Annotated in this window: 51 protein-coding genes (2 of these 51 cut by a window edge); 20 read left to right on the forward strand and 31 right to left on the reverse strand. The window is 53.9% G+C overall.

What is annotated here, in order from left to right; translation table 11 throughout:
* Positions 1-272: the end of a U32 family peptidase C-terminal domain-containing protein gene (locus tag JF44_RS0109390; protein ID WP_033068723.1), read on the forward strand. It extends 1,375 nt beyond the left edge of the window; the window shows 272 of its 1,647 coding nt (coding positions 1,376-1,647); the start codon falls outside the window, past its left edge; the stop codon is at positions 270-272.
* Positions 273-335: 63 nt separating this feature from the next.
* Here JF44_RS0109390 and JF44_RS0109395 read toward each other — a convergent pair whose 3' ends face one another.
* The 6 genes from JF44_RS0109395 to JF44_RS0109420 form a co-directional block, all read right to left on the reverse strand.
* Complete coding sequence (locus tag JF44_RS0109395; protein ID WP_033068724.1) at positions 336-935, reverse strand: DedA family protein; 600 nt, start codon at positions 933-935, stop codon at positions 336-338.
* Positions 936-1,066: 131 nt separating this feature from the next.
* Positions 1,067-1,987, reverse strand: a complete 921-nt coding sequence (locus tag JF44_RS0109400; protein ID WP_033068725.1) for an SMP-30/gluconolactonase/LRE family protein — start codon at positions 1,985-1,987, stop codon at positions 1,067-1,069.
* The gene (locus JF44_RS0109405) at positions 1,984-2,958 is read right to left on the reverse strand and encodes an ABC transporter permease (RefSeq protein WP_052065728.1); all 975 of its coding nucleotides are present in this window, start codon (positions 2,956-2,958) and stop codon (positions 1,984-1,986) included. Before JF44_RS0109405 ends, JF44_RS0109400 begins: the two co-directional genes overlap by 4 nt.
* A gap of 23 nt (positions 2,959-2,981) precedes the next feature.
* On the reverse strand, positions 2,982-3,908 hold the full coding sequence (locus tag JF44_RS0109410) for an ABC transporter permease (protein WP_033068726.1): 927 nt from the start codon (positions 3,906-3,908) through the stop codon (positions 2,982-2,984).
* Positions 3,905-5,365, reverse strand: coding sequence for a sugar ABC transporter ATP-binding protein (locus JF44_RS0109415; protein WP_033068936.1), 1,461 nt, complete (start codon positions 5,363-5,365; stop codon positions 3,905-3,907). Before JF44_RS0109415 ends, JF44_RS0109410 begins: the two co-directional genes overlap by 4 nt.
* Before the next feature lie 30 nt (positions 5,366-5,395).
* Positions 5,396-6,409, reverse strand: coding sequence for an ABC transporter substrate-binding protein (locus tag JF44_RS0109420; protein WP_033068727.1), 1,014 nt, complete (start codon positions 6,407-6,409; stop codon positions 5,396-5,398).
* A gap of 220 nt (positions 6,410-6,629) precedes the next feature.
* On the opposite strand from JF44_RS0109420, the gene JF44_RS0109425 reads away from it, so the two are divergent.
* Positions 6,630-7,838 (forward strand): GAF domain-containing sensor histidine kinase, encoded by a 1,209-nt coding sequence (locus JF44_RS0109425; protein ID WP_052065729.1) that lies wholly within the window; start codon positions 6,630-6,632, stop codon positions 7,836-7,838.
* Positions 7,819-8,538 carry a response regulator transcription factor gene (locus JF44_RS0109430; protein ID WP_033068728.1) on the forward strand — a complete coding sequence of 240 codons (720 nt, stop codon included), beginning with the start codon at positions 7,819-7,821 and terminating at the stop codon, positions 8,536-8,538. Before JF44_RS0109425 ends, JF44_RS0109430 begins: the two co-directional genes overlap by 20 nt.
* Before the next feature lie 93 nt (positions 8,539-8,631).
* Here JF44_RS0109430 and JF44_RS0109435 read toward each other — a convergent pair whose 3' ends face one another.
* A complete protein-coding gene (locus tag JF44_RS0109435) occupies positions 8,632-9,045 on the reverse strand; it encodes a DUF3830 family protein (protein WP_033068938.1) in 414 nt (137 codons plus the stop codon).
* Between the two features lie 899 nt (positions 9,046-9,944).
* Between JF44_RS0109435 and JF44_RS0109440 the strand changes: the two genes are divergently transcribed.
* From JF44_RS0109440 to JF44_RS19935, 3 genes are all read left to right on the forward strand, one after another.
* Positions 9,945-11,078 (forward strand): type III PLP-dependent enzyme, encoded by a 1,134-nt coding sequence (locus JF44_RS0109440; protein ID WP_033068729.1) that lies wholly within the window; start codon positions 9,945-9,947, stop codon positions 11,076-11,078.
* A 25-nt stretch (positions 11,079-11,103) separates the two neighbouring features.
* Entirely contained in the window at positions 11,104-11,610 is a 507-nt protein-coding gene (locus tag JF44_RS0109445; RefSeq protein ID WP_033068730.1) for a GNAT family N-acetyltransferase, read from the forward strand.
* Positions 11,611-11,829: 219 nt separating this feature from the next.
* Positions 11,830-14,787, forward strand: coding sequence for a hybrid sensor histidine kinase/response regulator (locus tag JF44_RS19935; protein WP_052065686.1), 2,958 nt, complete (start codon positions 11,830-11,832; stop codon positions 14,785-14,787).
* A gap of 109 nt (positions 14,788-14,896) precedes the next feature.
* Here the strand turns inward: JF44_RS19935 and JF44_RS0109455 are convergent, their stop codons facing one another.
* The 3 genes from JF44_RS0109455 to JF44_RS0109465 all read right to left on the reverse strand — a co-directional run bounded on the left by JF44_RS0109455 (position 14,897) and on the right by JF44_RS0109465 (position 19,938).
* Positions 14,897-17,074 (reverse strand): response regulator, encoded by a 2,178-nt coding sequence (locus JF44_RS0109455; RefSeq protein ID WP_156111641.1) that lies wholly within the window; start codon positions 17,072-17,074, stop codon positions 14,897-14,899.
* 227 nt (positions 17,075-17,301) lie between these two features.
* Positions 17,302-18,876 carry a YbaY family lipoprotein gene (locus JF44_RS0109460; protein ID WP_052065688.1) on the reverse strand — a complete coding sequence of 525 codons (1,575 nt, stop codon included), beginning with the start codon at positions 18,874-18,876 and terminating at the stop codon, positions 17,302-17,304.
* Between the two features lie 171 nt (positions 18,877-19,047).
* Complete coding sequence (locus JF44_RS0109465; RefSeq protein WP_033068733.1) at positions 19,048-19,938, reverse strand: SMP-30/gluconolactonase/LRE family protein; 891 nt, start codon at positions 19,936-19,938, stop codon at positions 19,048-19,050.
* Positions 19,939-20,244: 306 nt separating this feature from the next.
* Between JF44_RS0109465 and JF44_RS0109470 the strand changes: the two genes are divergently transcribed.
* Genes JF44_RS0109470 through fhuB form a run of 4 tightly spaced genes read left to right on the forward strand, consistent with a single transcriptional unit; the run spans position 20,245 to position 24,972 of the window.
* Positions 20,245-21,021, forward strand: a complete 777-nt coding sequence (locus tag JF44_RS0109470; protein ID WP_033068734.1) for an ABC transporter ATP-binding protein — start codon at positions 20,245-20,247, stop codon at positions 21,019-21,021.
* A 43-nt stretch (positions 21,022-21,064) separates the two neighbouring features.
* Complete coding sequence (locus tag JF44_RS0109475) at positions 21,065-22,042, forward strand: iron-siderophore ABC transporter substrate-binding protein (protein WP_033068735.1); 978 nt, start codon at positions 21,065-21,067, stop codon at positions 22,040-22,042.
* Positions 22,043-22,045: 3 nt separating this feature from the next.
* On the forward strand, positions 22,046-22,990 hold the full coding sequence (locus JF44_RS0109480; RefSeq protein ID WP_033068736.1) for an ABC transporter substrate-binding protein: 945 nt from the start codon (positions 22,046-22,048) through the stop codon (positions 22,988-22,990).
* Entirely contained in the window at positions 22,987-24,972 is a 1,986-nt protein-coding gene (fhuB, locus tag JF44_RS0109485) for a Fe(3+)-hydroxamate ABC transporter permease FhuB (protein WP_052065690.1), read from the forward strand. Before JF44_RS0109480 ends, fhuB begins: the two co-directional genes overlap by 4 nt.
* A 5-nt stretch (positions 24,973-24,977) precedes the next feature.
* Here fhuB and JF44_RS0109490 read toward each other — a convergent pair whose 3' ends face one another.
* The 10 genes from JF44_RS0109490 to kdgD form a co-directional block, all read right to left on the reverse strand.
* On the reverse strand, positions 24,978-25,379 hold the full coding sequence (locus JF44_RS0109490; RefSeq protein WP_033068737.1) for a GFA family protein: 402 nt from the start codon (positions 25,377-25,379) through the stop codon (positions 24,978-24,980).
* A 90-nt stretch (positions 25,380-25,469) separates the two neighbouring features.
* A complete protein-coding gene (locus tag JF44_RS0109495) occupies positions 25,470-25,883 on the reverse strand; it encodes a hypothetical protein (protein WP_033068738.1) in 414 nt (137 codons plus the stop codon).
* A gap of 74 nt (positions 25,884-25,957) precedes the next feature.
* Positions 25,958-28,363, reverse strand: coding sequence for a TonB-dependent receptor (locus JF44_RS0109500; protein WP_033068739.1), 2,406 nt, complete (start codon positions 28,361-28,363; stop codon positions 25,958-25,960).
* A gap of 110 nt (positions 28,364-28,473) precedes the next feature.
* Entirely contained in the window at positions 28,474-29,550 is a 1,077-nt protein-coding gene (locus JF44_RS0109505; protein WP_033068941.1) for a FecR family protein, read from the reverse strand.
* A 147-nt stretch (positions 29,551-29,697) separates the two neighbouring features.
* Positions 29,698-30,222, reverse strand: a complete 525-nt coding sequence (locus JF44_RS0109510) for an RNA polymerase sigma factor (protein WP_033068740.1) — start codon at positions 30,220-30,222, stop codon at positions 29,698-29,700.
* A 139-nt stretch (positions 30,223-30,361) separates the two neighbouring features.
* Complete coding sequence (locus tag JF44_RS0109515; RefSeq protein WP_033068942.1) at positions 30,362-31,156, reverse strand: NAD-dependent epimerase/dehydratase family protein; 795 nt, start codon at positions 31,154-31,156, stop codon at positions 30,362-30,364.
* A gap of 34 nt (positions 31,157-31,190) precedes the next feature.
* Positions 31,191-32,480, reverse strand: a complete 1,290-nt coding sequence (locus JF44_RS0109520; protein ID WP_033068741.1) for a TRAP transporter large permease — start codon at positions 32,478-32,480, stop codon at positions 31,191-31,193.
* The gene (locus JF44_RS0109525) at positions 32,481-33,026 is read right to left on the reverse strand and encodes a TRAP transporter small permease (RefSeq protein WP_033068742.1); all 546 of its coding nucleotides are present in this window, start codon (positions 33,024-33,026) and stop codon (positions 32,481-32,483) included.
* Positions 33,027-33,126: 100 nt separating this feature from the next.
* Entirely contained in the window at positions 33,127-34,119 is a 993-nt protein-coding gene (locus JF44_RS0109530; RefSeq protein WP_033068743.1) for a TRAP transporter substrate-binding protein, read from the reverse strand.
* 247 nt (positions 34,120-34,366) lie between these two features.
* Positions 34,367-35,293 carry a 5-dehydro-4-deoxyglucarate dehydratase gene (gene kdgD, locus JF44_RS0109535; protein ID WP_033068744.1) on the reverse strand — a complete coding sequence of 309 codons (927 nt, stop codon included), beginning with the start codon at positions 35,291-35,293 and terminating at the stop codon, positions 34,367-34,369.
* Between the two features lie 291 nt (positions 35,294-35,584).
* Here kdgD and JF44_RS0109540 point away from each other — a divergent pair, with 291 nt between their 5' ends.
* Positions 35,585-36,349, forward strand: a complete 765-nt coding sequence (locus tag JF44_RS0109540; protein ID WP_033068745.1) for a 2-keto-4-pentenoate hydratase — start codon at positions 35,585-35,587, stop codon at positions 36,347-36,349.
* Positions 36,350-36,437: 88 nt separating this feature from the next.
* Here JF44_RS0109540 and JF44_RS0109545 read toward each other — a convergent pair whose 3' ends face one another.
* From JF44_RS0109545 to JF44_RS0109555, 3 genes are all read right to left on the reverse strand, one after another.
* Positions 36,438-37,337 (reverse strand): SMP-30/gluconolactonase/LRE family protein, encoded by a 900-nt coding sequence (locus JF44_RS0109545; protein ID WP_033068746.1) that lies wholly within the window; start codon positions 37,335-37,337, stop codon positions 36,438-36,440.
* Between the two features lie 216 nt (positions 37,338-37,553).
* Positions 37,554-38,270, reverse strand: a complete 717-nt coding sequence (locus JF44_RS0109550; RefSeq protein ID WP_033068747.1) for a FadR/GntR family transcriptional regulator — start codon at positions 38,268-38,270, stop codon at positions 37,554-37,556.
* Positions 38,271-38,376: 106 nt separating this feature from the next.
* Positions 38,377-39,366, reverse strand: coding sequence for an aldose 1-epimerase (locus tag JF44_RS0109555; RefSeq protein WP_033068748.1), 990 nt, complete (start codon positions 39,364-39,366; stop codon positions 38,377-38,379).
* 219 nt (positions 39,367-39,585) lie between these two features.
* Here JF44_RS0109555 and JF44_RS0109560 point away from each other — a divergent pair, with 219 nt between their 5' ends.
* Positions 39,586-40,317, forward strand: a complete 732-nt coding sequence (locus JF44_RS0109560; RefSeq protein ID WP_033068749.1) for a FadR/GntR family transcriptional regulator — start codon at positions 39,586-39,588, stop codon at positions 40,315-40,317.
* Positions 40,318-40,336: 19 nt separating this feature from the next.
* Here the strand turns inward: JF44_RS0109560 and JF44_RS0109565 are convergent, their stop codons facing one another.
* Positions 40,337-41,113, reverse strand: coding sequence for an HAD family hydrolase (locus JF44_RS0109565; protein ID WP_052065731.1), 777 nt, complete (start codon positions 41,111-41,113; stop codon positions 40,337-40,339).
* A 191-nt stretch (positions 41,114-41,304) separates the two neighbouring features.
* Between JF44_RS0109565 and JF44_RS0109570 the strand changes: the two genes are divergently transcribed.
* On the forward strand, positions 41,305-42,894 hold the full coding sequence (locus JF44_RS0109570; RefSeq protein WP_033068750.1) for an FGGY-family carbohydrate kinase: 1,590 nt from the start codon (positions 41,305-41,307) through the stop codon (positions 42,892-42,894).
* Between the two features lie 254 nt (positions 42,895-43,148).
* Here JF44_RS0109570 and JF44_RS0109575 read toward each other — a convergent pair whose 3' ends face one another.
* Positions 43,149-46,295 (reverse strand): efflux RND transporter permease subunit, encoded by a 3,147-nt coding sequence (locus tag JF44_RS0109575; RefSeq protein ID WP_033068751.1) that lies wholly within the window; start codon positions 46,293-46,295, stop codon positions 43,149-43,151.
* Positions 46,296-46,306: 11 nt separating this feature from the next.
* Positions 46,307-47,446, reverse strand: a complete 1,140-nt coding sequence (locus JF44_RS0109580) for an efflux RND transporter periplasmic adaptor subunit (protein ID WP_238318416.1) — start codon at positions 47,444-47,446, stop codon at positions 46,307-46,309.
* 226 nt (positions 47,447-47,672) lie between these two features.
* Here JF44_RS0109580 and JF44_RS0109585 point away from each other — a divergent pair, with 226 nt between their 5' ends.
* The 5 genes from JF44_RS0109585 to JF44_RS0109605 all read left to right on the forward strand — a co-directional run bounded on the left by JF44_RS0109585 (position 47,673) and on the right by JF44_RS0109605 (position 51,570).
* Positions 47,673-48,278 (forward strand): TetR/AcrR family transcriptional regulator, encoded by a 606-nt coding sequence (locus tag JF44_RS0109585; protein ID WP_238318417.1) that lies wholly within the window; start codon positions 47,673-47,675, stop codon positions 48,276-48,278.
* Positions 48,279-48,485: 207 nt separating this feature from the next.
* Positions 48,486-49,649 (forward strand): hypothetical protein, encoded by a 1,164-nt coding sequence (locus tag JF44_RS0109590; protein WP_033068753.1) that lies wholly within the window; start codon positions 48,486-48,488, stop codon positions 49,647-49,649.
* A 2-nt stretch (positions 49,650-49,651) separates the two neighbouring features.
* A complete protein-coding gene (locus JF44_RS0109595; protein WP_033068754.1) occupies positions 49,652-50,035 on the forward strand; it encodes a VOC family protein in 384 nt (127 codons plus the stop codon).
* A gap of 243 nt (positions 50,036-50,278) precedes the next feature.
* Positions 50,279-50,665, forward strand: coding sequence for a c-type cytochrome (locus JF44_RS0109600; protein WP_033068755.1), 387 nt, complete (start codon positions 50,279-50,281; stop codon positions 50,663-50,665).
* Between the two features lie 125 nt (positions 50,666-50,790).
* Positions 50,791-51,570, forward strand: coding sequence for a substrate-binding periplasmic protein (locus JF44_RS0109605; RefSeq protein WP_238318418.1), 780 nt, complete (start codon positions 50,791-50,793; stop codon positions 51,568-51,570).
* A gap of 107 nt (positions 51,571-51,677) precedes the next feature.
* Here the strand turns inward: JF44_RS0109605 and JF44_RS0109610 are convergent, their stop codons facing one another.
* The gene (locus JF44_RS0109610; protein ID WP_156111642.1) at positions 51,678-52,586 is read right to left on the reverse strand and encodes an arylamine N-acetyltransferase family protein; all 909 of its coding nucleotides are present in this window, start codon (positions 52,584-52,586) and stop codon (positions 51,678-51,680) included.
* Between the two features lie 376 nt (positions 52,587-52,962).
* Here JF44_RS0109610 and JF44_RS0109615 point away from each other — a divergent pair, with 376 nt between their 5' ends.
* Positions 52,963-53,817 carry a D-amino-acid transaminase gene (locus JF44_RS0109615; RefSeq protein ID WP_033068756.1) on the forward strand — a complete coding sequence of 285 codons (855 nt, stop codon included), beginning with the start codon at positions 52,963-52,965 and terminating at the stop codon, positions 53,815-53,817.
* Between the two features lie 166 nt (positions 53,818-53,983).
* Positions 53,984-54,868 carry a DMT family transporter gene (locus JF44_RS0109620; RefSeq protein WP_033068757.1) on the forward strand — a complete coding sequence of 295 codons (885 nt, stop codon included), beginning with the start codon at positions 53,984-53,986 and terminating at the stop codon, positions 54,866-54,868.
* A gap of 68 nt (positions 54,869-54,936) precedes the next feature.
* Here the strand turns inward: JF44_RS0109620 and JF44_RS0109625 are convergent, their stop codons facing one another.
* The 4 genes from JF44_RS0109625 to JF44_RS0109640 all read right to left on the reverse strand — a co-directional run.
* Entirely contained in the window at positions 54,937-55,167 is a 231-nt protein-coding gene (locus JF44_RS0109625) for a hypothetical protein (protein ID WP_238318419.1), read from the reverse strand.
* A gap of 67 nt (positions 55,168-55,234) precedes the next feature.
* Positions 55,235-55,708, reverse strand: coding sequence for a hypothetical protein (locus tag JF44_RS0109630; RefSeq protein ID WP_052065694.1), 474 nt, complete (start codon positions 55,706-55,708; stop codon positions 55,235-55,237).
* A 40-nt stretch (positions 55,709-55,748) separates the two neighbouring features.
* On the reverse strand, positions 55,749-56,630 hold the full coding sequence (locus JF44_RS0109635) for a TIGR01459 family HAD-type hydrolase (protein ID WP_033068759.1): 882 nt from the start codon (positions 56,628-56,630) through the stop codon (positions 55,749-55,751).
* A gap of 140 nt (positions 56,631-56,770) precedes the next feature.
* Positions 56,771-57,671: the 3' portion of a quinone-dependent dihydroorotate dehydrogenase gene (locus tag JF44_RS0109640; protein ID WP_033068760.1), read on the reverse strand. It continues 230 nt past the right edge of the window; the window shows 901 of its 1,131 coding nt (coding positions 231-1,131); its start codon lies off the right edge, out of view; the stop codon is at positions 56,771-56,773.

A 57,671-nucleotide genomic window follows, 5' to 3' on the forward strand; every position in this document is an offset into this window, starting at 1 on the left:
ATCAGGAAGGCCACAAGATCGAGATGGGCAAGGGCAACGAAGAGCGTTATGACGCCAAACGCGAAGCCCTTAAAACAGCCATCGATGACCGTCAGAAAGACCGCACCTTCAGAACACCACGCATCGGCACAAAAGGCTGCTGTGGCCGTGGGTGTAATGGCTGCATGATCTTCTGGCACGATCCAAGCTACGCCAAGGCACGCGAAGTTCTTGGCAAACGCAAACAGGGCGAGATGCTGGAAAAAGACGGCAAAACGATTGCTGCTGAATAGGCATCATCTGCACCATCCGCACAAAAACAAACGGCAGCATTCATATCGGATGCTGCCGTTTTCTTATGGCTCATCAATCGCTTGTTCTGCCCGTTTTTCCAGCTTGTCGATCCGGCGCAGGGCCAGCCAACCGACCACGACAAACACCAGAAGCAACATCGGACTAAGCACGGCAAGATTTTGCTCGACCAGTTCCGACATCCCTGCCCCCAAACTAAAGCCCAAACCAAAATACAGTCCGACCCAGATCAGAACCGATACGATGCTAAGCGGTAGAAACCGGATAAACGACATCGAACTCATGCCAACCGGAAAGACGCCGAATGACCGCACCCCATGCGGATAACGGCACAGCATGATATAGGCGATGCCGTAATGTTCGAACAAACGCAGGGTCTTGCGCATCCAGCCGGACAGGCTGTCGGGCAGTTTCGCAACAATCGCATCGCCGTATTTTCGCGCCAGAACAAAACGCGCAACATCGCCAACGATACCGCCTGCGATCATCGCGCCCAAGGCCGGAACCGGCATCAGGCTTTCGGCGATCACCAGCATCCCGGCAAATACCGGCAGGATGCTGGATTTACTGACGCAATAGGTAAATATCAGGATATAGGCCAGCTGCTGATACTGCTGGACCCACTGATTGATTGTTTCGAACACGCGCGATACCCGGAAAAATTGGCTTGAACTGACAGCGTTCTAAGCCAATTCGCCTGCCTCTACCAGTGTCCAGCATCACATGTTCGCTGGGGCAGGCCAGGCGCAGGCCAATAGTCCGGCGCGTTATCGGGTCACAATGCGGCCCTTGGCGCTGTTGCAGATGCCGTGTTGACGTGAATGGCATAGACACTTGTCGTTGCCGTGATCAGCAGTTCGTTGCCCCGCGCACCGCCAAACGTAACGTTCGAAACGGTTTCGGGCACAAGGATCTTGCCCAAAAGCACGCCCTGCGGATCAAAGCAATGCACACCATCGGCCGCCGACGTCCAGACATTACCATGGCAATCAACCCGGAAGCCGTCCGGAAGCCCCTTATCAAGAATTGCGAAGTCCCGGCCGTTTTGAAGCGTGTTATCGCCATTCACATCGTAAACACGAATGACCGCAGGCACATCATCATCATGACTTGAACCGGACTCAGCAACATACAGCAGCTTCTCATCAACCGAGAACGCAAGCCCGTTTGGCTGGGTAAAGTCCGTTGCGACCTGACAGATATCACCTGTGTGCGGATCAATGCGAAAGATGCTCCTATGGTCCTGTTCCGGTGTGGATTTATATCCTTCGTAATCAGATAAAATCCCATACGTCGGATCACTAAACCAAATGGACCCATCGGATTTGACCACAACGTCATTTGGTGCGTTGAGCCGTTTGCCGTCAAACCCATCGGCCAGGGTTGTGATCGTGCCATTATGCTCGGTCCTGGTGACAGAACGCGTGCCGTGCTGACAGGTAATCAGGCGTCCATCGCGGTCCACGGTATTGCCATTGGCAAAGTTCGAGTTTTCCCGAAACACATTGACCGTGCCGTCACACATCCAACGATAGATTTTCTGATTGGGAATGTCTGAAAACAGAAGACACTGGTGGGCTGCAAACCAGACAGGCCCCTCGGTCCAGAGGTGTCCTGTTGAAATCTTGCGCAAATGCACATTGGTAAGAATAAGATCACGAAACCGCTGATCTGCAATAAGATATGGTCCATTCATATCTGGTGCCTCCGCTTACTGGCCAAAACAACCACCGACACGATAATCAACCCAGTCAGCATCAAGCGGACACCCGCACCAAGCCCATAGGAATTCAGCATCGATACAATCAAAAACATAAACAGCGCAGCCCCCCAAATGCCCGGAACATTCGAATTACCACCTGCAATAGACGACCCGCCGATCACAACCACGGCAATCGACATCAACATATATTCCGTACCCATATTCAGGTTCGCCCCGCCAGAGAAGCTGGCAAGAACAAACCCGGCGACACCGGCAAGAACCGCACAACCGACATAGACAACAAACCGCACGGCATTAACCGGCACACCACCAAGACGGGCGGCCCGTTTGTTTTGCCCGGTTGCCAGAACCCAGCGCCCTGCAATCGTTTTTTCCAAAACACACCACGCCAGAACCGAAACCAGCAACGCAATCAAGGCCACATTGGGAAGCCCAAATATTCCCCCGGTCGAAAATTGCGCCAAAAGCTCCGGCGGTTTGACACGCACCCCGCGGTTGGACCAAATCGCCAACGACTGGAACAGGAATGACGACGACAATGTCGCGATGATCGGCGGAATGCGCAGCAGCAAGATCAGCGAGAAGTTAAACAGCCCACAGACCAGTCCAACCCCGATCGCAATCAATACCCCCGGCACAATCAGTGCGCCGTCGGTCGCCATGAACTTAAGCGACAAGGTTGCGGCAAGTGTCATGGTCGCGGGAATGGACAAATCCACATTGCCCGGTCCAAGCGTTACGACAAACATTTGCCCTACGCCGACAATCACGGAAAACGAGGCAAAGGTAAGCGCGGCATACAAAAGCGCCCCGGCACCCGCACTGTTTGTCACAACCAGGAGCGTCGCAAGATAGGTCGCCCCTGCCGCCAGAAACGCCCAGATCCAGGGTTTACCAGACACCAGTTCAAGAAAATCGCGCGCGCTGCGCTTTTGCGGCTGCATGTTGTTATCTTTGTTTATCATATTCATACCAGTGCCTCGCGCCGGGTGAAGACAAGACGCACGGCCAAAACGATAATCAAAATCGCGCCCTGGGCGCCGATTTGCCAATCCGGTGACAGATGCAAAAATGACAGAAAGCTTGCCGCCAAGGTAAGGGTCAATGCACCAATCACAGCACCGATGGGCGACACCCGTCCGCCGGTAAATTCACCCCCACCCAAAATCACACCGGCAATCGACAGCAGCGTATAGCGCAAGGCAATATTCGCATCCGCAGACGTCGCAAGCCCGACCAGCGCCATGCCCGAAAGCACACAGAAAAGAGCCGCCACGCCATAGGCAAAAGCCTTAAGCCCCGTGACCGACCAGCCAGAACGCGCAACGGCCCGTTCATTGCCGCCAACGCCACGCAACAACACGCCCAACGACGACCGCTTGACGAAGTAATGCATCACAACGGCAATCACGATCGGGGCAATGATTGCCACCGGCAGGATCGGCGTTTTTGCCGTCATAAGCGCACGCAACCAATCAGGCGCACTTCCGCCCGGCGATGGCAAAACAAGCACGGCCATGCCCGACCAGAAGAATGACATGCCAAGGGTGACAACAATTGCCGGCAACCCACGAGCATAGATGATCGCGCCCATTGCGGCATAGACAAGGATCGCGGCAAACAAAATGCCATAGCCAATCACAGGATCGGTTTGCACAAAGGTTGCGGTGACACAGGCACAGAAACTGACAAAGGAACCAATCGACAAATCAATGTCGTTGACCATCAAAATCATCATTTGGGCAATGGTTGCCAATGCAACCGGCACCGCCAGATTAAACAGAAGGTTCAGCCCGAAATAGCTCATGGCACGTGGCTGCATGTAAAACACCGCCGCCAACAGAATGCCCAAAGACAGGACCGGCAACAAAATGCGCAGATGTTCGCGGTTCATTGGCCTGCCTCCTGCATCTCAAAGGAGGCACGCAGCATGTTTTCCTCGGTAATTTGTTCGCCCTTGAGTTCGGCAGCGATTTCACCATCGCGAAACACAAACACCCGATCACATTCAAGGATCTCGTCGGTTTCAGTCGAATACCAAAGAAACGTGCGCCCGTTCTCAGCCTCGCTGCGGATCATTCGGTAAACTTCCTTTTTGGTCGACACATCCACCCCGCGCATGGGATCATCCATGATCACAATCGGCGCCGAAGACGCCAACGCCCGCGAAAACAGGACTTTTTGCTGATTGCCACCCGACAGGGACAGAATGGGATTATCAAGATCATCTGTCTTGATCCCGATCTTCTCATGCCACGTTCGGGCAATACCCCGTTCGGCTTTGCGATCAACCAGGAACGTCCGACTGAATTCGACAAGGGTCTGCAAACTCAGATTGCGCATGATCGACCACAAGGGCATCACGCCATCGCGGCTTCGATCCCCGGCGACGAAAACAACCGCAGGCGCGCGCGATGCGGACCAATCCGATGTTCGTTCAAGGAAACATTGCGCCAGAACTTCTGCCTGACCATGCCCCGCCAGTCCGGCCAGGCCAACGACTTCGCCCTTGCGCGCATTCAGTCCGTTCTCCATCCGTAAAACTTCCGGCCCGAATTCGCGTTTCTCCAAAATGTTTGCGACGTCTTGGGTGTCGGGCACGACATGGCCCATCGCATCGACCAACCCGTCACGGGTGAAGTTGCTGGCGTCGTCATTTTCAATGATGCGGCCGTCCTTCATCACGACAATGCGGCTGGCGACATCAAAGATTTCCCCCATCATGTGGGATATGAAAATGATCGCCCCGCCGTTCGCACAGAACGTTTTGATATAGGCCAGCAATTGATCGGCAATCGCCCCATCAAGCGACGATGTCGGCTCGTCCAGGATCACCAGACGCGCATCAATATCACGCCGGGAAAAGGCAATCGCGATCTCGACCATTTGCCGATCCGCAATCGGCAGATCGGCCACCACACTATAGGGATCAATACCGTTATCGGGGAACACCGCATCCAAAGAAGCCCGCACGGCAGACGCAGCGTTTTTACGCCAACCTGCCTTGGGCATATTGCGATACGGGATCCGATAATTTTCAAGAACCGTCAGGTTCGGACACAGCGACAGTTCCTGAAAAACGCTGCGCACACCCGAACTTCTCGCCCGATGGGAATTGCGGAAATCGGCAACACCCGGGGCCCCGTCATAACTGACAGTGCCGCTGGTGGGGGACAAACGACCATTGATCACATTGACCAAAGTCGATTTACCCGCCCCGTTGTGACCAACCACACCGACACATTCACCCGGCATGATCACAAGATCCGCACCATCAAGCGCCTTAACCGGTCCGAAAGATACACCGGCTTGGGCAAGCGTAATGATCGGCACCTCCCTGGTGCCGATCATGTTCTGGTTTTCCACCATAATCCTATCGCCTTAGTTCGCCGATTTGATCAGGTTTATTGCGTCTTCCTGTGAATATTCCACATTGGCCACAGAACCCGCCGGGGTTTCGGCAAGGATTTCTTCAAGGGTGTCCTGATCAACGCGCAGGAACGGTACGGTCAAGTCTTTGGGGACCTCGTTACCATCAAGAATCTGCTGGGCTACCCAGAAACCAAGTGTGCTCACACCCGGTGCAATCGAAAGCGAGGTGGTTTCATAACCGTTGGCGGTTTTCTGTTCTTTCCACCATTGCAGTTCGTCCTGACGGTTGCCCATGATAATGGTCGGGGTCGGACGACCCGCAGCATCAAACGCCTGAGCCGCACCATAGCCATCCCCGCCCTGGGTCACGATGGCTTTGACTTCAGGCAGGCTTGGCAAAATGCCAGCCACGGCCTTTTGGGCAACATCCTGTGCCCAGTCACCATGAACAGAACCGACGATTTCAAAATTGGTTTTCGCCACCTGTTCGTGAATACCGGCACTGATTTCGTCATCAACGAACACCCCGGCAAGACCCCGGATTTCAAGAAGATTGCCGCCCTCAGGATAACGATCGGCAAGATATTTGACCTGATCACGGCCCATCTGTTTGAAATCAACAGCAATACGCCACGCGCAAGGTTCGGTGACGATCCCGTCAAACGACACAACAATGATGCCAGCATCGCAGGCTTCCTTGACGGCACCATTGATGGCCGTCGGCGATGCCGCATTCAAGACAATGGCATCATAGCCCTGCAGGATCATGTTCTGAATTTGCGCGGCTTGTTCGGTTGCCTGATTTTCAGATGTGGTAAAGGCATCTGCGCTGGCAACAACACCATCTTCGACCGCTTTGGATGCGACCTTGTCCCAGCTTTCCAACATGGCCTGACGCCAGGAATTCCCGGCGTAATTATTTGAAAGCGCGATGGTTTTTCCAGAAGTATCCGCCATCGCCTGGCCAGATACAAAGACAACAGTCCCGGCGATGGCGCCGAGCAGCATGGACTTGAGTTTCATTTTTCCTCCCTGACACAACACTGTCGCGTCATGATTTTGGTTTAGCCGTTTGGGTCGGCATTTAATTTATAATATCAATGGAAGGGGGATTTTCAGACAGGGCTCTTAAACTGTAAAGAGCATTCGCCGCATCCCGGTTGCGGGATCACCCACCCATGTTGCGGGTTCCCGCAAGACAGTGTCGTCTTGTCGCAATATGATGAAGGTCGGAGGAAACAACATGTCGGACCTTGCCCATTACCTGCGCATATCCAATCTTCTTGCAGGTAACCTTAACATCCATTCCGCGCTGAGCTCGGTAAAGGACGAAATCGACAAGATTATTGAGTTTGATCATCTCGATATCTGTTTGATCGACACGGACAGAACGTGGATTACTGCCTATGAGGTTGGCCTGAAAACGACTTGGAGCACATCACGAACACTGGTTCGCCTGGCACCGGTGCGCGATATTCTGTTGGGCAAATGCGATCATCTTCTGACGGGAAATGCGCTTGAAGATCCGCGCTATGTATTCCCCGGTGCCGAAAGCGCCCCAATCCTCCGACACGAGTTTCGCAGTCGGGTCAATGTCGCGATGAAGGTACTGGGCGAAGTGATCGGGTCTTTGAACTGCTCGTCGAAAAAGGAAAACTTCTATACCGAACGACATGTTGAACAAGTTCGCATTCTGGCCGATATGCTTGCACCATATTTCTATGCCCTGCGCGCCAATGAAAAGGCCAACGCCGAGGCACTGGTACGCGCCCGTATTCTGGCACGCGAAGAAGGCTTGCGTCTTGGCGCACTTAGCCTGACAGACGCGCTGGAGGCTGAACGCCAACGCATCGGTATGGATCTGCATGATCAAACACTTGCCGATCTGACCCGGATCGCACGTGACCTGCGTCCGGGCATCACCAAGACACAGCACAGTCGTCTGCAACAGCAAATCCAAAATATGATCCAGGATCTGCGCGATATCATCGATACATCGATCCCAACAATCCTTGAACTGTTTGGCTTCCAGCACGCGGTTCTGACCCATATGGAACGGGCGATTAACCGCGACGACGGTCCCGACTTCAAGGTCGAGGATCAGACCGATGGCTATATTGACGCCTTACCGGAAACCACCCGGATTGCAATTTTCCGCATTTGTCAGGAAGCAATCAATAATGCGGTACTGCATTCTGGCGCGACCTATATTTCGGCGCTGGCGTTTCACGATCCCGACGGTGATCTGACCATCCAGATTTGCGACAATGGCCAGTTCAAATTCCAGGAAAAGAAACCAACAGGCAGCGGTCTGGCCCACATGAGAACCCGCGCCCAACTAATCGGGGCCAAGTTTGAACACAGTACTCAGGAAGGAACCTGCATCACCGTCAAACTCCCCAAAACAACAGAAGAAACCGGAAGGGGCGAATATGAAAATTTTGCTGGTTGAAGACGACAAGATGCATGCGGATTTCCTCAAGGAAATTGTCGAACATGCCCTGCCGGAACTCGACGAAATCCTGATTGCCCGCGATGGCAAAGAAGCCGAAACCCTTGCACGTCAGCATGAAACCACGGCCATCGTCATGGATTTGCGCATGAAGGGCCATAACGGGATTGATGCCGCACGCACGATCTGGGCGGCCCGGCCCGATACCCGTATTCTATTTTGGTCGAACTATTCCGATGAGGCCTATTTGCGCGGCATTGCGCATATCGTTCCAAGTCAGGCGGCCTATGGGTATGTTCTGAAAACAGCAACACAGGACCGCATGCATTTGGCACTGCGATCTGTCCTGATCGAAGGTCAGATCGTTGTTGATCGCGAAGTCCATCAAATCCAGAACCAGCAGATGCGATCGCGCAATACCCTGACCGAGTTCGAATACATCATTCTAATTGATATCGCGCTCGGCCTTCCGGACAAGGCCATTGCCACACGGCGCAAACTATCGCTGCGCACCGTGCAAAACCGCCTGCTGTCGCTATACAGCAAACTGGATGTCGAAGCACTTGATCAAAACGATCAGGGGGTTGCGCTCAACAAACGTGCCCGGGCAGTTTCGTGCGCGATTGCCCGCAAGATCATCAACCGTGAAGGCCTGGCCGCAGCGGAAAAAGACCTGCGCGCATGGCTAAGCCACACTTAGATCACGGTGGGGGAAGACGGTGGAGGAAGACGGTAGGGGAAACGTTGGAAAACGCTGCCCCGCCTGTCTGCGCGCGTCAGCCCCCCCGGGTATTTAGGCCAGTTCAAACTTGATCGGCTGCGCCCCTTCCCAAAGCGTCATCTTGCCAAGCTTTTCGACGTCATCAAGGTTGCTTGTAACCGTGATGAAATGGTTGCCTGCAAGCTGCCCGACCTTGGATGCGAAATGCACCCCGCCATATGCCAGCAGGATTTCGGTTTCGCTGATCCCGCCGGGATAAAGGATGATTTGGCCCGGTGCCGGATAGCTGGTGTGATTTTCATAACCAACACCAAACTGATAATCGCCAAGCGGCATCCAGACGCCCTCGCCGCTCCAGCGGACATGGACGGCTTTGCTTTCAAACGGCATGCGATCCATAAACGCCTTGCAGGTTTCCGGTGCTTTTTCGGTTTCAAGCACCCCGTCAAAGGTGAACGGGCCAGCGGTAATTTTGATCTTGGTCATAAGGGCATCCTGACAGGTGGCGCGTTTTGCCTGCGACGCGGCGTTAAAACGCAATAAGTAAACTATGATCAAAGGGCTACACCGGGCAATCAAGACCGTCAATCGCCTTCATTTATACGTCCTGGTTATGCACAAATTGCAAGGCCCCATACCGAAATGCGTTGGATGGCATTGCTGCAAATCCCAAACGCGGCCATTCGCGCCATTTTTTGCGTTGCAGCAACCCTTCTTCGTCGATCCTGCGATTGTTTCACGACAAAGCGCGTGAAAATTTCACTTGCGCGCAAATTGGAACGGGCGTAAATCCCGGTTTGCCCAAAGTCGCACGTGCCTGTGGTGGTCCCCGAAGTTGGAACTCTTTTGGTTCTCTGGGGGGATACACTTAAAGCAACGACGGTGAGGGCTTTTTTGGTCTCAGGTGGCGTCCAAATCCACCGACACTAAAGAGGCACACCATCATTGCCTAGAGTTTCTCAGTTCTTACTGGAAACGCTCTGCTGGGCAGATTTGTCTCAGAGCTAGGAAAAGAACGAAAAGCGTAGCGGGGCTACGGTTGAGGTCTTTGACGACGCTATGTGACAAATCAGACCAGCCTGAGCAGGTTTGATGTCTGACGCCGCTGGTCGTCGTTATGCATTTTGAACGATGCGCCGCATCGCTCTGCAATGCATGCCTAGCCAGCAACTCCAGACATCAAACAGAGCGCTTGCAGTAAGAGCTGAAAAACTCGCCGTGCGGAACGGGAACTCCCTATTCCATAGCGAGGCAGACTTAACTTCGCAGTTCCGGCTGGCCCCGGAACTAAACAGCATGCAGGTAGTCCGCGTCATCGCGCCTCCACCGCGCGCCCGCATCAGGTACATGCACGCTGCCATATCGTGGAATGGGAGAACGCCCCAATGGCAACTCAGCGTATTATTGATTTTCTGGCACAGAACCGCCCGGAAGGCCCGTGCCTTGTCGTGGATCTTGATGTTGTTCAGCGCAACTACGAAACCTTCACCCGTGCGTTGCCCAGCTCGCGCATTTTCTATGCCGTCAAGGCAAACCCGGCCCCGGAAATCCTGAGCCTTCTGGCCGATCTTGGCAGCAATTTTGACACCGCATCGGTTCCAGAAATCGAAATGGCGATGGCAGCCGGTGCCAGCCCGGATCGCATTTCCTTTGGCAACACGATTAAAAAGGAACGCGACATTGCGCGCGCCTTTGAACTTGGTGTGCGCCTTTATGCGGTTGATTGCGTCGAAGAAGTTGAAAAAATCGCCCGTGTCGCACCGGGTGCGCAGGTTTTCTGCCGCATTCTGACCGATGGCGTTGGTGCTGAATGGCCGCTGTCGCGCAAATTCGGTTGTGCACCAAGCATGGCGCTTGAGGTTCTGGAACATGCCCATCACATAGGTCTGGATGCCTATGGCGTGTCGTTCCACGTTGGCTCGCAGCAATGCAATCTTGATGCATGGGATACCGCCCTTGGCGAAGCATCCTCGATCTTCCGCACCCTGGCCGAAAAAAGCATCCACTTGCGCATGGTCAATATGGGCGGGGGTTTCCCGACCCGTTACCTGCGCGACATTCCGGCGACCGAGGCCTATGGCGCAGCAATCGTTGATGCCCTGCATGACCATTTTGGCAACCATATGCCCGAAACCATCATCGAGCCGGGCCGAGGCATGGTGGGTGACGCCGGTGTGATCAAAGCCGAGGTTGTTCTGATTTCGCGCAAGTCCGCCGATGATCCGGTGCGCTGGGTGTATCTTGACATCGGCAAATTCGGTGGCCTCGCCGAAACCATGGATGAAGCCATCCGCTATCCGATTACCACCATCCATGACGGCGGCGACGTTGCCCCGTGCGTTCTGGCAGGTCCGACCTGTGATTCAGCAGACGTTATGTATGAAAAGACCCCCTATGACCTGCCGGTCTCTTTGACCATCGGGGACGAGGTTCTGATCGAAGCCACGGGCGCATACACCACCACTTATGCATCCGTGGCGTTTAACGGTTTCTCGCCGCTGGCGTCTTATGTGATCTGATCCCATTGCCGGGAGAAACTGACCAATGATTACCATTGATCGCGAAGGTGCGAACGCACACATCGAACGTGAAAAACTGCTGGACCGCGTTATGGGTCCGGCACGTTTTGGCAAATCGTCGGAAATCCTGCGGCGCAATCGCCGTCCGGCAGATGGCCTTGCGTTTGTTGCCTTTGAGGACACCCACATGATCGGCACGGTTCGGCTGTGGAACATTAGTGCGGGCAATGCCGGTGACGCGTTGCTGCTTGGCCCGCTTGCGGTTGACAAAATCTATAGCGGGTCCGGCGTGGGCGCCGGTCTGATCTATGCCGCCCTTAATGCGGCACAGGCATCCGGTCACCGTTCGGTTCTTCTGGTCGGCGATCCGCAATACTATGCGCGCTTTGGCTTCCATGCAGAGCCTGCAAGCAACCTTTTGATGCCGGGCGACTTTGATCGCCACCGGTTCCAGGCGATCCAACTTGGTAATGAAGATGTTCTGTCGGGATCAACCGGTGTGCTGCGTGCAACCGGGGCCATGATCCACTAAACAAACGCATCAACAAACACCTGACGAATCCCGGTTTGGTTAAATCCTTGCCGGGATTTTTTTTCGCACCCCCGGGGGATGTAAATGTCCTTCTGCTTGGTTGTAAAAATTTTCAAGGCATCATTGAAAGCACGCCTGAGGTGCACAACTTCTAATACATTGAAATAAAGCATAAAGCATAAAGCTTTTGATCTGAATTGATTGCGCGGGAATTCATCGATGTTTAAAGGCCTGAAACGAACATTTTTTCGCCGCAGCAGCCTGCCGGTTACCCTGGCCGCCATTGCGATCACCCTTCTTGTTATTGGCTTTAACTACTACGTCCATGTTCCGCTGGAACAAAATGCCGAAAAGCGAGAAATGAGAACGCTTTCCACCTTGCTTGATGGCTATGCCCGCCAGGTCGAGGAACAAATGATCGGGGTTGAAACAACCTTGGCCGCACTTAGTAATATCGCAAGTGATCGTCGATATTCCCCGCGTGAAAAACACCTGTTGCTCAAACAATCTGCCGATGCCCTCGACATCGTGCGTGTTTTCGGCATCACCGATGTCAACGGGCGCATCATTCATTCATCCCGTAATTTTCCAGCACCAGACGTTGATCTTTCACAACGTGATTACATCAAATATTTCCTCGATGGCGGGCAAGACCTGCGGGTTCTAACAGGCCCGGTCAAAAACCTTGTTGACGGCAGGTGGCAGATTTCCCTTGCACGGGCCATTCGCGATGAATTCGGCGCGTTAACCGGAGTAATTACGACTGTCATTGATCCCGGTACGATGATTGACCGGATTGCCAAATCGTCGTTTGATCTTGATTACGTCACCTTGCTTGACCGGAATTTCAACCTTGTCGCCCGCAAACCGGCCAAGGAAGAAATGATTGGCAAATCAATGGCCAATGCAAAAATCTACACCGATGTTGCCAATGCACCGGATGGCCATGTTGCCGATATATACCCCAACGTGTTTACCGGCGAGATCCGGTTTGGCGTCGGTGAACGTGTTTTTCATGACTATTTGGTGATTTCGACTTCACGTCCGTATGGCTATGCGATGCAATATTGGACTGTGTTCTCGTCCGGAACGACGATCGCATCCATCGTTGTTCTGTTCTTTGTGATTGCAATCCTGTGGGTCGTAAACATGCGGGCAGTTGCGGCTCATCATCACAATGAAGAATTGAAACAGATCAATGAAAAGCTTGCGGTCTCAAGGAGCCGGGCCGAAAGACTTGCGCGGATAAAAGAAGATTTCCTGGCCAATATGAGCCATGAAATCAGAACCCCGATGAATGCCATCTTTGGCCTGACCCAACTTTTAAAACGGACACAACTGGAACAACATCAACACGAATATGTCCGTCAGATCGGCTTGTCGGGAAAGTTCCTGCTTGGCGTAATTGATGAAATCCTGACATTTTCAAAGATCGAGGCAAATGAACTTGTTCTCGACAAGGAACCGTTTTCCTTACCTGACGTGATTGATAATGTCGGTTCGATCATGTCCATGACGGTCAATGACAAGGAAATCGAGGTCGTCATTAATGTCGCCCCGGATGTGCCCAAATCGATTGTTGGCGACTCACATCGAACACAGCAGATTTTGGTCAATCTGGTCAGCAATGCGATCAAATTTACAGAAAGCGGATATGTCAAACTTGATGTCCGCAAAGTATCATCGCCTGACACTGGCGATCATCTTCTGTTTGTCGTCTCAGATACAGGGATCGGCATTCCCGAAGCACAGCAACATGCAATATTCGACCCCTTCACACAGGCGGACGCCTCCACCACACGCAAATTCGGTGGTACGGGCCTTGGGCTTGCGATTTCCCAACGCCTGGCCAAATCGATGGATGGCAACATTGATCTTTCCAGCATGCCGGGGAAAGGATCGACCTTTACCTTCAAATTGCCTCTGATAATCGATACTTCAAGCGCAAAAGAACCACTGCCTATTTCACGTGATAATGGCCTGCGTATCCTGATTGTCGATGATCAGGCCTTGACCCGAACGGCTTTGGGAACAATTGCAAAATCCCTTTTCATTCAGGCAGATACAGTCGAAAGCGGTCAAAAGGCCATCGAAATGGTGAAAACGTCGGAAACACCATATGATGTCTTGATGATCGACTGGCAAATGCCCGGACTTGACGGGCTGGAAACGATCGAACAGCTCAAAGCACTACAGCTTCCCCATATGCCTGCCGTCATCATGGTGACCGCCTATGAACGCGACCTGCTTTCACAGGTTCCATCTGCACATGATGTAGAAATGCTCACCAAGCCTGTTACCGGCTCATCGTTCCTCAATGCAATTTCTGCTGTTTCCGACGCCAGTTCGGTGATTCACCCGAACTCTGCGGGACGTCAAAACCTGCTTGCAGATGATACACTCAGTGGAGTGCATATTTTGTTGGCCGAAGACAACGCTGTTAATCAACAGGTCGCGGTCACGTTTTTGACTTCAATCGGGGCTGAGGTAAGCCTTGCAGAAAACGGGGTAGAGGCTGTTGATGCGGTCGAGAAAGAACATTTTGACATTGTACTGATGGATATTCAGATGCCCGAAATGACCGGCATTGAGGCAACCCGCCACATTCGCGCAACCCATCCCGAACTTGAACTTCCCATTGTTGCCTTGTCGGCAGGTGTTCTTGAAGACGAACAAAAGAAATGCAAAGAAGCCGGCATGAATGACTTCATCGGCAAGCCATTCGATTTTGAAAATATCGCGGCAAAAATACTCCACCACCTGCCGGAACATGCGCCCAAAACACCCGTGCGGCCGAAAAACACGCCGGACGGTCAGAACAGAACCCCCACCCCTGTTAGCCAAACACCGGTCTATGACCCGACCAAGGCGTTGGAACTGGTTGCAGGGAACAAGGTTTTGTACCAGCAACTTCGCGAGTTATTCAAACCCCAGGCCCGTGATTGCCAGAAACAAATTGATGCAGCCTTGGCCGAGCGCGACAGCAAGGCTCTTTTGGCGCAGTTTCACTTCATCAAGGGATCTGCATCTCAAATCGCGGCCCTGCGGGTATCGGAACTTGCAGCCATATTGGAGCAACTGGCAGCGCACGAAGATATCGATGGCATTGCCTCAAAGATTGACACGTTCAAACAGGCACTGAACGACACACTCGCCGAATTTGAAAAGGTGGGATGACGAGCGCCAGTTGCGTTTCTCATCCATGATGCCGCAACGCAAAGGGACGTGCTTCCCACCCAAAGGGCGCAGGAAGCACGTTTGCATTAAACGCGATATATTTTGCCGGTTACTTCATCTCGCCAGGCGACCGAACGACATCGGGCGCGGCCGCTGCGGCCTCTTCTGTTGGTCGCGACCGCGCAACCTGCATTGACATGACATTTACCAATTCACGCATGACGAAGGGCTTGATCACCACATCGCTGGCTCCGACTTCAAGGCTGCGGCGACGCAGTTCGGCTGTGTTATTGGCTGTCATCATCAAAACCGTGATATCTGTGAAGCCAAGCTCCCTGATGCGCTGAACGGTGTCAAATCCGTTCAGGTCAGGCATGTGAACATCCATCAGAACCACATCAATCGTGTCCCTGTTTTTCTGCACCACACTAATGGCGTCATACCCGCCAGTCGCCGTTAGCACCTTGGCACCGCTTCTGATTAGAAATTCGCGTGCGACATCCCGGTGCATTTGATTGTCGTCAACAATCAACACGGTTCGGTCTGCCAAGGGGGCATCTTTCGCGCGATCATCAGCTTCATCAAATGGCTGTTCATGAACATGGGCAGTGGCATCTGCAACCGCGTCAAGTAACATCGTCAACGTAACAGGCTTGGTCAGAAATCCATTGAGAACCCGATCGCGATCCTCGATGTTTTTCGAAAGGAAAGAACGGTTGTGGGCAGATATCATAACGATGATTGGCGTTGACGCACCTTCCTGCATTTCGCGGACCTGTTTGCTGGTTTCCCAACCATCAAGTCCCTCCATCCGCCAATCGACCAACAGCACATCATAAGGTTCTCTCATGCCTTGCTTGAAGCGTATCATATGCAAGGCTGCTTCACCGGATGCGGCAACATCTGCATTCCAGCCGATTGATGCTGCCAACTGCTGGAACGCAACACGGGATGTTTCATTGTCGTCTGCAATAAGAACACGCAGGTTTTTCAAATGGGCCGGAACGGCTAAACCTGATTCAAAAGCATCGGAATTCTCAATCTCACAGGTAAATGCAATACCACTAGATTGCTGATATTTGTGATCTGCATACAAATGCCCGCCCAACTGGGTGGCAATCCGTCGCGCGATCTCAAGATCCAGAAAGAGCTCTGAACTTCCGTGGTTGGCACTTGGCTGTTCTGTAAGAACCTCGATATTGATTTTTGCAGAACTATCCATGGGCTTCTCAAGGCGCACTCGGATCAGAATTGTTTTCCCTTGTTCCCCTCCGATGATGTGCAAAACAATATGACAAACAAGTTTGACCATTAACTCGCGGTTCAACTTGATCGCGGTCGCCGTACTGTGGTTGGCATCAAACAGTATTTCGTTATTTGCAACGTCGTGGCTTTGGCTCAAAGCAAAAGAGACATCATTCAGAAGCTCGTCCAAACCAAACGTAACGGCATTTTTCTTTGTGTTTTGCTCATCCATCTCAAGGAACGACAGCAAAGAATCAAGACGTCCGACAGCTTCGCGATAGATCTGCTGCAAGGTTTGGAAACGGTCATCCTCACCAAGGTCACTTCCGTTACCTTCGGCAAGTTCAAGGATACCTGACGCAGTTTGAAAGCGCGTGCGTAAATCATAATTCAGTTCGCGCAACAGCAAACGATCATCGTCGTGCAATCGCAAGTCAACCGGCGCGTCAATTTCCGCCGGAGCAGGTGTTGGCGTACCCTGATTTTCCTTTACCTTGACCAACACAAGTGTCAGCGATGTCTCCTGATCGTCCGCCCTTAAGGGCACCTTTAAAATATCACCGCGACATACATGCTTTCCCGCAACGAAACACTGTTGGTCAGGCAAAAACAAATCGCTGTATTCGTTCGTTTTGATGATGGGATGGCTTGCATCGCGCTTGAATTCACGATCATTTGAGGCGTCAAACTCTGCATGAACGATGTTCTGCCGACCAAGTCCAAAGGACTTTTGCGCACTCAGATTGCATGACACGACCCGACTGTCGCCGTCCAAAATGATGGCCGCCAGTGGAAAGGCCTCGCAGTAGCGATCAAACTTTTCAATTTCAAGGGAGTCATGCCAGATATCGATTTGGCTTGGACGGTGCGTTTGCCTTTCTGAAACACACCAAATCGTTACCAGGAAGGAAAGCGCAAGCGCCCCGCCAACCCATAATACCCCGGTTCCCGACACGCCCGAGAACCATAAGGCGATACAAGCACCGGTTACCGCCGCCGCAGCCCAAAGAACCAGCATCCGAAAATACGTCAGCCCGCCCAAAACATGCCTCCCGCCAAGAGCATCCTAAACGATTGGTTTATAACAACCGCTTTACACTATATCACAACAGCTTAGTCATATTTAAAGCTGCTCCAAAGTATAGGGTGAAGCTATAATATAGCCCGCAGCCGACGAAATTTAACCCGCAGTCGAAGATATTGTGCGAACAGGCCACGGCATGTGGACGTTTGGTTTTTTACGGAGCCCGCCGGCCCAAGGTTCAAAATTCAACCACCTTCACAAGTGTTCTTCGACAACCAGCCGATAAACATGCCGTTCTGTTCAAGGCGTTCGTGCGCAAAGCAGTCCCCACCGGGGTAGGCCCCGCTTGCCGGGGTAAAGCGCACGGCATCTTCGCCAGGCAGGATATTGGTTGTGGTTTCAACAAGTTCGGTATGGGCCGTGCCCAACCCATCAGCCGGGACCAGACAATCATGGCGTCCGCCGTTGCCGTTGATCGTGCGCACGCCAACCATCCCGTGGTCCGTCGGCCAAGCCTTTACCACCGACACCAGATCACCGGTACTTTTGGCAAGGCAGGCCGTGATCGCAGGCTGCAACGCATCGAACTGGCGTGTCCAGATGCCCTCGCCCTGATTTTTAAGGTCCGAAATTTCCACCACCGGGAAATTGCCGGGCGCCAATCGCAGTGCCGCCGTTTCGCTTGAAACGGCACAGCGCACATCGTCTGATGGTGTGCGCCAGATTACGTCACCACCTTTGCCGCGCAATTCATAAACATCATTGCGATAACCATATCCCGACGCGGTCGGAACGCGCGCAAGGTCAAGTGGTTCGCGGCCATGGAATTCGACAATGGCGCGTTCTGCCTGCTGATCAAAAGTTACCGAAAACCTGCTGTTATCATCACAGACAAACTGCTTTGACCCGGTAAGCGGCGCAGGACTTGTATTGAGCTGGGTCAGCATCGCATCAATGCGGCTGAGCGCGACCTTGCTTTGCGACAGGGCCCCGCTGATTTCGTGTTCGTCAGGTTCGCTGAACATGCCGTTGACGGTTTTGGTCCCGCCCGCAAAACGGCCTTTGGCAAAATCAAGGTCGAGTTTGTAGGCAAGCGGGGTGTCATCATCCGCGCCACCGTAATTGACACGCGTGGCATTCTCGGAAAACCGCAGCAACTGCCCATCCCGATAGTAGATTTTGACATCGGACGTCCCGTAATCGCCAAGATCACGGTGCTCGTCGACCAGAACCGGGTCGCCATCCGGTGACACATAGGCCTTGTAGGTCACGGTGTGATCACTTGCCGTATACTGGCCGGGGATCACCCGCATCGCACCAAGCCGGGCGTCAATCGCGGCAATCTCGTCTGCCAGTTCAGAACCTTCGATAAAGCGTTCACCATCGGCTTGTGTGCGCGTGGTCCGGCGCACAACAATATCGACATCACTTGGCGCATCATGGGTCAGCACACGGTAAACCTGATCATTGCGAAACAGCAATTCATCGTCCGCCGTGACGATTTTGGCTTCTACCGCATAGGTAAAGCGCGGATCAATATCAGCCGGATCATAGGGCAGAACAAAAACCATTGGCGGATTGCTGACGGCCTGACGCAGTGATGCAATTTCAACCGATGGCGCATCCGCGCGCGAGATATCAAGCAACCGCACAACAAGGAAAGTATCATCAGACGAAAGCGCAATCCGTTCGCGGTAGCTGACCGACCCGGTCACGGTCGTTCTATCGGTTTGAAGGGCCGCACAGCCCGACAATACCCCGACCATACCAAGGACAATCATCGCCCTTGCCCATATGAATGCGGCTGAAACAGGTCTCATTTTAACCCCGGTTTGCTCGTAGTTTTTTTGTGGTTCCAGGCTCAGAACCTAAATCATGTTGACCGCAAACATACGCAAAACCAAGGCCAAAAATAGGCAAACCGGGTGTATTTCAGCAAAAAGATACAACTCAGGGCCGCGGGTATGCGTTGGTCCGGACGTTGGGGCTGTTTATCCGGCGAAACGATGACAAGGCTGACCGGCAACATCGGTGCGGATCGACAACAACGCACCTTCAAGCGCGTTGCCATTGTCTTCCAGCCCGGCCGCGGCTGACGTAATATAAAGCGTCTTGAGGTCGGGGCCACCAAACACACAGCTGGTCGGCTGTGTCACCGGCAGATCAACAATCCGGTCAATTTCGCCATCCGGGTTAAAGCGGATCAAACATTCCCCGCCCCAGCGCGCATTCCAGATATAGCCTTCCGCATCCATGGCCGAACCATCCATGTTGCCCCGGTCCTGCGGACCAAAGAAAACGCGCGGATTGCTGGGCACCCCGGTTTTCATATCGAAATCATAGACATTCAGCGTGTTCTTGATCGTATCGCCAAAGAACATTTTCTTGCCGTCTGCGGACCACAACAGCGTATTGGAAATCCCGATATCAGAAACAAACCGGACAAATTCACCATCCGCCCCCACCCGGTTCAATGTCCCGGTTGACGCCTTGACCGGCAGGTCTTCGCCGTTTGGTCCGATATTGTTTTCCATGGTGCCATGCCAGAACCGCCCCATCGGATCGACCCGGCTTTCATTGGATCGATTGCCCGCATTGTCGCTATCTGGTGCAACAAAGGGTGTTGTTTCCCCGCTTTCGGGATCAAGGAATGCCAAACCATCTGCAAGGGCGACCAAAAGCCCGCCCTTTTCACGCGGGACGATGGCCGCAACCGGTTGATCAAACGTCCAGCTCCGCGACCCGCCATCATCGGGGCGCAGCCCATAGGCGGTTTTGCCGATGATATCGACCCAATACAGAACGCCATCTTCGCTGTCCCAATGTGGACCTTCGCCAAGGGTGCACCGCAGGTTTGGCAACACGGTTTTCACATCCGACATGGTTTCTCCCTGATATTTTGCGCGGTTTCCGCGTTGTCTTGATTTGATTTAATGGCTCATACCAAAACGATAGGCCCGGATCAAAGTCGTTCTATATATTGCTACCCGGAATGGTCACGCCTGAAAAGTCGTTTTGTATGATGATTAAATATAGGGCGCATATTTCCACCATATGCAATCGCAACTCGGTTGCATTTAATGTGCGTAATTGATAAGCATTCTCAGAACTTATGACCCGTACTGCACGACAGGCCCCGTTTCAGGCCCGGCAGATGGTGCCATGTCCGATTATGCGAGTTTCCGTCCATGTTCGATCTGAAAGACGTCACCTTTCAAAGTGACGGCAAAAACCCCAAGACGCTGCTTGATACCATCACGGTCGATTTTCCGACCGGCGCATTTAGCGCGATTGTCGGACACAACGGATCGGGCAAAAGCACGTTGCTTAAACTGCTTGCACGCAAGAATAAACTGGCGTCAGGCACCATTACACTTGATGGGCTGGCTCTTGACGAACATGGCACTCGTGATTTCGCCCGCAAGGTTGCCTATCTACCGCAAAATCCGGTTGTCCCACCGCATCTAAGTGTCCGTGAACTTGTGGCGTTTGGCCGCTATCCGTGGCGCGGGGCATTTGGCCGCTATCGCGATGAAGATCATGCAAAAATCGATCAGGCAATGGCGCTGACCCATGTTACCGACTTTGCCAATCGTCTGGTTGCAAGCCTTTCTGGCGGGGAACGTCAGCGCGTCTGGCTTGCGATGCTTCTGGCCCAGGATGCACCGGTGTTGTTGCTTGATGAGCCGACCTCGGCCTTGGATGTTGGTCACCAACGCGACATCCTGCAACTGGTCGCCAATCTGAAAGACCAGAATAATCTGAGCGTGATCGCCGTTTTGCATGACATCGACATGGTCGGGCGTTTTGCCGATCACATCATAGCACTGCGCGCCGGGCAAACCTGTTGGCAGGGAAATGCGCGCGCCTTCATGCAGGGCGAAACGCTGCGCGATATTTTCCAAACCGACATCGACGTAATCCATCTTGCAAAGCACGACCGTTTCGTAAGCTACGTCGCCTAAGCGTTTTGAAACTTCATCCATACAAAAGATCAGGGATACGACAATGTCAAAGCACTGGATTGGTCATCATGTCGCGCGCATTGCACTTGCTGCGGGAACGATTGCCGCGTCATTCACAGCCCTTCCTGCCATGGCGGAAACCTTCCCTCACGAACTTGGCAAGGTCGAACTTGAAACCCACCCGACCCGCTTTGCAGTATCAAACTGGAGTTTGACCGAAAGCCTGATTGCCCTTGGCATTGACCCGGTCGCCATCCCGGAGGCCGATGGATATCGCGCCTGGGTGGTCGAACCGAAACTGCCCGAAAGTTTTGCAGATCTTGGCAGCCGCCGCGAACCCAATTTTGAAGCCCTGCGCGATGCCAACCCCGATGCCATCCTGATCAGCACCGAAATCGCGATGGCCCATGAAAAGCTTTCCGGCTTTGCCCCGACATTCGTTTATTCGATCTACAACACCGGCAGCGATGAACCCGCCATCGACCGCGCCGAAACGCTTTTGCGCAATATTGCAAAATTGGCCGGCAAGCCCGATACCGCAGAAAACGTTATTGCATCGGTCAATGCCCGCATTGATGCGGCGGCCACCCGTATTCGCGATCATGTTGGTGACGATGCCCGGTTCGCGGTTGTCCGCATCCTTGATGACGCACACTTTCGCATTCATGGTCGCACGTCACTTTTCGGATCCACCCTTGAACGGATGGGCTTTGCCAATGCCTGGGATGGTGATGTGAATGGCTGGGCGTTTCATAATGGTGATGTTTCTGATCTGGCAAAAATGGGCGATGTACAGTTTGCCTATGTCCTGCCAATTGCCCCAACCACGCAGGAAACCCTGTTTGGGTCGGCGATCTGGAAAGCCATGCCGTTTGTGCGCAACGATCAGGTCTATGCCATTCCTTCAAGCTGGACCTTTGGTGGTCTGTTGTCCGCAGCCCGCTTTGCCGAACTGCTTGCAGATGCCGTAACCGGCACCGACGCAGATACAGATGCCAACGCCAGTGTCAGCGGATCATAAATAATGGCCGTCTTGCGTTTCTCCATCGCTTGTCTTTGCCTGATTTGTCTGGGTGGTGTTTTGTTCATCCTGCCCGGCACGGCAGCAATGGCAGACCCGATTGTCATTGAACATGAACGCGGCACAGTTACGCTCGATCAACCGGCCAAACGTGTTGCCGTGACCAACTGGGCTTTTGCTGAAACGCTGATTGCACTTGGCCTTGATCCCGTCGCCATTGCCGATCCGGCGGATTACCGTGACTGGGTGGCAAAGCCGGAACTGCCCGATGATTTCATTGATCTCGGCCAGCGCGGATCCCCCAACATGGAGGCATTGCGCAAGGCAAAACCGGACCTGATCCTGATCAGTCAGGAACTGGAAATGGCCTATGAGAACCTCTCGACGGTCGCACCGGTGATGATGTTGTCGGTCTATGATGACGGCAATGTCGCATTCGATGCGGCCACAGGCATGCTGCGCAAAGTTGCCAGGGCAATTGGCCGCGAAGATGCCGGTGCGGCTTATTTGCGTAAGGTTGACGCACAGCTTGGCGAATACGGCAATCGGGTGCGCGACATACTTGGCCCGGATGGCGCATTGACCGTTGCGAGTTTTTATTCCGAAGCCAATATCGCCGTTTTTGGCGCACCGTCCCTGTATGGTTCAGTTCTTGTGCGTATGAACGTGCCACTGGCCTATCAGGGGGACGTTTCAAAATGGGGCTTTGCCCGTGGCGGGCTTGAAATTCTGGCCCCGCTTGCAAAAAGCACATTGGTCTATACCAACCCGATCCCCGATGTGATCCATGAAAAAGCCTGGTCGTCGCCGATCTGGAAGATCATGGATTTTGTTCGCAACAACCGGGTTTATGAACTGCCGGTGGTCTGGGCCTATGGCGGGGTGCCATCGGGCCTGCGCTTTGCAAAACTTCTGACCGAAAGCCTTGAAAGCGGCCCGGTGCGATGACGATCACTCAACCCCGTAGCCCCGCCATCCTGACCGGTGTCTTGGGTCTTCTTGCACTGACGTGTCTTGTGATTGATTTTGGACCATTCCTGCAACGGGGATTGGCTTCACAGGTCATGTTCACGCCGGATGAAACCGATTTTGACCAAATCCTGTTTCACTACAGCACCCTTCCCCGCCTTGCGATGGCATTTTTGTGCGGGGCGGGTCTGGCATTGGCAGGTGCAGCCGTCCAGACCGTACTGCGCAACCCGCTTGCATCGCCCACCACCCTTGGTGTTGGCGCGGGCGTTGAATTTGCCCTGACCCTGTTTGTTTTGCTGGCCCCGGCATCGCTTGCCATGTTTCAGGAGGCCTTTGCCCTTGCCGGTGGTCTGATCGCGCTGGGTGCTGTTTATCTGATCGCGGCAAATCGCGGCAATGCGACCTTGTGGCTTATTCTGGCCGGGATGATTGTGAACCTGCTTTTGCAATCCGGGTCGCAGATTGTTTTGCTGTTTAACGAGCAATATCTGCAATCCATTTTCATGTGGGGGGCTGGCGATCTGGCCCAGAACGGATGGGAATCAACGCAGTTTGTCTTGCCGCGCGTCGCTCTTGGCATGTTGGCGATCCTTGCCTTGTCGCGCCCGCTTGATCTTTTGGCACTTGGTGATGATACAGCGGGATCGCTTGGCGCAAAGGTCACCTTGCTGCGGCTTGTGATTTTGGGATTGGCAGTTTTTATCACCGCCTCGGTCATTTCGGCAGCAGGCATGATCGGTTTTGTCGGACTTGCCATCCCGGCGGCCCTTCGCATTGCCGGACTATCCCGTTCACGCGATCTCATGATCTATTCGGTCTTTACCGGAGGGTTTGCCTTGCTTGTGATCGACTTTGTGGTGCGTCAGTTTAACGGTCTTGGCGGGGATACTTTGCCGACAGGCGCGGCAACAGCCCTTTTTGGGGCACCGTTTATCATTTTCATGCTGCGCAAGGCCCGCATTATGCCCGGCTCCCAAAGCGAAGATCAGCACAGCGATCAGCAGATCACCTCAAAAACAGTCCTTTCTGTTTGCCTTGCCATCACACTTGTCATCGGTGTGGCGTTTTCAATCTTTGTTTCCCTTGATGGCACTGGCTTTGTTTTGCTGGCGTGGAATGAAGGCAACCTTGATATCATGACCGGGCGTGCGGAACGCACGTTTGCGGCGATGATTTGCGGCGCGGCACTGGCCGTTTCCGGCACACTTATTCAGCGTGTCGGGCGCAATCCGCTGGCAAGTCCGGAAATCACCGGGGTCAGTTCGGCCACAGCCCTTGCCATGATCATTGCCCTTGCCATTTTCGGGTTCGGTCAACGCGCAGAGCTGATGGTCATTGGGGCGCTGGGCGGGATCATCTCGTTGATAGTATTGTTGTTGTTGTGCCGGAAGTTTACCCATGCGCCGCACTACATGTTGCTCAACGGCCTTGCCCTGACCGCTGTTCTTGGCGCGATCGTCCGTATCGTTTTGACGCGCAGTGGTACGCAAACATCCATGCTGATGTCCTGGCTTGCCGGGACGACTTATTTCACCAGCATGGATGAAGTCTTGATTGTGGCCGCGGTCACGGGTGTGCTTCTGATCGTGGCCATCGCGCTTCGCCGTCCGTTGGAACTGGCATCGCTTGGGCCGGAACAGTCCGTATCGCTGGGGCTTGGCATATCAGGTTTTCAGTTTGCCATGATGTTGCTTGCCGCCATTCTGGCCGCCAGTGCCACGCTTCTGGTCGGACCGCTCAGTTTTGTTGGCCTGATGGCCCCGCATCTGGCCCGCGTTGCCGGATATCGCCTTGCGGGCGGGCATCTGCTGGGCGCGGTGTTGATTGGTGTAAATGTCATGATGGTTGCCGAATGGCTGGCACGCAACATGATCTATCCTGCCCAATTGCCAACGGGCCTGATCGCTGCATTGATAGGTACAAGTTACTTCCTGATATTGGCCGTGCGCAAACGCTAGGGCAATCAACCCGGCGGAATGTAATCACCTTCGAACTTGATCAGGTCATCCTTGATTTCATACCAGTCGGGTTTGGACGCGGTATGGATATGGATCGACGGACGGATTTTCGGATCGTCATCAAGGGCGGACGCCGCGACGACATAGATGTCCCCCGCTGACAAATCCCCAAGCGACGTGCCGCATTTCTTGCAAAAGCAGCGTTCAAACTTTGCATCAGGGCCTTTGTAACGGCCAATTGACTCTTTACCGGTCAACAAATGAAGGTCATCGGCCTTACCGATCACGACAGCTGAAAACACGCCTGCTGCCTTGCGACAACGCGAACAATGACAATAGCTTAGTGACGAGGGCTCACCGGATATTTCGAACGTAACCTTGCCACACAGGCAGCTTCCCTTGATCATTTCACATCCCCATTTTCATGATTGCGAAAACAGAACATAACATGAACATTATTCACATTCCACACCCAAGCGTGAAATCGCAACCATGCTTTAGGGGGTTGCGTTAAGCGGCCACTCGCGTGCCATGTCAAAGGCCGCGTCCAATGACGGGGCATGCTTGACCGGAAAAGGCAGCATCCGCGCGAAATTGGTATTTTCAACGTGTTCGGCATGGTCATCATGGCCCTGTTCATCGCCGTGATGGTGCCCTTCATCAACGCGAATGAAACCCTTGGCAAATTCAGTCAATCGATCCCGGTTTTGTTTGAACCAGACCGCTGCCTGCTTGCGGATTTCATGGTCCTGATTGATCAGCCCTGAAATGCGGAAAATCAAAATAACCGGCGCGGGTTGGCCCGCCAGATCGGCCAGTGCATCAAGATAGGCCTGCCCATCCGCATCGCTTTGCTGATCAATCATTTCAAACAGAACGATATCGGGTTTTGGCATACTTGATCTGAACATCAGGTCTTTCCTTGTACAAAGGGCCCGACGGAATATCCGCCGGGCCGATCTTTCAATTTCAGATACCAACACGATCAGAATTCGCGGCGATATCCAATGGTAACCGTCCGGCCATGCCCGGCGACTGAATACCCGCGCAAGGCGGTCGCAGCCGGGTTTTCGTAGCTGGTATCAAGGATGTTCTCGATCCCGAAACGCGCTGTTCCGCCCAGAACCGGATAATTGCCCGACAGATTGAAAACCAGGCTCGGCTTGATTTTCTTGTCTTCGATCTTGTTGCGCGCAGCGGTATAGGTCCCGTCAAAACGCATGTTCAGATCCCCCCAGACATAGCTGTCTACATAGCCGGTGAAACGAAACGGCGATGGAATGCGGTTGTTGGGAAGCCAACTGTCAAGATCACCGTCTTCGTTGGTGTCATAGCGGCCTTCAACATAAGACGCCAGCGCACCGACAAAGGTATCCGCAGTGACGTCATATTCCCCCGTCAGTTCGGCACCGATGATGCGTTCCTTTTCCTGACTGAGCTTGTTGGTCGAGGAATCGTAATTGTCACCATGTTCATTGGTGCTCATATAGACCGCGCCGGTGGCCCGGAAATCCTGCCCGCTGTATCGGGCGGCCATTTCATATGTCTTGACCTTGGAGGCCTCAACATCAATCTCATCGAAGTTGAGCGGAATGGACGTCCCCGCCAGACCTGCGCGGCGGGTATAGGCCCCGACATCAGGGACCGAGAACCCTTCGCTATAGCTCAAAGACGTATCAATCTGATCGGTCCAATGCACCACAGCAGATGCGTTATAGGTCACGGCACTATAGGTCGTCTCACCGCCCGTAAAGGCTGCGGCGGCAAGAATTTGCTGTGCAACACCTGCATTGTAACGCATGTAACTCGGGCGGGTGAAATCTTTGACCGTCAGGTCATATTCTTCGTAGCGCACACCACCCGACAGATCGACATATTTGCCAATCGGCGCGGAAAGCTGGGCAAAGACAGCCTTGCCGCTTTGTTCCATCGGCGCGCCAATATCGCGGTTGCTGACGGTGCGGTATTTGACATCATCAAAGGTCAAATCCCCACCCCAAGTCAGGGTAAGCCCGTCATAGGCAGCATCAAGACTGGTATCGGTTGAAAGTTTGACCCCGTATTTTACCGTATCAATAACCGACTGTCCGAGCGGGTCTTCAATCGCGCCATTGTTGGCAAGTGAAACAAGACCGGGGTTATAGGTTGCGTGATATTCCGCACGTGCGGCCTGTTTGTAGCTGTCGTTGTAAAACAGTTTCAGGTCACCCACACCAACCTTGCCAAAATCAAACTCATATCCAGCCGTAAAATACTGACTGTCATCTTCCAATGGCTGCGCAAGATAGGGGCTGTCATAATTGACAGACACCGGGTCGTCCGACAAATCCGGATAATATTCGATGTCCTGACGGAACCGTACCACTTCGGATGACAGGAAAAGACGGTGACCTTCGGCCATCGTCACACCGACCTTGCCAAACACACTAAGGTCTTCGGCATTATCAAAACCGCCCTGCCCCAACATGGCGTCGGACGGCACCTGATTGCCATAACCGTCATAGGCATTGCCGCTTTGTGATCCGGTCACACTGCCCGCCAGATCGACCACGCCAACCCCGCCGCTGCCCGAAAGTGTAAGCGACGGTGCGAAGCTGTCACCGATGTCGTCGGTATAGCTTTTGACATGACCATCGACGACAAAGCTGTTTTTGCCCACTTCACCGGTCTTGGTAATGATGTTGATCGTTGCCCCCGTGGCCCCGTCGCCGTTCATGGCATTGGAGCCGGGAATAACCTCGATGCTTTCGACCTGCTGAAGATCAATCATCGAAAGAATACGGCTGCTGTTACGCAGCGGTGTATTGCGCGACACCCCATCAACCAGCACCTGCACATCACGCCCACGAAAGGTTTCCGTGCTTGCAATCAGGCTTTGATCATCAAACATGAAACCCGGCACTGTGTTGCGAATGACATTGGTAATGTCGCTGCTTTTGGCGGCCTGTACCTCGATCTGATCGCGCCCGATTACGACAACAGAAGGCGACATGGTACCAATGGACCGGCGCGAACGCGTTGCACTGACCACGACTTCCGGCAAAACGACCGCATCTTTCGCACCCGTTGATGCCCCCGCCACTGGGCGAATGATCACACTGTCATCAGATACAAATTCAAACCCGTAACCGCTGCCAGACAACAATGCTTCAAGCGCGTCAGGTGCAGACATATCTGCGGACAGTTCACCGCTGTCACGATCAGACAGATCCCCCTGCACCACAAGTTGCAGGTCAAACTGATCGGCAAGCTGATCAAGGGCCGTGCGCAGGTTTCCTGCAGCAATTGTAACGGGTTGCACCTGATCGGTTTTGACTTGTGCAGAGGCCTGCGGGATCGATGCGATCAACAATGTCGCAAAAAGTGCCGTGCTCCCCAACAGACGGGACATTCTAAAATTCTCGGCTTTCAACGTTATTCCCCCTTTAGTCCAAAATAATAATGCAAATCACTATTACCTTCATGACGAATGGGGGCATCGGAATGAGGAGGATAAAATTTCTATTTTCTTGAAATTATTCTGAACCCGCCGGGAACGGCGTTCTCGGTAAGGTTATAGGCAGCAAGAACTGCTTCATACGCCCGTTCGGGTTTGGCCAGATCAAAGCTGCCCGACACCGTGATATCGCCCATGCGCGGATCACGCACAAAGGTGTTGCCATCCAGAAGCGGGGACATCCGGGCAAACAATTCGTCAATCGGCATGTCATTGATCACCCAGCGCCCTGCGCGCCATGCGGCAACGCGCGCGGGCACAATGGCCCCGAAGTGAAGATCACCATCGTTATCCTGCCATGATGTCTGCCCGGCCTGCAGGCGGGCCAGACCGGCATCACGTTTACCAAGGTCAACAATCCCTTCGGACACCTCGACGCGCACATGCCCGCCCCATTTCGAGGCGCTAAAGGCTGTGCCCACCGCCGTTGCCGTCAGCTTGTTCAAATGAATGCGCAGCGGCCGGGTGGTATCCTTGGCGACATCGATAAAAACACCACCTTCAAGTACCGTCAGATCGCGATACTGCTCACCATAAGAAAGCGATACCCGCGTACCCGGTTCCATCCAGATGCGTGATCCGTCAGACAGTTCATGGCTTTTTGACACAACGCCCGGCGTGTTCGCCGCGACCAGATCCGGGTCAGGCTGGAATGCGGAATACCCCCAAAGCCCGACCAAAAGCAAAATGATGACACCCGCCAACACCGGACGTGCACGGCGCTTGGCCGAACGCATTCCCGGCAGACGTCCACTGCCGCCTTCAAGCGCACCAAGCCGTTCAAGATCACGACGTACACCTTCGACGTCAAAACCGCCATCGTCATTGCCATACGTCCCCTCCCCGCCCGGCACATTGGCCCGGTTCAGATTTCGGGCGCGATCAGATGCGGCGATTTCCATGCTGTTCCATACCTGGCGCGCATGGTTCAGGCGGTTGGTATTTTCGGGATCGGCCGCCTGCCAGCTTTCAAAGGCCACTTCTTCAGCCGGATCGAGCGTATCCGCATCAAGCCGGATCGCCCAGAAATCAGCGATATCGTCATTGTTTTGGCAATCTTCGGGATAGCGGAAGTCAGTCATGGCGATGTCGTGATCCGGCTTTTGGCTGCGTGCTTTGTTATTATTTTGACGAACGGGCCGGCCCAAAAAGGATGTCTTGAGGCAGACCAGGTTAAATGCGGGCTTCGGGCTCGTGCATATGGGCGGCGGCGCACCCATGAAAGAAAATCAGTTTTCATGGCGCGCCAACACCTGTTTGCAATGTCCAAGCGCCTGACGCAAATGCTTTTCGACCATATTGCGACTAATGCCAAGCTGTTCGGCTGCTTCTGACGGGCTGAGGTGGTCGCGCTTGCACAGCAAAAACACTTCACGGCAGCGCGGCGGCAGGTCATCAATGGCAAGCCCGACAATATCAAGCCGCTGGCGATCTGCGCTGATTTGTTCTGGCGTCACCGACTGGGGGACAGCACTGTTCATTTCGCTGATTTCGGCCGGATCGGTGAATTCAACCGGGTTGCGATTGTTCCGGCGCAATGCATCAATCGCCAAATTGGTCGCCATGCGCATCAGATAGGCTGGGGGATTTGCGATTTCCGCCGGATCGATGTTTCGATGGCGCAATTGAACATAAAGGTCCTGCAAAACATCATGACTTTCATCGCGCGCAGGCAGATATTTCTGCACCTGACGCAACAAACGACCGTGATATTGCTGATAAAGACTGTCCCAGGAACGGTCGCAGACCGTCATAACCGCACATCCAGATTTCGATAATGATAACCGTTATCATTTTTAATTGTGCTTATAGACATTCCTGACTGTGCGTCAATTCAAAAAGCAAAAGGCCCGCGTGAAGCGGACCTTTTGACAAAATGAAATTGATGGGGGGTTAGTCTTCGAAATGCCCCCTGGCGGCAAAACCACCGCCCTGATAAATCACCGCCGGATCATGACGGTCTTCCGGGCCGAATTCTGCTTCGACTTCAGCGCGGAACTGTTCGGAGCTATCCTGCGGCTGCCAACCAAGGAAGTTGGCATGTTCGTTACTCCACCAAGTCGATTTGTTGTCCGAGACACCATACATCACCAGATTGCCGGTCATCGGCGCATCAAAAATCGCCTTCATCAGCGAAATAAAGTCACGCGGGCTCATCCAGGTGGACAGCATGCGGCGGTCCTTTGGCTTTTCAAAGCATGACCCGATGCGCACACTGACGGTTTCAACGTCAAACTTGTCGTAATAATAGCTTGCCACCGCTTCGCCGTAACATTTGGTCACGCCATACAGGCTGTCGGGGCGCTGTTTGGACGTATCATCAAGCCGTTCGGTGCGTTTGTGAAAACCAATCGCATGGTTGGAACTGGCAAACATGATGCGACCGACACCATTCTTGCGCGCACCTTCATACAGGTTATAGGTGCCTGCCAGATTGGCCTGAAGCAGATCATCAAATGCCGCCTCAATCGAAATGCCGCCCAGATGAATGATGCCATCAACATCCTTGGTCAGTTCGATCACCGCTGCGCGGTCCGACAGGTCACATTGCACGACTTCCTCGTTCGGACCTGCCGGGTCCATCGGGGAAATGTCAGACAGGCGAATGACATCGGCATAGCCCTTAAGCCCTTCGCGACAGATCTTTCCAAGTCCGCCAGCAGCACCGGTAATCAGCAAACGTTTCATCATTATCCTCTTTCTAATCGATTGTGGCCCGCAATCAGTTTGCACCAAATACAAGATTGGGCAAAGTCATTGAAACTGCGGGAATATAAGTTGTCAGCAAAAGCGCACTCAGGATCGCCAGATAAAATGGCCAGATCGACTGCACCGCCTTTTCGATTTTCACCCCGCCAATGGCGCACCCGACAAACAGGCACGCCCCAACTGGCGGCGTACACAGGCCAAGACCCAAATTCATCATCAAAACCATGCCGAACTGAATTGGGTCCATGCCAAACTGGGTCGCCAGCGGCAGGAAGATCGGCGTGCAAATCAAAATCAGCGCCGCCATATCCATGATCATGCCCGCAACCAGCAACATGACATTGATCAGCAACAATACCAAAATTGGATTGTCGGTAATCGTGGTAATGGCTTCGGCAAGGGCATCGGGCACCTGATAGAAGGCCAGCATATAGCCATAGGCCGTTGCACAACCAACCAGCAGCATGACAAGCGATGTCGTCTTGGCCGATTGCTTGACCGCGGCGATAAAGCCCGCCCAGCTTAGCTCACGGTACACAAGCCCGGTAATAATCAGCGCATAGGCAACCCCGATCGCACCGGATTCAGTCACGGTAAACACGCCGCTTAAGACACCGCCAACAATGATCACCGCCGTAAAGAAGCCCGGAATAGCCCGAATAGCGGTGCGTCCGACAACCGCCCAACCGGGGAATGGCTGGGCCGGATAGCCATGTTTGATTGCAACAAGCCAGGTGGCAAGACCAAGCAACACGCACATCATCAGGCCCGGCACCACCCCGGCGACAAACAGTTTGGAGATCGAAATACCACCGCCTGCGGCCACGGCATAAAGGATCATGTTGTGACTGGGCGGGATCATGATCCCGGCAATCGATGATGTTACCGTCACATTGACCGCGTAATCCGCGCGGTAGCCTTCCTTTTTCATCACCGGGATCAGGATCGATCCAAGGGCGGATGTATCGGCCACGGCAGAGCCGGAAATGCCGCCAAACAGCATGGATGAAAACACATTCACAATGCCAAGCCCACCGCGCCGGTTGCCGACAAGGGCCGTGGCGAATTGCACAAGCCTGGTGGCAATCCCGCCATGGAGCATCAATTCCCCGGCAAAGATAAAGAACGGAATGGCCAGCAAAGAGAAAACGCTGATGCCAGACCCGATCCGCTGAAACGCGATCAGGGTCGGCAGGCCTTCAAAGAAAAACGCCCCAAGGGCTGCGATGCCAAGTGCGATGGCGACGGGCATGCCAATCAGAATACCGATGGCAAACACGCCCAGAAGAATGGTCATGCCCATTTATTCAACGTCCTTGTTCAGCAAATCGTCGTGATAAAGACCGGCACGCGAAATCGTTTTCCAGCCGGTAATGATCTTGAGGATATGGACAACACTGTAAAACATGATGCCTGCCCCGCAGACCGCCATGGGCACAGACCGCCAGCCATCAGAAATATGAATGATCGGCATCGTCTTTGCCCAATTAAAGGCCACCAGATCTAGCCCGCCGATGAGCATCCAGTATCCAAACCACGCCATGGCGGCATAGCTGATCGCGGCAACAATGGCCGCAATTTTGGGCGGTAATGAATCACGGAAAAACGAAACGGAAAGATGGCTGTTGTCGCGCATGCAGGCCGCAGCAACAGGAAAGGTGATCAGAACAATCAGGATCAACGAGACCTGCTCAACCCAGGTCGGTGTTTCATTAAGGACATAGCGCCCGAACACCAGCCAGGCGAACGTCGGGATCAGGGCCACAAGCGCCAAACCGCCAATCAGGTTAAGCACCCCGGCAATGCCCCCGCCCAGACGGTCAAGCAATTTGGTAAAACTGGAAAACATCTATGCGCCGCCAGAAATTGATTAATCAACAATAGAACAGCAAAGAGCGTAAACAAAGAAGGGCGACGATAATATCGCCGCCCTTTTTGCTACATATGTCTTACTTCTGTGCGTCCTGAATGGCTTTCACAAGGTCGGCCAAATCCGGGTTTGCTTTCAGGAAGTTGTCATATACCGGCTGCATGGCATCCTGGAATGCCTGCTTGTCAGCAACTTCATTGACTTCAATGCCCGCGGCAATGACTTTTGCCTTGGACTGTTCAGCACGTTCAGCCCAGGCTGCACGCTGTACCTCAACCGAAGCATCGGCTGCTTCCTGAACCAGCTTTTTCTCTTCATCAGAAAGGCTGTCATACAGGCCTTTGTTGATGCACAGGCATTCCGGCAGGATCAGGTGCTGCGTAACGGAATAGTATTTCGCCGCTTCGAAGTGGCCTGAGCTGTCATAAGACGGATAATTGTTTTCCGCCCCGTCGATCACGCCGGTTTTCAACGACTGATAGACCGAGCTATAGGCCATCGGGGTCGCATTGCCGCCCAATGAGTCAACCATCTGCACATACAGGTCGTTGCTCATCACACGGAACTTAAGGCCTTCAAGATCGGCCGGGGTGTTGATCGGATGCTTGGTGTTATAGAACGACCGCGCACCGGAATCATACCAGCCAAGCGCCTGCAACCCGACATTTGCCAGGCCATCGGCAATCTGCTGACCCGCCGGGCCATCCATAACATCGTGCATGGCATCGACGTTTTTAAAGATGAACGGCAGCGAAACAACGTTTGCTTCCGGTGCAACTTCACCCAACGGACCGAGGTTGAAAACAGCCCAGTCCAGACCGCCAAGACGGACCTGCTGGATTGCATCCGGCTGATCGCCCAGAACACCGCCGTGATAGACCTTTGCTTCAAGATCACCACCCGATTTTTCGTTGATCAGCTTGGCAAATTCTTCCATGCCGGTCGATACCGGATATTCCGGCGGATGGATGTTCCAGCCGCGCCATTCTTTTGCCTGCGCACCAGATGCCAGTGCAACCGAAACAGCCGCTGCTGCGATGGTCAGTGTTGTTGTTTTGAGAAGTTTGTTCATTAGAGTCCTCCCGAGACAATTCGTTACTGCGTTAAAGCCTGTTTCCCTTTTTGGGATTTTTTTTGTCATATAATCCTACAATCGCGTACTTGTAAACACAACTGTCAGATTTGTTAACAACTCGTCTAATGTTCCGTCACTTATTTACTGTACGTCGATTGTTTTCCCGACGTTTCAGATGGCTCCCCCGGACCGGAACAAGACCGGGAGAACCTTATTTTTTCTATACTTTTACCCGTTGCGTGACTTAGCTCGCACGCAACGCGGCGTCGCCGTACGCCTTGCGGATCACATCGGCCAACATGTCATGTTCCATGTCAGTCAGATCCGTCAACGGACTGCGCACAGGTCCGGTATCGCGACCAATGACCCGCATTCCCGCCTTGACGATGGAAACGGCGTAGCCCTTGCTGCGATTGCGGATATCGAGATACGGATAGAAGAATTCCTTAAGCACACGGCTCATGGTTTCGTCATCATCGCGGGTCAGCGCGTCATAGAAATCAAGCGCCTGCTGCGGCAGGAAGTTAAAGATGGCCGATGAATAGGTCGTCACACCGGCAGCCTTATAGGCCTTGGCAAAAACTTCAGCTGTCGGCATCCCGCCGATATAGGACAGGCGATCTCCGATCAGGGTACATACCTTGGTCACCATTTCGATGTTGCCATGCCCGTCCTTGAACCCGACAAGATTCGGGCAGACGTCACACAGCTTGGCCAGTGTTTCTGCCGTGATGATCGAATTGTCACGGTTATAGACGATCACGCCGATATCGACCGCATCACAAACCGCCTTGACGCGTGCAAACAGGCCTTCCTGTTCTGCCCCAACAAGATATTGCGGCAACAACAACAGGCCATCCGCGCCAGCCTCTTCACAGGCCTTTGCGAGATCCACCGCCATCGCGGTGCCATAACCGCACCCGGCAATGATCGGCATGTCACCGGCCACTTCCTTGGCCGCACGAACGGTTTCGACAACCTCTGCCGGGGTGAGGGAAAAGAATTCACCCGTGCCGCCTGCTGCGAACAATGCCGAGGCAGGATATTGCGACAACCAGCCGACATGTGCGCGATAGCCATCAAGGTCAAGCGCGCCTGCGGTGTCAAAAGGCGTCACCGGAAATGACAACAACCCGGCGCCAATCGCCTTTTTCATCTCAAGATAATGCATCAAGCGTCCCTAATATCTGAATGCGTCAAAATACCTATGACGATTCTATAAATTCATCATATTACTTTGTCAAACATATTACTCACACGCTCCAAATCATGTGAAAAACCAAACAAATCAAAGGCCTTATGCCAAATATCACCCTATTCGACTTTGGTATTATGACTTTGATTTGGGGCATTTTCTGCCGAATCGAATCAATTGATATGATGACTTTGCGCAGCAACAGCATTAGGTTCAGAACCCAAGTCAGCCCATCCAACCAAATCAAGACAGGCGAGATACCCGCGCATGACTGATATCACTGCTGCCAGCCGCATCCTTGCGGATGCATTCGCAAACCACACCTTGATTGCCCCCCTGCCAGGCGACATCGCCCCCACGACGTTTGAGGAGGCTTATGAAGTACAGGCGGCAACACTGGAACTGACCGGCGCGAAACAAGCCGGCTGGAAACTTGCCGTTGCCACACGTGCAGCACAGGAAAAAATTGGTGCGGACGGGCCGCTTGTCGGGCCACTGTTTCAGGGGCGCATCCTTGAAAACGGGGCAAAGCTGACCACCAACGATCTGCATTTCCCCAACATCGAAGCCGAGATTGCCGTGGTTATGGCAAGCACCCCTGCCCCGGATGCAACATCAAGCGACATTCTTGATCATATCGAAAGCATGCATCTGGCCATCGAGATCGCCGACCGGCGCTATCACGAAAAACAACCGCCGATCCAGACCTTGGCGGACTTGAATTCAACAGGCTATTTCGTGCTGGGGCAGGAAATCGAAAACTGGCGCGACCTTGGCTTTATCGGCGGCAAGGTTACCACCAAAAGCGACGGCGAAATCCTTGCCACCAATGATGACCCGGATGCTTGGCCGGAAATCTTTGGCGGACTTGAATATCTTGTCGGCTTCCTTGCCAAGCGCGGTCAAAGCTTAAAGGCAGGCGACGTGGTCACCACAGGTGCCTGCGCGCTTCCGACCATCAGCCCGCATGGCAAGATCGAGGCGATCTTTGACGGGCTTGGTACCGTCACCGCAGAAATCACCACAGTCTGATCACCTGCGCAACCAACAAAAAGGCCATGCGGATCATCACCCCGCATGGCCTTTTTCATTCAGAATATTCTAATCGGAAACTGCCGTGTTAGCCGTTCTCGCGAAACTTGCTGACCGGCACGCCGGGCACTTCAACACGCATGGAAACGAGCTTGCCCGCATCGGGGAATTCAGCGCGTTTTTCTGCCGTGTAATTTTCCTGATGGCTGGTGACATAAAGTGTTTTCATATCCGGCCCGCCAAAGCATGGCATCGTCGGATTGGGCATGGGCATCGGGATGGATTTCAACAGTTTTCCATCCGGGGAAAACCGGTTGAGGTTGCCCGCCGAGACCCCGGCTGACCAATAGCACCCTTCAAGATCAACCGCCGCACCATCCGGTCGACCCAACCGATCATCAAGATCAAGAAAACGCGTGCAGTTGGAAATATCGCCCGTCGCCGCGTCAAAGTCCCAACGGTTCACCCACGGCCCGCGTGAGTCGGAATGATACATTTGCGACCCGTTTGGCGACCAGGCAATGCCGTTGGAAATCTTGAAGCCGGTGATTTTCTCGTCGACCTTGCCATCAGCCGTAATACGGTAAAGCGATGCAATCGCCTGCTTTTCGGGATTGTCATCCATCGTCCCGACCCAAAAGGCCCCATCCGGGCCGATCTTGCCGTCATTGGTCCGGCTGTGAATGCCGTCTTCAATGCGACACAGTGCGGTCCGTTCATCGGTTTCCGGGTTCAGGAAAACGATATCCTTGCGAAGCGCAACAATGATGCGCCCCTGATCAGTCAGCCCGAAACAACCAAGCTCGCTGTCAAACGTCCAGGTTTTGCGCTGACCGCTGTCAACATCAAGCGCATGGAGATTCCCGTTCAGGATATCGGTCCAATACAACCGGTTGTTCTGCGCATCCCAGTTCGGACATTCGGCCAACGTAAATGTCTCGTCGCTCAGGATTTCTGGCTGATAGGTCACACCACCTGCTGCAGACATTTTTACCCCCTCGGGATTCATATGATCAATTTACCTGACCTCAGGTGTGCCGCTTCACGTCCCTGCTTGTCAACAATATTTACCATTGAACGCAACGGAACAGCGCGCAATTACATCACTCCGCCCAAGGAAAAGTTCGGTTTTCAGATACATTTGGAAATTCCCTAACACCCCGCAAGGACGCAGGCTGTTCTGATCACTAAACGGTCTGGAGAGTTATTTATCACGGGCGTGATCGGTGACGCGCTGGCGTGCCTGATGCAAGTGATAGCGCATCAAAAGTTCAGCGCTGTCACCATCATGACCAAGAATGGCCGCGCAAATCTGGCGATGTTCAGACAACACCTTATTGGCCCGCTCAGCCGATCCTCCGCGTGTGATGTTAAGCGCAATCCGCATGGATTTCGACATAACGTCATGCAGGGAGTTAAGGATGGTAACAAAAATCTCGTTCCCGCTGGCGCGTGCAATTGCCATGTGAAAGGCCAGGTCAGCCTTATCGGCAATATCGCCCGCGGCAACCCCGTCTTCGAGCATTTTCAACGCGTTTTCAATCTCACGCTGATGGCGCGGGTTGGCACGTTCGGCAGCCATGCGCGCCGTTGTGCCTTCGATTGCCATGCGCGCCTCAAAGCAGCGCATCAATCCGGCAACATCAGAAATACCGCCAAACTCGATCAATCCTTGCGGCGGACGTTTTTTGACAAACGACCCAACGCCTTGGCGCGCATAGACCAACCCGTCAGATTGCAGCTTGCGCAGCGCTTCGCGCACGACCGGGCGCGACACCCCAAAGGACGAACAGATTTCATTTTCAGACGGAAGCTTCGCCCCCTCCACCAGATTGCCGGAGATGATCTGTTCCAGAATTTGACCATACAGCTGGTCAGCAAGTTTTTCGCGTTTCTGGACTCTTAACAGCAGCTCGGACATCTCGACCCTACTTGTAAAACCTATTGTGTGTTTTATCGGCAAACAATTGCCCGGCAAAGCCCGCCGAACGGAAACCGGAACATCATCCGCACGCGCCGGTCCTCAATCAATCCACAAGGGAATAATCACGATTACCCGGCGTTCCGATTTCATCTTCATCATCAACAAGCCCGCTATCTGGCGCATCATGCAACATGGGAATAAGCGTCATGGTGCCGGTCAGGGTCTCGTTCTTGTCAAGAACCCGCACATCGCCAAGTTCCTTGAACTCCGGATGATTGTGTACATTGGGTACATGGGATACCGGCTCGACGCAGAATGTCTTGCCGTCTTCGGGAATGTAAAACTGCAGATTTGACAGCGTATCGCTGGCGATCATTTTAAGGCTGTAGCCCGCCTCGGTCCAACTCATGTCTGCTTCCTGATTCCAGCCGGAATAATGTGCATCCAGACCAAGATGATGACGGATCAATTTTGGATCTGAGAAATCCCGACCAAGATCAATGACGGTGCGCGCGGTTGGCAGCATGTCATCATCGGTGGCAAAGCAATCCTCGGCAATAAATCCGACGGATGCATCTTCGCCGCCGGGGAACCAGGGGTGCAGGCCAATGCCATAGGGCATCGGTGTGCGGCCCAGATGGCGGACCCCGATTTCAATCGTGACATCGGTTTCAGTGACCTTGAACTCCTGCCAGGCGACGTAAACAAAACCGCTTTGGGGATCATCATGTTTATGATTGAACCGCAGGGTATCAACGGTCGGACGTTCGATTTTCCATTCTGCGGATCGACCGAAACCATGGATCGCATGCGGACTGGGCGGGCGATTTGCCGGAACCTTGACGATACGTCCGTCAAATTCGAACTCGGAAAAGGCCAGCCGGTTGGCGAAAGGCACCATCGGGAAACACCCAAGGCTGGACGGATTGCCCGATACAATCGCCTGATCGGTCACCGGGCGCAGCAGATTGATCGTCCCCTTGCCATCGGGTCGAACCCAGTCGATCCTTGATATTGCCCCGCCCTGTGGCACAATGCCGATCTGGAACGGGCCACTGTTCCAACGGTATTCCGGCTCGCCTTTTCTGGCCATGCACGTACGCCTCAAATCCAACCAAAATCATATGATGACTTCATGGTCAGGTTTCGTTAGTTTGATTGAAATGGCAGCCAAACGAACAAAACCTGATCCCGAGCAACCACCTTCGTTCGATGATTTGAAGATGGTAATACCCTTGGCATCAAATAAACCTTAATGCCAATCTGCCACTTATATCTGGTTGTTTTACACCGGATTTATCGGATACGCAAAATGAACAAGACCACCGCGCCCAAGACGCCCCGCAAAGTTTCACTGACAGAAAAAGTCATATCCAGTCTGCGACGCGAAATCGAAAGCGGGCAACGTGAACCTGGCAGCAAATTGCCAACCGAACCGGTTTTGACCGAACAATTCGGCGTAAGCCGCACCGTCGTTCGCGAAGCCATCGCTGCGCTGAAGGCCGACGGGTTGCTCGAACCACGCCAGGGTGCAGGGGTGTTTGTCTTGGCCCCCCAACCGCGCAACACCGATCATTCCATTTTTGCGGTCGATTACGCGCAAGTATCTGATGTTCTGGAAATTCTTGAACTGCGCATGGCCGTCGAGATCGAGGCGGCCGGACTTGCCTGCACACGCAGTTCGGTTGCCCAGCAAGCCAAGATTTTTGAGGCCATGGCAAATATGGAAGATGCCCTTGAAAAGGGAAATCCGACCGCACAGGCCGATTTCGAATTTCACAGCGCGATTGCCGATGCCACCAACAACCGGCGCTTTGCCGAATTCCTGGAACATTTGGGCGATAAAACCATCCCGCGCGCGCAATTGCGCCGTCGCCCGCCCGAAGCCAAGGATCAAAAAACCTATATGGAAATGATCATGGGCGAACACCGTAAAATTTACGATGCCATTGCCGCCCGTGACGAAGATACCGCCCGGCGCGCCATGCGCGATCATCTGAGCTTAAGCCAAACCCGGTATCAGAAATTACTGACACAGCGATAAAGGCACTTGATCCGGACTCCTAGAGCCTATTCCGATTAGGTTGCATCGCTTTTGCAAGGATGGCCATATCGTTCAAAACGATATCGGCTCCGGCATCATATAACCGTTGGCAGGCAACATCACGGTTATCGGCATAATGCCCGCCGCCAACGAACCCGATGCATTTCATCCCGGCAGCCACCGCAGCAGTAACACCGGCAACAGAATCCTCTATGACGATAGCCTGTTTAGGCCGATATCCCATTTCACTGGCGGCATGTAAAAACAGGTCCGGGGCGGGTTTGCCATTCCTGACAAAATCAGCACTGTAAATATGCCCGGTAAACCACGCGCCAAGACCAGTCACCTGCATTGTCTTTTCCAACCGTTCGACCGAACTGCTCGAAGAAATGCAAAACGCCGTGCCACGCAGCTTCAGCGCGGCAAGAACGTCTTCGATTCCGGCAATGCTCACCAAATCATGGTCATAGCGCACAAACAGTTTTTCGTAAAAATACGGTTTGAACGCATCTGTCATGTCCTTGCCGGTTTGACTTTGGATATAATCAATCGGTGCCGCGCTTGATCTGCCGGTAAAACGGTCCGATACATCCCTTAAGCTTAACGGTGCCCCAAAATGGGCAAGCACATCCGTCAATGTCGCCAACGAAATGGGTTCACTATCGACAAGAACACCGTCACAATCAAACAGGACGACATCACATCCCGCCAGCAAGCTGTGAACTTTTGATGGTGACGTCACTATCGCGGCTTTGGCATCATCGGTCGGGGTCTGGACATTATTTCCCTGGGCCATGTTGAACCTGGCTTGTTTCATTTGTCTGATGAAGAAATCTATCGAAAGGTGTGTCTCAGCGTCAACTGAAATGAACATTTGACCAATATTTGAACTTTTGATCAAATTCAGCGCATAAACCATAATTAAAAGATGATCGGCCAATCTGTTCTCAACCGAAATGGCCGAAAAATACGGAGGAAGCACCCATCATGAATTCCCACCAAACCTGTTTTATCGGGGTGGATGTTGGCACCGGAAGCGCGCGCGCAGGTGTGTTTGATGCCGATGGAAAACTGCTTGGCAGTGCGGCACATGCCATCGCAATGAACCGTCCCAAACCGGGTTTTGTTGAACAGGATTCGGAAAACATCTGGCAATCGGTTTGCCAATCGGTGCGCGATGCACTTGGCAAATCGGGCATCCCCGCACAACAGATCGCGGCCATCGGGTTTGATGCCACCTGTTCGCTTGTTCTTCGCGATCAGGAAAACCGCCCGCTTGGCGTGACCCCGAATGGCGCGGACAATTGGGACGTGATCGTCTGGATGGATCACCGTGCCGTACGCGAAGCCGAAGAATGCACCGAAACCGGGTCGCGGGTTCTGGAATTCATCGGCGGGACCATGTCCCCGGAAATGGAAATCCCCAAACTGATGTGGCTGAAACGCCATCATCAAAGCGCGTGGCAGAAAATGGGCGCAGCTTACGATCTGGCTGATTTCCTGTCATTTCGCGCAACTGGCAGCCCGGCCCGGTCTTGCTGCACCATGACATGCAAATGGACCTACCTTGCCCATCAGGACACGCCGTGGGATCTGGACTTTTTGACCACAATCGGCATGGAAGACTTATGTGACAAGATCAACATGCATGACAACGCCCTTGCGGTTGGGCAGCTGATTGGGTCCCTGTCCGAACAGGGGGCAATGGATTTGGGGTTGACCACTGATTGCGCCGTCGGCGCCGGATTAATTGATGCCCATGCCGGGGCATTGGGTACGCTGGGCGAATATCTTGATGGCAATCTTGATCAGCATTTTGCCATGATCGCCGGCACGTCGACCTGCCATATGGCCCTGTCAAAAACACCGCGCTTTATCAAGGGTGTCTGGGGCCCCTATCTCGGGGCGATTGCGCCGGGTCTTTGGCTCAACGAAGGGGGCCAATCGGCAACCGGTGCCTTGCTTGATCATGTTGTTGCCATGCATCCGTTTTCAAACGGCATGGGCCGGGATGCCCACAAACTTGCCGGTGAAAAGCTGATGCCGATGATGGCCGAAAAGGCCGACCTTGCCCCGCGCCTGCATGTGTTACCTGATTTTCACGGTAACCGGTCCCCGCTTGCCGATCCCGAAGCCCTTGGTGTGATTTCCGGGCTGACTTTGGATCAAAGCGAAGACAGCTTTTTAAACCTGTATTGGGCAACGGCCTGCGCTATTGCCTATGGCACGCGCCACATCATCGATGCGATGAATGAAACCGGCTATGACATCACCCACATCCATCTGAGCGGCGGTCATACCGCATCTGATGTTCTGGTGAAACTGTATGCCGATGTTACCGGTTGCACGGTGGTGATGTCAGATTGCGAAGAACCTGTCTTGCTGGGCTCGGCCATGCTGGCGGCGGGGGCGCTTGATGCAACGGGCGGCCTTACAGGCGCGGCACGCAAGATGGCCGGCAAGGAAACCCATCATGCCCCCGATCTTGCAGCCAAGGCCGCACATGATCGGCGCTATACCATTTTCCATCAGATGCATGCCCACCGTCAGGCACTTGATTTAATGAGCAAATCCTAAGGTTGGCCCACATTTCCAACCCACATGGCCTGCCGTTCTCCGTCATGGCACTGTAGAAAAGGCGCTTGACGTCACTTTTGGATAGGGTCACAACAAAAGGGCCGATGCTTTTGCATCGGCCCTTTCTTTCGCACGCGCAACGGCGGGGTCGGGGGATCATGCAGATTAGAGACTTACCTGTTAAGGTTCTCAGTCTGCACCGTCACGGCGCGATGCCCTTCAAGGCCAGCCCTTTTCAGGGCTGGCCTTGAATTTTATTCCGCCGGATGTTCGTGGGTCGCCTTGACCTCGCCGCGTTTGGTGCGGCTTTTGGCAAAGGTGCCAACAATCAAGACGAAGAACAGCGGCACAAAGAAGATCGCAAGCACGGTTGCGGCAATCATTCCGCCCAAAACGCCTGTCCCCACCGCCACACGGGCAGCGGCACCAGCGCCGGACGAAATCGCAAGCGGCACGACGCCAAGCGAAAACGCCATCGACGTCATGATGATCGGACGCAGACGCTGACGCGCCGCTTCGACGGTTGCCTCAAGCAATCCCATGCCCTGATCGTAAAGTTCGCGGGCGAACTCGACAATCAGGATGGCGTTCTTGGCCGACAAACCGATTGTCGTCAGAATGGCGACCTGGAAGTAGACGTCATCAGGCAGACCGCGCAGCAAGGCCGCGATCACCGCCCCAAGAACACCAAGCGGGACAACCATCATGACCGAGATCGGAATGGCCCAGCTTTCATAAAGCGCTGCCAGACACAGGAAGACGACAATCATGGACAGGGCATACAATGCCGGTCCCTGTTCGCCTGCTTCGCGTTCTTCATAGGACAGCCCCTGCCATTCAAGGCCGACACCACCGGGAAGCTTGGCAACCAGTTCTTCCATTGCGTTCATTGCATCGCCCGATGCAACGCCCGGGGCAGCCGACCCCTGAATGTTAACCGATGACAGGCCGTTAAAGCGTTCCAGACGCGGCGACCCATAGTCCCATTCGGTCGTGGCGAATGCCGAAATCGGCACCATTTCGCCCATCCCGTTGCGGACATACCAGTAATCAAGGTCTTCAGGCATCATGCGGTACTTCGCATCCGACTGCATATAGACCTTTTTCACCCGGCCGTTTTCAATGAAGTCGTTGACATAGCTCGATCCCCAGGCCGTCGCCAGAGTGCTGTTCACATCAGCCAGGCTAACATTGAGCGCACTGGCCTTTTCCTGATCGATATGGATGTTGAACTGCGGCATGTCATTGAGGCCATTCGGGCGCACACCAACAAGACGCGGGTCCTGTCCAGCCATGCCCAAAAGCTGGTTACGGGCTGCGATAAGTGCATCGTGGCCGTTGCCACCTCGGTCAACCAGTTGCAGGTCAAAACCGTTTGCCGTTCCCAGCTCCACAATCGCAGGCGGGGCAAAGGCAAAGATCATGGCTTCGCGGATTTGGGCAAAGGCGCCATAAGCACGCCCGATCACCGCGCTTACCGACTGATCCGGACGGGTACGTTCCGACCAATCTTTCAGATTGATAAAGGCAATACCCGCATTCTGACCGCTCCCGGCAAAGGAGAAGCCGGCAACCGTAAACAGGCCATTGACGTTTTCTTTCTCGTTGGTCAGGAAGTGATTTTCCATTTCCTTGAGAACCTCGACCGTGCGCTCCTGTGACGCGCCTGCCGGAAGCTGAACCATCGAGAACATGATGCCCTGGTCTTCATCTGGCAGGAACGATCCCGGCAAACGGATGAACAAGGCCGCCAGACCGCCGACAAGGATCACATAGACGAACAAATAACGCCATTTGCGATGCACAACATGGTCGACACTGCCCTGATAGAACTGGTTGGTTCGATCAAAGCCACGGTTAAACCAGCCAAACGGGCCCTTTTTGGCACTCGGATCGGTGTGCGACGGTTTAAGCATGGTCGCGCAAAGTGCCGGTGTCAGGACAATCGCCACCACAACCGAAAGCGCCATGGCCGACACAATCGTGATCGAGAACTGGCGATAAATCGCCCCCGTCGATCCGGCAAAGAAGGCCATCGGCACAAACACCGCCGAAAGAACCAGCGCAATACCGATCAGCGCCCCGGTAATCTGGCCCATGGATTTCCGCGTTGCTTCGCGCGGCGGAAGACCATCTTCGTGCATCACGCGTTCAACGTTTTCGACAACAACGATCGCGTCATCCACCAGAAGGCCGATGGCAAGAACCATGGCGAACATGGTCAGGGTGTTGATCGAATAGCCGAACGCCGCAAGAATCCCGAACGTTCCAAGCAAAACCACCGGCACCGCAATCGTCGGGATCAGGGTCGCTCGCCAGTTCTGCAAGAACAGGAACATCACAAGGAAGACAAGGCCGATCGCCTCAAACAGGGTATGCACAACCGATTCAATCGAAACCTCGACAAACGGTGTGGTGTCATACGGATAGACAACTTCAACACCTTGCGGGAAGAAGGGCTGCAATTCCGCCAGACGGGCCTTTACGGCCTCGGCGGTATCAAGCGCATTCGCACCGGTCGCAAGGTTGATACCGATACCTGTCGCCGATTGCGCATTGTAACGCGCAACGACTTCATAGCTTTCACCACCGATTTCGATACGAGCCACATCACCAAGACGGACTTGCGATCCGTCTGTCTGGACCTTCAGCAAAATATTGGCGAATTCATCGACCGTTTGCAGTTTGCTCTGGGCGGTGATGGTTGCGTTGATCTGCTGCCCCGGAACCGACGGCGCACCACCGATTTGACCGGCAGTAACTTCTGTATTCTGCGCCTGAATGGCAGAACTGACATCGGTTACGGTCATGTTGTAGGACAGCATTTTGTGCGGATCGAGCCAGATGCGCATCGCATGCTGCGCACCAAACACCTGCACCGAACCGACACCATTCACACGCGCGAGCGGGTCTTCAACCGTCGACACGACAAAGTCCGAAAGATCTTCGGCATTCATCGAACCGTCCGAAGACACAAAACCGACCACCATCAGGAATGACCCTGATGATTTGCTGACGTTGACGCCTTGCTGCTGCACTTCAGTCGGAAGTGACGACATGGCTGCCTGCAGCTTGTTTTGCACCTGAACCTGCGCAATGTCAGGATCAGCTTCGGGCTCAAAGGTCAAGGTAATCGATGCCTGGCCGTTTGCCGACGAATTCGACGACATATAGCGCAGATAGTCCAGGCCATTCATTTCCTGTTCGATAACCTGGGTTACCGTGTTTTCAACAGTTTTGGCCGACGCACCGGGATAGCTTGCCTCAATCTGCACCGATGGCGGTGCAATCGATGGATACTGTTCGATTGGCAACTGCCAAAGCGAAAGTCCCCCCGCCAACATAATCACCAGGGCAATAACCCAAGCGAATACCGGGCGATCAATAAAGAATTTTGCCATTGAATAAACCCTTATTCGGCGGCTTTGGCAGCTTCAAGCGGCTGAGGCGTAACAGACGCCCCCGGCGCGATACGCTGAATGCCATCAACAATCAGTTGATCGCCTTCCGCAACACCCGCGGTTACCAACCAGTCCTGACCCTGCGATTGTTCGATTGTCAGATCCTTGGACACGACCTTGCCGTCTGCTGCGACATAGGCATATGCCGTACCATCAGGGCGGCGCATGACCGCTTTTTGCGGCACAAGGAACGCGTCTTCGATACGTCCCTGACGGACTTCACCTCGGACAAACATGCCCGGCAGAAGGGTTCCGTCCGGGTTCGGGAAGACAGCGCGCAACCTTACCGTGCCGGTGGTTTCATTCACCGTCACGTCGGAAAACTGCAATGTCCCCTTATGCGGATATTCCGCCCCAGTCGCATCAATGATCAGGGATACTTCAATCTGGCCCTGCTCGACCCCCTTGATACGGCCGTTCTTGATCGCTTCTTTGATCTTGAGCAAACGGCCACCGGCCTGCGTCACATCAACATAGATCGGATCAAGCTGGGTAATCGTCGTCAGTTTTGCCGACTGATTGGTTGTCACCAACGCACCTTCGGAATAATCCGACGATCCAATCTGTCCGGCAATCGGTGCCGTTACGGTCGTATAGGCCAGATCAATGCGCGCCTGCTCAAGTTCGGCACGGGCTGCAGCAACCGCTGCCTTGCCCTGTGCTTCGGCGGCAACCGCGTCATCATAGGTCTGCTGGCTGACCGCTTGTGATTTGATCAGCGGGTCATAACGCTTGCGCGTCTTGGTCGCCTGATCAAGGATCGCACGCTGGCGCGAAAGTTCGGCCTGCGCGGCATCAACACGCGCCAGATAAACTTCCTGATCAATCATATAAAGCTGCTGACCGGCCTCAACGAACCCACCTTCGGTGAAGTTGCGTTCCTTGATGATGCCATCGACCTGCGGGCGGATATCGGCCATTCGATAGGCGACAGTACGGCCCGGCATCTCTTCGACAAGGGGAACGGTCTGCGCTTTGAGCTCAACGGTGCTGACCGGGGTTGCCTGTGGCTGTTGCTGTGCGCCTGCCTGCTGACCGGCGCCATCATTCTGCTCGCTGCAGGCTGCTACCATCACCACGAGCGCTGCCATACCAGCAATTTTCAAACAAGATCGCATGGACAAAATGCTTATTCCTTCTAAGTCCGGGCAAGGCAGATGAATGCGCTTTGCCATTGCATTTACAAATACTGTACGGTACAGTACACATTGTGCACTGCACGATCAAGAGCCAAAAACAACCGAAACAAGATTAATGAGCCACACGTCAGAAAAGCACGAAACACAGTCATCTCGCAGGTCGGCAAGACGCCGCGCCATGATGGATGCTGCCTGGACACTCATTCTTGAAAAAGGGTTCTCAGGCCTGACACTGAATGACGTTATTTCCCGATCGGGTGGCTCGCGCACAACGCTCTACGAAGCATTCGGCGGAAAAGACGGCCTTTTTGAAGCCGTTATGATGGAACGATGCATGGAGTTTTCCGCGGAATTGCATATTTCGCTGGAAACCGATCTCCCTCCTCGTGATGCCCTGACGGACTTCGGCACGAAACTGGCCAAAAAGATTGTAACCGAGGAAGTATCACGCTTCACCCAAATTCTGTACTCCGAAGGCCAGCACTTTCTACCCCTGATCGAAAAATTCTTTGAAATCGGCCCGGACAGCACGCGCAAACATCTGTCAGATTACCTTTCGCGCCAGCAAAAACTTGGTCGCATCACAATCGACAACCCCGATCATGCCGCAGAAATCTTCGAAGCAATGGTGATTGGCGATTGGCAATCGCGCCTCATGAAACACAACCCCCGCCCCCCGATGACGAATGAACAGATCGAACAAAGGGTGTCGTGCGCCGTCGATATTTTCCTGTGCGGTCTGACAACATCTGACCATCGCGACACAGTCGGATGTGGCAGTTAAGGTCAGCCATTACTCCCTTGTTTGTGATTGTCGTCAGGCACTTGTAGCCCACCCCTCCTGACAGCATCCTGTCAGGACCATTTTGCCGCGATCCGGATCACGATAAGTTTTGCCCTATCATCACCAAAATTGGGCTACACATTAAGAAGTGTTCCAAACAGATTTGCGCGTAACAGATGCGCTGCACCATTTATGGGGAATCACTTTATGGGCCTGCGTCTTCCATTCATTCATGCCGGGTTTTGTGCGCTTTCGATGTTTGTCGCAAGCCAGCCTGCCCATGCCATTTCTGTTGATGATGCCCGCACGGCTGTTGACGCGATCCTGATGCAATCGGGCATTTCCGCGACCGAAGTTGACGCCCGCCCAATTGATGGCAATGCGGTCGAACTGGTCTATGACGCCATTTCCCTTGATCTTAGCGGTTATGCCAATCCCCGCGAACTGGTGATGGATGATGTGCTTGTCACCGTGCGCGATACGGACAATGCCGATCAGATTGATCTTGACGTCAAACTGCCTGAACGGGCCCGCATGGAGGCGGAAAAAACCAGCGACCAGCGCGACCTGACCCTGCGCAACGCCGGCGGCTATCTGCGCTGGAACACTGCGCGAAACGTCCCGGTGACCTTTGATGGCTTTGCCGATTTTCTGGTTGGCGAAGAACCGGTCACCCGCAAGATCTGGATGATGAATGGCCTGATCGTGCAATGGTTGCCCGAACTGGCCCGCATTGCCTGGCAAGGGGCGGAATGGACCGGCCCAAACCGCGAAAAGCGCGGATCAATCAAATCGGCAAGCTTTACGCTCTATCCCGGCCAGGATGGCGAAACCCATCTTGATTACGCCCATGACGGGTTATGGCTGCCCAGCCTGTTTCAGCCGCGCACCGTGCGGGTCAAAACCAGCAGCGATGGCCTGCCCTGGTCTGATGCCCAGCCGATCATTGAAAAAGGGTTTCATGACATCCTGACGGGCACCGCCCCGCGTTTTGCCCGCCGCCAGATTGGCGATGCACTTTGGAAAAAGGCCGCCCAAAACGGCGCACCGGTCAAGGTGGATGAATTTTATGTCGAATCCCGCGGGCTGGAAGCCTTGGGAAGCGGTGAATTCATCGCCCAGGCTGCGGCACGATATGGCTTTACCGGCGATTTTGATTTCAAACTTCTGGGCCAGGATAAACTGGTGGACCTTCTGGGCACCCCTGAAAGCCCGACCCTTCTGGGGGCGCTTGTGCCCTTTGCCGTCGACGGCCTTGCCGCCGGACGCCCCGGCCCACAGGGCACCACCGAATATGATGGCCAATTGCTGCCCGATGGCCGAGTTGTGGTCAATGGCCTTACCGTCTTTCGCACTGCAGATGGCAGCTAGGCATGATCAATCACGCAACGCCATCGTGCAGCCGGGTTGTCATCTACACCAAAAAACCTGAAGACGTCGCGCAGTTTTATGCCGAGCTGTTTGGTTATCGCGTCATCACCAAGGACGGTGATCGCATCATCGAACTGCGCCCGCCAAACGGCGGACTGATCCTGATGCTTCATGCCGCAGGCAAGGGCCAGAAACAAGGCCAGTCTCTGGTCAAACTGGTGTTTGACGTTAAGGATGTCGAGTTTTTCCGCCAGAAATTGATCGAACAGGGACTTGCGATTGGCCCCGTGCATCAGGCAGACGGCTATCAGTTTGCCAATTTCAGGGATCCATCAGGCAATCCGGTTTCGATTTCCAGCCGCGCATTCGTTTCCGACGGGCCTTAGCGGCGCTGGCGGCGCTGGCCTCACCCAACCTGCCCCGACCTAAAAACGGTTGCTATCGACCCCTGGCAGTTTTGTTTCTGGCTTATGGTAAGGACATGGCCTCCATAACGCACACCAGAACCGACTGAAACCCCACGGCGCAGGGCATCTGATTTGCGGCCGTTTTCGCCTTAGGAAATTCGTTACTTTGCGCGGTTAAACTGACCTCAGATCAACAAAAACAACCGCCTTGGGGAGCCCACCATGCAGAAAACCAGCCTTGTCATTCTTGTGACCGGCGTTGTTGCCGCCGGCATGTGGGGCATTGGCGACTATATGGCGCACAAGGGCGAGGTCTATGGTGATGTTGAACGCGGGCAATCGATTGCCGAACAGACCTGCTTGCAATGCCATACCAAATTCGAAGGCGATCCCCTGCCCGATCCGAACGTGACCAGCGCCCCGGCCCTTGCCAGTTTCGGGCAACGCTGGCCGCTTGAAAACCTTGAAGAAGCACTGGCCGAGGGCATCACGGTTTCACATGACAACATGACTATGCCGGAATTTTCCTTCACCCCGGAAAACATTGCCGATTTATTGTCTTATATGGAAACCCTGACCCGCGAAGCGAATGCAAATAACGGGCAATAATTCCGCTTGGCGTTAAAGTCGCCGCAAAAATCGCAAAAAATACATTTCAAGGAACTTATGCAACCCTAGAAATGCACCAGGGACACGCCATATACACCACACCAGTATGTGTATGGGGCACGTCAATGATCGTGGTTTACCGGCTATTTTTCGTCCTTGCGGCAATGATGTGCGCACCCATAATTGCGCTTGCGCAGCAATCACTGGTAATTGCGACCAACATCTATCCCCCCTACATCAACGAGGAGGTTGAAAACAGCTTCCTGCCGGCCCTGCTTGCCGAAATCGGCAAGGAAATGGACGTTACGTTCGAGGTCAAAATCCTGCCCTGGAAACGCTGCGAACAAGAGGTTGGCGATCTTGGTGCATGGGGCGCGATCCCCTATACGCGCAATGCTAAACGCGAAATGGGCTTCCTGTTTTCCGACCCGCTCTATGTTGCGGATTCTCACTTTTTTGCGTATCGCACCCCGGACGATGTAAATAGGCGACCACCCCCTGAAACCTACGACGAACTAACCGACCTGCTCCCGTGGCGTATCGGCGGTATTCAGGGGTACTATTACCAGCCACTTTTCGAAGAAGCCGGACTTATCGTTGAATACGCCCATTCCGAAAGACAGAATTTCCAACGTCTGCAACTCGGGCGGATTGATCTTGTCCCCGCGGCAACAACGGTTGGCTGGCATTCAATCAAAACACTGTTCCCGCCGGCAATCGCGGCCAATTTCTATACATTGCCCAAACCCTTGGTCGAAGACGCGGCCTTGCACCTGATGACGTCAAAGAATTACCCGAATAATCACGCCCTTCTGGCGCGCTTTAACGCGGCCCTTCGTGAAGTGCAGGGAAATGGCACTTTTGCCCAATTGGTCGATCAATTCGGACTTGTCATGCGGTATTAACCATTGCCCGGCAACCGAAACGGGAAATGGCGGAGACCATATTGCCCCCACCATCCCATCAACGCATAAAGCCGCAAGCACCGCACAGTCGCTGCGACTGTCTTGCGCTATACCAATCGTGAAAATGCGATCTTCCAGCTGGCATTCGGCGTAATGGCGAAAATATCTTCCAGCGTCTGCGAGATATCCCCGACCGAAAGTTTATGTTGCTCTTCCTCGCCGGTAACCAGTCGGATGGTCAGGCGATTGTTCAACAGCGTAAAGCGCGCAAAGGGTGCTGATCGTGCGACCATCAGGGTCTTGCAAAAACCGCTGTCGGGATGATCGGACGCATACCAGTTCATCACCTCGTAATCGATATCAGCCACCGGGGCGTAATCAATTTCATGAACCGGCTTCCACACCCCGTCGCGTTCAAGTTCCGTGTGATAGCTGTGCTCCCCTTTGATCACGCGATATGTGTCATGCGCGGTCACCTGCGGGGTCGCCACATCAAGCATCAGCGGTGCGGTCGGCACACATCCGCCCAGGCCAACATCGGCCAGCCATGCTTCGCCATCAATCGTCACCCGATTTGCCATGTGGCAGCGCGGGCGCGGCATATCGCCCGGCTCATACCCCCATAAAACCCGCCCGGCCAATCCTTCGACGGCAAAACCAAGACTGCGCAACACCCGGCGAAACAGCGAATTTTGTTCGAAGCAATATCCGCCACGTCCGCCATGGATCAGTTTCCGGTCGACATCTTCGGGCGTGATGCTGATCGGTTTGTCGTTAAACACGTCAATCGCCTCGAACGGGATGGTCGCCGGATGCAACGCATGCAGGCTTTGCAAAACCTCCAGCGTGGCTTCACGCGGCCCGTCATAGCCGATCCGGGCAAAATAGGCATCCAGATCGACTTCCTGCTTTGGACGTGGCAAGGGTTGCGCCCAACTGGCATCGATACGGCTTTGCAAGTTCTTTTCTTCCGCAAGAACGGGCATGGTCGCGGAATTTGGCAGGGGGCTGTTCATCACAAGGCTCCATTATCTGACGATGTTTCTCATCTCATGGAACAGGACGATAGAACCTTAACCAATGTTAAGGTCAAAAGGAAAAAACATACATTTTATCAAATCGAATAATCTGCGAATAAATATCAAAGTAACCGATCAAATTGATCATACTTGACCGTATTGACGCCCTCAAAAAGCAAGATTTCACCTTTTACACGCACGATATAGAGCTTTTGCGCGACAGATTGCGTCGCACTGTGATATTTGAGACTCTAGACAGCGAAGATACCAACGATCGCGAAGGCTTTTTCTGCGCGAACGGGTCTTGGGGAAACGTCGCTCATCCATCCATGACGGATTGCAACAGATCCGCGTGACAGACAGGAAAGTTACCATGCGCACTGTTTATGTGAACGGCGAGTTTTTGCCGGAAACTGACGCAAAGATTTCGATTTTTGACCGATCCTTCCTGTTCGCCGACGGCGTGTATGAAGTCACCTCGGTCCTTGATGGCAAGCTGATTGACTTTATGGGTCATATGAAGCGCCTCGAACGGTCGCTCAAGGAACTGAAATTCGATTTCAAACCCGATATTGACCAGCTTCTTGAAGCGCACCGCGAACTGGTCAAGGTCAATGACATCACCGAAGGCCTGATCTATCTGCAGGTATCGCGTGGGTCGGCCGGCGATCGTGATTTCGCGATTTCCAAAACCACCCCGCCGACCATTGTGATGTTCACCCAAAGCAAATCGCTGATCAACTCGCCGCTGGCCGAACGCGGCCAGAAAATCATGACCTTCCCCGATATCCGCTGGCGCCGGTCCGACATCAAAACCGTGCAGTTGCTGTATGCGTCGCTTCTCAAAACCGACGTCGCCGCACAGGGCAAGGATGACGCATGGATGGTACTTGATGGCTTCATCACCGAAGGGTCAAGCAACAACGCCTATATCGTCACCAAGGACGGCACCATCGTCACCCGCGAACTTTCAACCGACATCCTGCACGGCATCACCCGCGCATCGGTTCTGAAATGTGCCGAGGAACTCCAGCTCAAGGTCGAAGAACGCCACTTCACGGTCGAAGAGGCCCAAAATGCAGCAGAAGCCTTCTCGACCTCCGCCTCGGCCTTTGTCTGCCCGGTCGTCGAAATTGATGACACGCCGATCGGCGATGGCGTGCCAGGCCCGGTCGCCAAGCGCCTGCGCGAGATTTACATCGACGCCAACCGCAAAATGGCGCTCTGATCAGCCCAAGTTTCGCGTCCCCGATATACAGCCTTGATCTGATCGTCTCCTCAATGTCGATCAAACCGCAAAACGCCGCCCGGTACTGGGCGGCGTTTTTGTTTCATTGCGGACGGCGTCGGTGTTAAAGCTCAAGGAGTTATCCGCCCCACAAAGGAAGCCACCAGTGACCACCCACGCCCCAACGCGCCAGCAGAACCTGACCGGCATCATGATGATGTGCGGCGGTGTGGCGGCCCTGTGCATCAATGATGCGCTGGCCAAAAGCCTGATGGATCATTACTCCCCGATCCAGATCATTTTCCTGCGCAACATAATCACCCTGCCCTTTGCCTTCTTGCTTGCCCTTAAATTGGGCGGCTATCGGGCCTTGCGATCCACCCGTGTCGGGGTGCATTTCATGCGCGGCGTGATCTGGATTGCCGCCACCGTGATGTTCTTCACCAGCATCCATCACATGGGCCTGGCCGAGGCAACCGCATTGGCCTTTGTCGCCCCGCTGTTTATCACCGCACTTTCAGCAATTTTCATCGCAAAGGTCGGCTGGCGACGCTGGCTTGCGGTCAGTGTCGGTTTTTTGGGCGTTCTGGTGATTGTCCGCCCCGGCGCTGCTGCGTTTGAGCTGATCTCGCTCCTGCCTGTGGCGACGGCCTTGGCCTATGCGCTTTTGATGTTAAGTGCGCGCTTTGTCGATACCCGCGAAAGCATGTGGACGCTTCTGCTGTATCTTAGCCTGACCAGTGCCATTCTGACCGGCTTGATGGTTGGCTTTGTCTGGAAACCGGTAAACCCCGATCACATCTGGCTGTTTGTCGCGATTGCACTTTTTGGCTCAAGCGGCATCACCATGATCACCCAGGCCTTCCGCTTTGCCGAGGCCCCGACAGTCGCCCCGTTTGATTACACAGCCCTCATCTGGGCCACAGCACTCGGCTGGCTGTTCTGGGGCGAAACGCCGGACGCCCTGACCTTTGTCGGGGCCGCGATCATTACCGCCAGCGGCCTGTTCGTCATCTTCCGCGAAAGCAAGGTTGCCGCACACAGCGAATAAACCGTCCCAAAACACAAAACCCGCTTTCCATCAGAAAGCGGGTTCAGCCATTGGCGATAAAAAACGGCTTAATAATTAGCTTTGAACGTCGGTTCCTCGCCGCGTCCCTTGGCAGCAGCAGCAATATTGCGCAGCAAGGCGCGTTTGCTTTCGGTGCGGCGACGACCAGAATTTGGCTGCACGAAACCACCGCCAGAATAGCCCATCTCGGCTTTCTTCTGACTGACTTTTTCTGCCAATTCTTTAATCGTTATCTCGCGCATACGCCTTCTTTTCCAAAAACGCCAGATCGAAATCACCTGTTGCCTCTTCGACTATCCGCTTCCATGCAGAACACGGCAGACTGCCCCTCATCTGGACAAAATGCTAAATTTTCACCCATTTAATCGGAAGATGCGAGTTCTCGCCGGAAGCAATTTGCTCATCCATATTAACACCACTAGCAGACAATAGAGCCAAATAGGCGTCAAGGATTTCGCGATGCAACCGCTCTAAGTCGTTCAACATTAGCTCGCGACCCTCAGGAGAGTTTCGCCGGAAGTTGTGATGCCGATAGAAGGAATGGCTCAAGAAATTTCGTGCATCCAGTGCCTTCTCAAGCATTAGCGCGGAAACTGCCAAATCTTTCTGTTTTGCCTTCAGGGCAAAAATTAAACGACCTAGGGTATGCTTGTTTATCTTTTGGAGAATCTCACTAGCTTTTGCAGTATCGGGCCTTCGAATAAGGTCTGCATCTAAACATTCATTTTCAAGCAACATTGTTCCAAGTTCAGTTTCCAGAAGCTGTGCAGCTTCAGAAACCTCACCAAACTTTTCATAAACGTTAGCCAACGTAACCATTCGAGTTCCGCAGTAAATTAGTCATTAATGAGCGGATCGCTCACCAGCAAAAATCCCCCATCGCATAGGTGATGTGACGCCCCGTAGCCTCCAGAAGCGCATCCAGCTTCTCACGCGTCGGGAGCGTGCCACGCGGGGCGCCCAGTTCATCGGCGTGAATACCGCCGGTCACGAGTGCGACATCAAGGCCCGCATTGTTCGATCCGGCAATATCGGTCGAGATGCTGTCACCCACGACAAGCAATTTGGCATCCGGGCCCTTGTCAAACATCTGCAGGCAGAAGTCATAGGCACTTGCCAAAGGCTTGCCTTCCCAGCGGACATTGCCGCCAAGCTCTTCATACCGTCCGGCGATTGCACCGGCACAGATGATGCGTTCCCCACCCCGGATCACTTCACGGTCCGGGTTCGGGCACAGCACCGGAAGATCACGCGCTTTTAGCGCATGCAGAAGATCTTCGTATTTTGAAACCGGGTCATGATCGTCGTTCGGCCCGGTGACCAGAACCCAATCAGCATCTTCAACCGTTTTGACGATTTCGACATCCTGATTTTCAAACATCGACATGTCGCGCACCGGCCCCACCATCAGGACCTTGCGCCCCAGTTTGGCATACCAGGGATCGGACCGCGAGACGAGCTGCGCATAGGCGATTTCGCCCGATGCCACCGCCGGGCCATATAAATCACGCGCAATGCCCATATCTTCCATCCGGGCCGTCACGACCGACGACCGGCGCGGTGCATTGGACAAAAGGGCGACCGGCACCCCGGCATCACGCAGGGCCGTCATTGCAGGGATCGAACTTGGATAGGGTGTGACCCCGTCATGCACCACGCCCCACAAATCAAGGATCACGGCGTCATATTTTTCGATCACGTCCGAAAGGCCATTGATCATGTCATATGGGGTGGTGGGCATTTGTGTTTCCGTTTTTAATTGGCGACTACACCTGCTGGCACAGGTCCCCGCCTTCGCGGGGATGACGGTATCAGACCAGACAGGAAAACAGTTTATCCGTCATGCCCGCGCAGGCGGGCATCCATCCGTAGGGTCCAGACTCAATCTTTCTTGGCGGCTTCGGCGTCGCGTGCGGAGCGGGCCTCATCGACCGGGATGTTCTTGCCCGATATTTCCGGAAAGGCGGCACCAACGGCGTCCGACACATTGGTAAAGCCATCCTTGCGCAAGCGCCGTTCAAGGTCTTCCTTGATGTCGCTGACAAGTTCCATCCCGTGATAGACCAGCGATGAATAAAGCTGCACGAGCGACGCGCCATTGAGGATCTTTTCATAGGCATCCTTGCCAGATGCAATGCCGCCCACCCCGATCAGGGGAATTTTGCCTTCGGTCAGGCGATAAAAATCCGCCAGAACCTTGGTCGACGGGACCATCAAGGGCGGGCCGGAAAGACCGCCCTTTTCATCCTGTTCATAGGAATTCAAGCCAACCGGGCGATCAATTGTCGTGTTTGAAACGATCATGCCGTCAAGCTTGACCTTAAGCGCCACGGCGGCAATGTCGGATTTATCTTCTTCGGTCAGGTCCGGTGCGACCTTCAGCAACACCGGAACCCCCTTGGCAAAGGCATTGCGCGCCTTAAGCACGGCTTTCAAAAGCTTCTCAAGCGGGGCACGGCCCTGTAGTGCACGCAAACCCGGCGTATTGGGCGAGGATACATTAACCACCAGATAATCGGCATAGGGGCCAAGCGCCTCGACCCCCTTGGCATAATCATCGGCCGCATCGTCGGAATATTTGTTTTTGCCAAGGTTGGCGCCCAAAACGCCCCGGCGCGCGCGTTTGCGCAGGCGGATGGCCACCAGCTCCGCCCCGTCATTATTAAAGCCCATGCGGTTGATCACCGCCCGGTCGGAATAAAGCCGGAAAAGACGGGGTTTCGGGTTGCCCGGTTGCGGCAATGGCGTGACAGAGCCGATTTCAACAAAACCAAACCCATGC

Source organism: Thalassospira australica (genome assembly GCF_000763295.1).
In the GTDB taxonomy this organism is placed as follows: Bacteria; Pseudomonadota; Alphaproteobacteria; order Rhodospirillales; family Thalassospiraceae; genus Thalassospira; species Thalassospira australica.

What these genes read in the sequence shown, in the direction of transcription:
- JF44_RS0109465 (WP_033068733.1), bottom strand. Translation starts at nt 19,938, where the DNA reads ATGTCGGATGTGAAAACCGTGTTGCCAAACCTGCGGTGCACCCTTGGC.
- JF44_RS0109595 (WP_033068754.1), top strand. Translation starts at nt 49,652, where the DNA reads ATGATCAATCACGCAACGCCATCGTGCAGCCGGGTTGTCATCTACACC.
- JF44_RS0109430 (WP_033068728.1), top strand. Translation starts at nt 7,819, where the DNA reads ATGAAAATTTTGCTGGTTGAAGACGACAAGATGCATGCGGATTTCCTC.
- JF44_RS0109425 (WP_052065729.1), top strand. Translation starts at nt 6,630, where the DNA reads ATGTCGGACCTTGCCCATTACCTGCGCATATCCAATCTTCTTGCAGGT.
- JF44_RS19935 (WP_052065686.1), top strand. Translation starts at nt 11,830, where the DNA reads ATGTTTAAAGGCCTGAAACGAACATTTTTTCGCCGCAGCAGCCTGCCG.
- JF44_RS0109580 (WP_238318416.1), bottom strand. Translation starts at nt 47,446, where the DNA reads ATGGCAGCGCTCGTGGTGATGGTAGCAGCCTGCAGCGAGCAGAATGAT.
- JF44_RS0109555 (WP_033068748.1), bottom strand. Translation starts at nt 39,366, where the DNA reads ATGGCCAGAAAAGGCGAGCCGGAATACCGTTGGAACAGTGGCCCGTTC.
- JF44_RS0109520 (WP_033068741.1), bottom strand. Translation starts at nt 32,480, where the DNA reads ATGGGCATGACCATTCTTCTGGGCGTGTTTGCCATCGGTATTCTGATT.
- JF44_RS0109500 (WP_033068739.1), bottom strand. Translation starts at nt 28,363, where the DNA reads ATGTCCCGTCTGTTGGGGAGCACGGCACTTTTTGCGACATTGTTGATC.
- JF44_RS0109400 (WP_033068725.1), bottom strand. Translation starts at nt 1,987, where the DNA reads ATGAATGGACCATATCTTATTGCAGATCAGCGGTTTCGTGATCTTATT.
- JF44_RS0109600 (WP_033068755.1), top strand. Translation starts at nt 50,279, where the DNA reads ATGCAGAAAACCAGCCTTGTCATTCTTGTGACCGGCGTTGTTGCCGCC.
- JF44_RS0109415 (WP_033068936.1), bottom strand. Translation starts at nt 5,365, where the DNA reads ATGATCGGCACCAGGGAGGTGCCGATCATTACGCTTGCCCAAGCCGGT.
- JF44_RS0109550 (WP_033068747.1), bottom strand. Translation starts at nt 38,270, where the DNA reads ATGTCCGAGCTGCTGTTAAGAGTCCAGAAACGCGAAAAACTTGCTGAC.
- JF44_RS0109480 (WP_033068736.1), top strand. Translation starts at nt 22,046, where the DNA reads ATGGCCGTCTTGCGTTTCTCCATCGCTTGTCTTTGCCTGATTTGTCTG.
- JF44_RS0109510 (WP_033068740.1), bottom strand. Translation starts at nt 30,222, where the DNA reads ATGACGGTCTGCGACCGTTCCTGGGACAGTCTTTATCAGCAATATCAC.
- JF44_RS0109635 (WP_033068759.1), bottom strand. Translation starts at nt 56,630, where the DNA reads ATGCCCACCACCCCATATGACATGATCAATGGCCTTTCGGACGTGATC.
- JF44_RS0109475 (WP_033068735.1), top strand. Translation starts at nt 21,065, where the DNA reads ATGTCAAAGCACTGGATTGGTCATCATGTCGCGCGCATTGCACTTGCT.
- JF44_RS0109505 (WP_033068941.1), bottom strand. Translation starts at nt 29,550, where the DNA reads ATGACTGACTTCCGCTATCCCGAAGATTGCCAAAACAATGACGATATC.
- kdgD (WP_033068744.1), bottom strand. Translation starts at nt 35,293, where the DNA reads ATGCATTATCTTGAGATGAAAAAGGCGATTGGCGCCGGGTTGTTGTCA.
- JF44_RS0109435 (WP_033068938.1), bottom strand. Translation starts at nt 9,045, where the DNA reads ATGACCAAGATCAAAATTACCGCTGGCCCGTTCACCTTTGACGGGGTG.
- JF44_RS0109565 (WP_052065731.1), bottom strand. Translation starts at nt 41,113, where the DNA reads ATGGCCCAGGGAAATAATGTCCAGACCCCGACCGATGATGCCAAAGCC.
- JF44_RS0109460 (WP_052065688.1), bottom strand. Translation starts at nt 18,876, where the DNA reads ATGAGACCTGTTTCAGCCGCATTCATATGGGCAAGGGCGATGATTGTC.
- JF44_RS0109630 (WP_052065694.1), bottom strand. Translation starts at nt 55,708, where the DNA reads ATGGTTACGTTGGCTAACGTTTATGAAAAGTTTGGTGAGGTTTCTGAA.
- JF44_RS0109575 (WP_033068751.1), bottom strand. Translation starts at nt 46,295, where the DNA reads ATGGCAAAATTCTTTATTGATCGCCCGGTATTCGCTTGGGTTATTGCC.
- JF44_RS0109420 (WP_033068727.1), bottom strand. Translation starts at nt 6,409, where the DNA reads ATGAAACTCAAGTCCATGCTGCTCGGCGCCATCGCCGGGACTGTTGTC.
- JF44_RS0109560 (WP_033068749.1), top strand. Translation starts at nt 39,586, where the DNA reads ATGAACAAGACCACCGCGCCCAAGACGCCCCGCAAAGTTTCACTGACA.
- JF44_RS0109610 (WP_156111642.1), bottom strand. Translation starts at nt 52,586, where the DNA reads ATGAACAGCCCCCTGCCAAATTCCGCGACCATGCCCGTTCTTGCGGAA.
- JF44_RS0109440 (WP_033068729.1), top strand. Translation starts at nt 9,945, where the DNA reads ATGGCAACTCAGCGTATTATTGATTTTCTGGCACAGAACCGCCCGGAA.
- JF44_RS0109445 (WP_033068730.1), top strand. Translation starts at nt 11,104, where the DNA reads ATGATTACCATTGATCGCGAAGGTGCGAACGCACACATCGAACGTGAA.
- JF44_RS0109590 (WP_033068753.1), top strand. Translation starts at nt 48,486, where the DNA reads ATGGGCCTGCGTCTTCCATTCATTCATGCCGGGTTTTGTGCGCTTTCG.
- JF44_RS0109545 (WP_033068746.1), bottom strand. Translation starts at nt 37,337, where the DNA reads ATGTCTGCAGCAGGTGGTGTGACCTATCAGCCAGAAATCCTGAGCGAC.
- JF44_RS0109490 (WP_033068737.1), bottom strand. Translation starts at nt 25,379, where the DNA reads ATGATCAAGGGAAGCTGCCTGTGTGGCAAGGTTACGTTCGAAATATCC.
- fhuB (WP_052065690.1), top strand. Translation starts at nt 22,987, where the DNA reads ATGACGATCACTCAACCCCGTAGCCCCGCCATCCTGACCGGTGTCTTG.
- JF44_RS0109525 (WP_033068742.1), bottom strand. Translation starts at nt 33,026, where the DNA reads ATGTTTTCCAGTTTTACCAAATTGCTTGACCGTCTGGGCGGGGGCATT.
- JF44_RS0109470 (WP_033068734.1), top strand. Translation starts at nt 20,245, where the DNA reads ATGTTCGATCTGAAAGACGTCACCTTTCAAAGTGACGGCAAAAACCCC.
- JF44_RS0109615 (WP_033068756.1), top strand. Translation starts at nt 52,963, where the DNA reads ATGCGCACTGTTTATGTGAACGGCGAGTTTTTGCCGGAAACTGACGCA.
- JF44_RS0109515 (WP_033068942.1), bottom strand. Translation starts at nt 31,156, where the DNA reads ATGAAACGTTTGCTGATTACCGGTGCTGCTGGCGGACTTGGAAAGATC.
- JF44_RS0109530 (WP_033068743.1), bottom strand. Translation starts at nt 34,119, where the DNA reads ATGAACAAACTTCTCAAAACAACAACACTGACCATCGCAGCAGCGGCT.
- JF44_RS0109495 (WP_033068738.1), bottom strand. Translation starts at nt 25,883, where the DNA reads ATGTTCAGATCAAGTATGCCAAAACCCGATATCGTTCTGTTTGAAATG.
- JF44_RS0109585 (WP_238318417.1), top strand. Translation starts at nt 47,673, where the DNA reads ATGATGGATGCTGCCTGGACACTCATTCTTGAAAAAGGGTTCTCAGGC.
- JF44_RS0109540 (WP_033068745.1), top strand. Translation starts at nt 35,585, where the DNA reads ATGACTGATATCACTGCTGCCAGCCGCATCCTTGCGGATGCATTCGCA.
- JF44_RS0109570 (WP_033068750.1), top strand. Translation starts at nt 41,305, where the DNA reads ATGAATTCCCACCAAACCTGTTTTATCGGGGTGGATGTTGGCACCGGA.
- JF44_RS0109405 (WP_052065728.1), bottom strand. Translation starts at nt 2,958, where the DNA reads ATGCAGCCGCAAAAGCGCAGCGCGCGCGATTTTCTTGAACTGGTGTCT.
- JF44_RS0109605 (WP_238318418.1), top strand. Translation starts at nt 50,791, where the DNA reads ATGATCGTGGTTTACCGGCTATTTTTCGTCCTTGCGGCAATGATGTGC.
- JF44_RS0109410 (WP_033068726.1), bottom strand. Translation starts at nt 3,908, where the DNA reads ATGAACCGCGAACATCTGCGCATTTTGTTGCCGGTCCTGTCTTTGGGC.